The sequence below is a fragment of the Bacteroides sp. CAG:189 genome, assembly GCF_000432295.1.
GTDB classification, from domain to species: Bacteria; Bacteroidota; Bacteroidia; order Bacteroidales; family Bacteroidaceae; genus Bacteroides; species Bacteroides salyersiae.
In genome coordinates, this window is record NZ_HF991118.1 from 3,455 (window position 1) to 61,125 (window position 57,671).

The following is a 57,671-nucleotide window of genomic DNA, read 5'->3' on the forward strand; positions in this document are numbered from 1 at the left end:
TCGAGAAGTTTGTGGATACGTGGTTTGATCGAACTCATGTTTTTTCAATTTGAATGCAAAAATAAGAATAAACTCAGGATGAAAAAGAATAAAACGGAGAGTCATTACAGAGAATTTGTGTGTTTCCCATTTAACATTGTTAATTCCCGTTTTCTATTATTCTATTCTTTGTGGCAAGAATTATATTTTAAGGAGTTAAAAGATGCATTTCTTGAAGACAAAACATTAATTTTAACGTACAGTTAAAGTTAATGTTTTGTATGTAGGGTATAGATCCTATGAAATGGTTGATTTATAGTATTATATGACTTAAATCATATATCATGTATATTCTTTCTACCGTTTTTTCTCGTTGATTGAATATAGAGTTAGTTGATATTTTATCAATTATCGAAACCTGATACTAATGCGATCTTGTTCTTATTTTATTCATTTGTTTGAAGAATATTCTTTTTATAATTATTGCAGAATATACACTAATATGATGTGTTTGAGCACACTTTTTGACTGTTTAAGTCTATTTTACTTTTATCGTGTTTTGTTATGTTTTATTTTTATTATACTTTTACAACGTTTTAATACTTGTGTCTGATTTTCGAATGGTAATAAATTAATTGTTCTTGTCTCTAAAATCGCCAAATTGAAGAGTACTGCACATGGACAATTTTTAGGCAGCATGAATTTTCATCTGCATGAATAATGAAAGATAATTTTCATGCTGCTTTTTTATTTTTTTAGATATAATGAGAATTTTGTTTGTATAATTCTTTTTTTTATCTAATTTTGCGAACATAGACAAGTTCGAAGGAATTTGTTTGAAGTAAAAATATTAGTTAACGAACGTAAGCTAATTCTTGTCTCTAAAATCGCCAAATTTAATGAGACTGCACAAGAAATAAGTCAACGGTTGTTTAGCTCGTATTATTATAACTTGTATCTATTCTTACCTTTTATTTTCTGAGAATGAGAGGTAACTATGACTCTTCTTATAATATAACGAAGCGTAGACAAAATTGTTCATTTGTGCAGTGGGTGTTTGGCGATACCTGGAGGCGGATGACAATTGGGTCTGCGCTTTTTTGTGTTTTGATTGGATCAGTAAAGTCGGATTCAAAATGATGACAAGTGTTTTGTTATTGACTTTTTTAAGAATTTATTGAACACTTCAACGAAGAATAGATGACAATAATATGGGTGTCCAAGATGTATACCACGAGACAGAAAAATCGTTTGCCAATGGGACAAACGACCGCGAAGCGCACCCAAAACGTTGGATTGCTGTTCTTGTTCAGATGAATTGTGAGAAGAAAACAGCTACTCAATTGGGCAAGGCTGGTTATGAAACGTATATCCCTACACAACAAGAAATACATCAATGGAGCGATCGAAAGAAAAAAGTCAATCGTCTTATTATGCCAATGGTCGTGTTTGTTCGTGCAACTGTAAACGAAGAAGAATGGTTACGCAATCAATCGTATATCTTCAGACTCTTAGCTTTACCTGGCAGTGATGAAGACAAACGAAAATTTGCTACTTCTATCCCAGACTATCAAATAGACAGATTAAAATTTATGCTTGAAAATGCAGAAACAGAAGTCACAATTATCAGTGACTTGCATGCTGGCGATAAAGTTTATGTAGCATCTGGTTCTTTGAAAGGTCTTGAAGGAGTGGTAAGTGAGGCAGACGACAAACATTCTATCGTTGGAGTTTTAATTGATGGATTAGGATATGCTTGTGTGAAAATTGCTAAGCACTGTTTAACTGCTAAATAAAGAATATTTGAAATGATTTTATATAAATCATACAAAGACATGACTGACAAGGAAATTGTTGACCTCATTATTGCAGGAAACGAAGAAGCTATGCTCTATCTGCTATACGACAGATACGAGAGTGACTTGAAGTTTTATGCGTGGAGATATTACGATTCGTTGGCATATCTTGAAGATTTGATTAATTGTCTATACATACAATTCAAAGGCAAAAGAGGTGACTGGCAACCATTGAAATCCTTCCAGTGGAAATGCAAGTTCAGAACTTGGTTCTGCTCTGTTGCATCGCATTTATTCCTGGAAAAGAAAGATGAATTGATAGGTTTAGGGGGAAAAGATGGCTCTATTGTGGTAAATGGCGGAGATAAACCGTTGCCAGAACCTGAACCGGAAGCTGGTAATCAGAAATTGGTAATGCTCATGGAGGCCATCAACCGATTAGAGAATGATGACTATCGCTTCATACTTATCAAAGAACTTGAAGGATATAATCACAAAGAGATTGCTGAAATGATGGTTGCAAAAAGAAAGAAAGAGAATAAAGTAACCTTCTATGACGGCAAGATAGTCGTTCCTGATGCTCACTATGTAGATATGAATAAGGCAAGGGCACTCAAGGAAGTCAAAGCTATTGTAGAACAGATTAAAAAAGACTGGTATGAAAATAAGTGATGAACTGATTGCCTGTTATGTAGAAGGAACTGTAACCGCTGAAGAGCGTAATTTCGTTCGAAGATATTTGTGCGAACACCCGGAAACGTATGAGCATATTCTATGCTTGATGGACAATGACACAGTTGATTATTTAGGTGAACAATTAGAAATTTCAGATAATTGCATTCCGATGAATGAATCATCATTCTCAGAAATTGCGTATTCAGCAGCGGCATTTGCCCCTGAGCAAAACAAATTATTCATACCTAAAAATAAGTCACAGAAAGCCAAGGCAAGCGAATTATATGATAGGTTAAGTAGAATGAGTACTGAATTAGATGATTTATTGTAAGATATGCCCTTAACCGAAGGATATACAAAGTTAAAGAGTAAGGCCGAACAGATTGTAGAATCTGTGAAATCCTCAAAATTTCTTTCACAAAAGAAAGAAATGTCTCTTCCATATGCATATCCCTGCGATAATTATATGGATGCAATCCTTTCAAATGGATTGGTTCGTAAAACACTTCAATTATTTGCCGATAAATACTGTAAAGAGCAAATTAAAAAAATAAAATCAACAGGGCAATTAGTCAGCAGAAGTAATTATCCACACTTATATGATGTCCTTCAAAGTTGCTATAAATCTTTGAATGTTGAGGACATTCCGGAAGTATATATTACTAATCAGCTCAAGGGCATAAATGCATTGAGCGTAGGAACCGACAATGCTCCAATCATTCTTATAAGTCGTAAAGCAGTGATTAGTTTGCCTGATGGGGAACTGAAATTTATGATAGGTCACGAACTGGGGCACATTCTTCAGAAGAACCTAATGTGTCATACTATTAAAGGATTATTAGATAATCTAAATAACAAATCTGAGATTTTGGGGCCTATCGTATCTGATTTGATAGATGTTCCACTTAATCAATGGTATAGATGTGCAGAATATACTGCGGACAGAGCTGGGTTGATATGTGTAAAAAGTATATTGCACATTAAATCTTTATTCACAAGGTTATGTAACACAAATATTAAAGAGACAGATCAAATCGCAAGATATTTTGAGTTGAGCAATATACACCCAATGTATAATAATAGACTTAACCAATTAGAACAATTTATTTCACTTCAACAATAATAGTATGATAAAGAATAAAAAAATACTAAAGGGCTTGGATCATTCACAATATGAACATCCATTTGACCAAAAAGCATTGAGAGCTTTGGAAAATACACCTGGTCTAAGTATTGTTGGTAATTTCATCACGAAGCATACTATTGAGAAAATATACACAGTGCAATACACTGGTAGTAATCTTAAGGTCACTAAGGAAAACTACCCTAAGATATATGAATATCTTCAGTATGCTTGTCAAATATTGGATTTGCCAAAAGTGCCGGATTTATACATCCAATGGGGATACGGCATCAATGCGTTTACAGTAGGGGCTGAAAATCCGATAGTCGTATTGAATTCTGGATTGATAGACCTTTGTGATGATGATGAAATAATGTTCATTATAGGTCATGAATGTGGACATATCAAGAGCAATCACATGCTCTACCATATGATGGCGCAAGTCGTTAATATGGCAATTGATTCCATCCCATTTGGTAATATTGCTGCCGCACCATTGCAATATGCACTTTATTACTGGGATAGAATGTCTGAGTTTACAGCAGACAGAGCTGGTTTACTTTGTTGCCAAAATAAAGATGCCGCTATTCGTGCATTCATGAAGATGGCAGGATTGCCAATTAAGGAGTTTAATAATATGAATTACCAAACATTCATCCAACAAGCAACAGAATTTAAACAACTTGATTATGACGCAATGAGTAAGGTCATTAAATTCATATCTATTATTGATGCATCGCATCCATGGACAGTAATGAGAGCTGCAGAGTTACTTAACTGGATAAATAGTGATGAATTCTATAAATTTAACATAGGAGAATCCCAAAAACGGCTAACAGAAGATACTCTAAATGTTATAACATATCGAGAAGATAAAGAAAATCGCAAAAATAAATATTTAAACCAATAACTTCTAATTAAATTATGGCAAGATTACAATGGGGCCAGAAAACTCCTGGTCATTTGGTCTTTCTTATTGACCAATCAACTTCAATGAATGTGAAAGATGCTAATGGTAAGACACGAGCAGAAAAAGTAGTTGAGGCAGTTCAGTCTGCTGTTATTGACTGCGTTAATGGATGCATCTCAGGTACAAATGTTAAAAACAGATTCTTCCTTACCATTATCGGATATGGTGGAGAACCTTCACCTACAGTTACTACAATTAAAGAAGATTGGGCGAAGAATTTAATTCCTGAGCTACAAACAATTAAATCTAGTGGTGGAACCTTCATACCTGCAGAAGCTTGTGGTTGGACACCAATGGCAGAGGCTTTTGACTTAGCAAAAGAGTGCCTTGAAGGATGGTTGGAGGCATGCCAGGAGAAAGTTGATGATGGTTCTTATTTAGGAATCCCTGCTCCTGTAATTATAAACATTACTGACGGAGAGCCATATGATGGTTCTACAACAGCAAAAGATCGCGCAGTTACTTCTGCTAAGGAACTTTTATCTTTGTCTGGTTCTGATGGTAATGTTACATTATTTAATCTTCATATTTCTGATGAAGGTGTTGAGATTGTTTTCCCTGGCGACAAGAATGTATTGAGTGGTTGCCCTGAAGGTGAATTACTTTATGACCTTTCATCTGACATGTCGGATGAAATGGCAGACGCTGCAAAAGTAAGAGGTATCGAAGGAGTTTGTGCTGGCTCTAAATGTATGGCAGTAAATGCTAAGGGTGCCACTATAACAACTCTAATAAGTTTTGGTTCTGGTTCTGGTATGACTAATCATTAAAATATAATACTATGTCTTATTCAATACAATGGGGACAGAAGAGTCCTGGACATATAATCTTCCTCATAGACCAATCCGGATCTATGTGTGGTTCCAACGAAGTAAAGGCCGCAGAAGCTGTTCACCAAGCGATAGAGGAAATCATTAACAATTGTATCAACGGAACTAAAGTCAAGAATCGTGTATATATTACTATTATTGGCTATGGTAATGAACATGATGTTTGCATTCTCAAAGAAGGTTGGGCAACTGACTATGTTGCAGATCTACAACAGTGCAAGGTATCCGGTTCTCTAATTATTGAACCTGACTCATATGGTGGTACACCTATGGCTGAAGGTTTTGATAAGGCAAAAGATTGCCTTGAAAAATGGCTAAATGATAGAAGTGCTGCAGGAACTGATATCCCAGCTCCAATAGTCATTAACATTACTGATGGAATGCCAAACGATGAAGATGATGCTACTGCATCTGCACATGAAATTATGAATATGACAACTCCAGATGGCAATGTTATATTATTTAATATTCATATGGACGAAGATGGACGCGAAATAAGATTCCCAAGATCAATATCTCAGACTGGTGGAAGCGATGAAGCGGCCTTCTTGTTCAATATTTCTAGCGAGATGAATGACCAATTCATTCGTGTTGCACATTCAAAGGGTTTTGAAGGTGTTTCACGAGGAGCAAAAGGCTTTATTGCAAATGCAAACGGTGATACTCTTGTAAGATTTATCGAATTTGGTTCTAGTGTTTCTTCTATGGCGATGACGCCAAGATAATAAATAGTTGTGGAGTGTCATACTTGCTGACGCTCCACATATCAAACTTAAGATGATGGCATATTCAATACAACATTTCAGCCCAGACCCAATTCAGTCTGACCCATTACAAGTTAGATGCCGTACGCAAATTGTAAATAATGAGAGTCTCCTATTTGTAACAGGGGTTCAAAACACGTACACGCCCAATGTCTGGGCCACATTATTATGTGATGAATTTAAAAAGAACCCTACTAACTTCATTAGAAAATCTTGGTTGGATTTGTCTTTTCTTGATGTCGCCTGCTCTAGATTTAATAGTGAACTCTCAAAATTTAAGGGTACGCTTTCGTCTGAAAAACTTTTTATTTTAGACAACCAATATGAAAAGAATCATAAATCAGGTTCTTCGTTTATTTCCATCAAAATTGAGAAAAATAAAATAAAGTATAATATGCTTGGTGATAGTTTCTTGTTTATATATAATAAACAAAACAAGCAACTACATGCGTATTGCTCTATGATTGACCATAATGGCAAGTTAGATTTATCCCAACTTTGTCATTGTTTGTATAATGATTTAACATTTATTGGCAGTCCAGTCACTGGTGAAAAATCATTAAAAGATTGTATCTGTTTTATAATGGGCAGAGATTTAGCTAATTGGCTTATAAATAATTACAGATCAGATCAGTCCCAAGTGATAAACTTGTTGCTGTCATTAAAAGACAACGAAGAATACAATAAATTGCTAAGAAAAATTCAGTCTCAGCAATCATATAATAAAGTTTCATTTAATAGAGGCACTGCAGATTTAGTTATAATTCAGCAAAATGCAGAAAAATATAACATATTGTCATCACTAGATTCCACAAAATTGCTTTATGAGATTAAGCGAAATAAGAAAGCAATATTTATATGTATGACTATTATATTTTTGCTAATCTGTTTAATATGGATTATACGTGGTTGCGTTTCAGAAAAGCGAATAGGTAATGATAATGTTAATCCTCAGACATCTTTAACTGAGACAACTGATCGAGATACTTTAGTCGCTGATGTACCACTGCAAGACAACTTTGAAATATATCATAATAATTTAAACAAAAGTACATTGTCTTTTGATGAAGTTCGTAAGATGATGGAGAAAGCTAAAGCGGATAATTTAATAGAACTTAACAAGCAATTGTATGACACCTTAAATGTCTATTCAGAATTTGTTAGGCTTTATAAAGAAGAGGACCAATGCTACTTAAAAAAAGCTATATTAATGATGTTCCAAAGTTCTACTAAAGGACAGTACCGAATATTAAATAGTTCAGGTGAGGAAATTATATTAACAAATTTAACAAACGGAAATATAACTTACCTCAGAGAGGCTCATCAAAGAATGCTTATTGAGTTATTTATTGGTAAATGTAGCAATGATGGAACTGTAATCCCGTATGACATTGAAACCAAGAAAAAGAATTATAAAAACGCTATAAATTCGCGCTTAAATTGGAAATCGTTTAGTGATATGAAATAATAATTAAAATCAAAATATTATGCCATTACCAACAATCGAGTCAATAAAGACTAGTATAGAGAAATATTATGCAACCAATATACATGATTCTAAATTAAATGGTTATGAACCTATTCCTGGACTTTTGGGTCCCATGTTTTACCCAGGTGGATTTGGCGTCGTTTTCCCATTGGAAAATTCCAATGGACATAAATATGCTTTTAGAGTATGGCACAAAGAGATTCCAGGCATTAGAGATCGTACAAATAAAATAGCGACATATCTGAAATCTCTGAATTTACCTTACTTCGTAGAATTTGACTATGTGCAAGGGGGATTGACTGTTGAAGAAGAAGATGGTGTACAAACAGTTGATACAGTACGAATGGATTGGGTAGAGGGTGATAATCTGCATGATTTTATTACTAACACCAAAGAGAACGATTCAACTCTAGAATTTAAAAGGAAAATGCGAGAACTTGCAATGAACTTCAAAACGATGTTTAAAGACTTACACCAAGCAGGTATATCGCATGGGGATTTGCAGCATGGAAATGTTGTTATTAAAGATGATTTATCAATTAAACTAGTCGATTATGACTCTGTGTTCGTTCCAACAATTAGCGGAGAGACACAAATTACAAGCGGATTAACTGGTTACCAACACCCTAGCCGTAAGGGATCATGTACAGAAGCAAGTGCATGCGATGACTATTTTTCAGAATTAATTATCTATTCAGGACTTTTAGCACTGTCATTAAAACCAGAATTATGGCCTGATGATGAGGAAGAGATTGATAATTTCAGTTTCTTATTTACAGAAAAGGATTTTGAATGTATCGTAAACGATACAAAGGGGCTAGGTAAATGTTTAGAAAATGATTTGGGTTCTGTAACTTGTCCTTTATTTCAGCAGCTAGTTTGTGTTACATCATCAGACCCCGAAGAACTGAAGATTATATCGGAACTGAAAACCTTGCTGATTATACTTGTGGATTATCTTAATACAACTAACTTGTCTTTATTAAGACCAATCCCTGGTACTGCTAAATCAAAAAAGAAATCAATTTATGGAGAACAAGATACTACTCCAACTACTATTGATGGAGATTCTTTGAAAGATTTACTCAAAGAGTTGGGAGTAAACGCTAAGTCAAGATACAGTGGAACAACTGGACCTCGTCCTATTGTTAATGTCAATAAGACAGATGCTGATAGCAGGAAGGATAAATATCGCAATCAATGATGTTGCCATCAATAGAAGAGATAAAAAATACAATATCTGACCCAAGAAACATCTTGGTGAGTCGGCTTAATGGATATAGTCCAATCCCAGGTCTTTTGGGACCTGAACAATATCCTGGAGGTTTTAGTATTGTTTTTCCGTTTACAAATGGTAGGGATAAGAAGGCATTAAGAATATGGCATAAGGAGATTCCAGAAATAAAGAAGCGAACATCTCAGATATCAAGTTATTTATCTCAAAACACTCAGCTTGATTACTTTATTGATTATGAATATATTAACAATGCAATAAGGTTTGATACAGGGATTAAGTTAGATGCAGTCCTGATGGATTGGGGGGATGGTCATACCTTAAAGGATTATATTGACAATCTAGTTCATTCTAATGTCGATAGCCAAACAAAGACTAGTGAGATAATAGAATTAGCAAAATCATTCCTTGCGCTTTTCTCTGATTTACATAAAGTTCATATTTCACATGGAGATTTGCAACATGGTAATATATTAGTTATGGATTCAAAAAGGATTAAACTGATTGATTATGATTCTCTTTTTGTTCCAACAATGGGTGATAAAATCACTCAAGTAACTTCAGGACTTTCTGGATACCAGCATCCTTCTCGCTCTTCATCTGCCTATGCAACAGAAAAAAACGATTATTTTTCCGAATTGATAATCATCACATCGCTGATATATATTAGCGAGGACATTAATGTATGGGATGACCTATCTTTAATGAACGATGATTATTCTCTATTATTCAATGCAAAGGATTATCGCGATTTTAAAAACTCTATGGTATTTAAAAGAGGAATTAGCAAAAGTAGAATATTAAAACTATTGCTTAAAGAAATCCTAATTGCATTAGATTGTGCAGATATTGAATCTTTAAGTCCAATAGAAGAAATTATAGAAAGAGTTGGGCTTAATTGGAATATCTATAGCGTTGGTGGGTACTGCATTAATTGCGGCTCGCTTTTTACTATAGGTGATAATTATTGTACTAATTGTGGAACAAAACGCATATAATTATGAAAATAAAATTCACATCTCATATTAAACAGCATGCAGGTGATATTCTTTTAGAATGTCAAGATAGCTTTAATTACAATTTAGAAAATCTGAGCTTTGCTGTATCAGATGGTGTTAGTCAAGCTTACAGACCTGAATTGTGGTCACGCATATTAACAGAAGCTTATATAAACAATCCTGATGTGTTTTTTGTCAAAGATTCAGAAAGCAACTTAACTATCAATCCTTTATTAGGATTGAGCTCAAAGTGGGCTGAGGCAGAAAATCTTGCTTACAAAAATGCGACTCCACAAGAACAATTTGTTCTTGACATGAAGAAAAATGCGATAAATATTGGTGCCGCTACATTTATTGGAGTCAAACTAGTCAAAGAAGGAATTAGTTTTCAAACAATAGGCGATAGTGTACTTTTCTTCTTTGATTACGGAACAAAAGAATTAAAGGCGTATTCCTCAATGATGCCAGAAAGCGGTGATATGGTTTTCAATAATAATCCAGAGTATATTGATTCTAACGAATGTAATCATGGGAAGGTTATGTCTAGTATACTACCTTATCGAAATGGTATATTGTTTATGGCAACAGATGCTTTGTCAGATTGGATTGTAGAACGCCGCGATTCATCGGATAATATTGAGAAAATTTTGAAAGAATTGATGGCAATATCAACGCATGATGCATTTGATATATGGGTTGATAATGCTCGCAACGATGCGAATCCAACAAAACTCAAAGACGATGATACAACATTTATAGCTGTTGAATTTATCGATATCACTGGCAATAATTTAGAGGTACAACATAATTTTACGGTTAAGTTTGATTCTCTTATGAAGGATAGTTTGATATCTGAATTTAATAGTCAGAGAAATGAACTTGAAGAAATTAGAAGTGCTAAGTCAAAATCGGAACTAGCTCTTCGTGGTAAAGAAAAGCAAATAACCGGATTGACTTCAGATTTAGCATCATGTAGAACGGAAATCGCAGAAAAAAGTGCAGAAATTACGAGATTGAACTCAGAGATTCAATCTCTAAAGAATTTAACAAATAAACTAAGAACTGATTTAAGTAATTCAGAGTCAGAGTGTAGTAGATTACGCTCATCAAATTTAACATTAGGAACAGAAAAGAGGAAGCTAGATAATGAGCTCCAAGCATCAAGGCAGGAAGTTTTAAGGCTCAAGAATGAAAACAAAAGACTTGAGAGTATCATAAAAGCACATAAATCTACACCTTCCCTTTCTACTAAAAAAGATGAAGAAATTGCAAGGCTGAATAGTGATTTAAATCAAGCAACTGCACAGATGCAAATTCTACAATCAGAATTGGATTCACTCCGAGATTTAGTTAAGAAAGCTAGGACTTCATATGACATCAATGGTGAATTGACAATTTTAGACATGGATCACTTATTCTCTCAAATATTAGGTGAACCATTGGCCTCTCAAGAAGTGCATATACAACAAACCATAGTGGTTGGTAAGCCAACTGGCGATGGAGGATTCCAAATGTAAAATGATGCGCACAACTCCTGACTATATAACATCACTAAGACAAGAAGAAATATTTGTCTTTGGAAGTAATCTGCAAGGCAAACATTGCAGTGGTGCGGCTAAGATTGCATTAGAAAAGTTTGGAGCTAAAATTGGTGTTGGCTTTGGGAAACAAGGACAATCTTACGCCATTCCCACTATGCAAGGAAGTTTGAAGTCTATAGAAGTATTTGTTCATGCATTCCTACTATTTGTTAAGAACAATCAAAATAAACGTTTTTTTGTAACACCTATTGGTTGCGGAATTGCAGGTTACACAGCAAAAGAAATAGCACCGTTCTTTATAGATGCTACAGAATTTGCAAATGTTTTCTTACCTCAATCATTCTGGGAAGTAATAGAAAAGCAAAATAGACTGAACAAATACAGGGACAATGTTCCACAACAAATAAAGACATTATCGACAAATATTCAAACTTCAGTTGTAAAAACCTCAAATTACTCCAGCCTTTCAATAGACATAAGGATACATGAAGGACTTCTAATTGTCACCTCAGGGTTTGCGAATGCACATACATCTTTGTGTATAATATTTAAAAATGCGAGTGGGGATATAATTGACCAGAAATATATCAATGGTGAATGTCAATATATAATTCCTATGCCATGTATGTCCAAGAATCACTATACATACATCGATCTATATTTCCAAAAAGAAACTCTTAGTGGTTATTATCGGCAGTTGTCCTTACCAATAGATTATACACAAAACACATTTATAATACGTAATGCAGATTTCTATAATCATAACATAACATTTTATAATTCAATTCCTGTAGATTCTACATTTTTGAAGAAACAAACGATGTTGACGGCAGTCGTTCCTGGCGCTCTAATAGAATTTAGAGATCTAGCTAATAGTATTACAAGGTATGATAACTCCGAGTACAATAAAATACTATCTGTTCACGATTGGATTGCTAAAAACATCTTCTATGATTATGACTCATTAAATGATGGTAGTTATAAAAATACCCCTTTAGAAAAAACAGCTATTACAGCATTACGAAACAGAAGATGCGTATGCCAAGGATATACTGATTTATCTGTTGCATTATTACGTTCTATTGGCATTCCTGCAATGGGAATATGTTGTTGGGCTGTTGGAGAATGTAATGATGACGAGGCATTAAATCAGAATCGTAGTAATCATATCTTTACGGCTGCATTTTGTGGCGGCAATTGGATGTTATGTGACATAACATGGGATTCAATGAATCGTTATGAAAATGATTCATATGATGAGGATAAGAAATTATCCCATACATATTTCGATGCAACAGTTCAATTTTTGTCATATACCCACAGATTTGTTGGGTATTGAAAATTATTTGTATGGTGATGAAGTGCATACAAATAGAATCATTAAATGCGAGTATGGCCGTATCGAAAAAAGTAGATGGATACTTTATTTGTCATAAGGGTTCAGAAGTAACATATATAGATTTAAAAGGTAATATATTAAAATAAAATGAATATACAATGTCCTAATTCAAGGTGCCGTGCTGAGAATCCTGCTAATGCTAAGTTCTGTAGAAAATGTGGAACTGCATTTACACCTGCAAATAGATATAAGCAAATGATAAATTCTGCTATCAGTAGAGTATTTAAAGTATTTACAAAATCTACTGATACAAGTACTGAAGCGTTTACTCTTGACACTTTTAGGGATATATCATTTCAGCCTGTTTCGGTTGTAAAGATTCGTTTTGTGAACAGATTTGTTTTATTTCTTTGCCTGTCGTTTGTGGCATTGTGGTTTGCTACAGTAACGGGACTGACAGGGACAATCTTATATGAGATAGACCACTGGTTTTACGAAGAAGTCTTTATATACTATCAATATATCGTTGAGTTAGGATGCTTAGCAATAGTAGGTTTATGTGCACTCTTTATTGTAAAGTGGTGGATAAAGAAGTTCCGATATAAACTTAATGCAGACTATATTGAGGATGGATTTATCAATGATGAGATAGTAAGAATTGCTTGCAAATCTCGGATGGGTTTGTTTGACCGGAATAAGAAAAAGGTACTTTTGTCTTCTACTTATTCAAACATTGAGAAATTTGATAATCAGTATTTATTGATAAGTAAAGGCAGCAAGAAAGGATTATATAGTCTTACTTATCGTAGAGTAATTATTCCGGTGTCGTATGATTCTATTTCTCAGTTTGCGAACTCAGTAACATCGGCAACTACACAAGGAACGGAGCATCACTATGATGTAAAAGGAAATAAATTGCGATGAAGAAACTTTTTAAGAAAGATTTTGGAGAAGAGCATAACTTTTGGATGAGTTATACAGACCTAATGTCTGGTTTCCTTGTTGTATTCATTATATTGAGTGCTATTCTTTACAATCATTATAACGACAAGGTTGCTGAGGCAGAAAAAGCACAACAGGAAGCTGTTGTAAAACAAGATTTGTACGAAGAAGCTTTGGCTTCGCTCGAACGTGCAAGTTTAGATTTGGAACAACAGGCGGATATTATAGATTCCCTGAAACAAAACAACTTGAAGAATCTAATCCGACGATACCACGATGTATTTGTATATGATGAGTATGTCAAAGTCACTTTTGATACAATTAGGGGTAGTATCATATTGACCAATAGGGATATCAGAAAAGATTTGTTCGTTCAAAGAAACGAACCAATAATGCAAAAAGAATTGAAGAATTATCTGCGACATATTGGTTCATCTTTAATTTCCAGGACAATGACAATATGGAAAGAACAGAACAGGAAAAACATAGAGCTACGCATTGAGGGACATACTGACCCCTTATGGGATGGAGAGAGAGGAACGGATTACGGATACATACGAAACCTCGAATTATCATCGGGACGTGCAAACCTTGTATATAGTTATATATTTAATAACTGCAACTTAAGCTCCGAACAAAAAGAGTTTGTCCAGAAGCAAGTGATTAGTGTTGGTTACTCATTCTCAGATCGAGTACAGAAGAATAATATATATGATGTCTCTTTAGACCCAATGTCACGAAGAATTGAATTTAGAATAATCTCAAAGTAATGACCTATGGATGAAACTATTAACATACAAGAAGTGTCAAACTCAGTAACAGAAAACATCTCTACCATCAATGATGAGTTGAATCTTATAGTTACATTAACAGGACTATCAATCACAGCAGTTTTCTTTGCATTGTATTTTACAAAGTTAAGGTCAAAACAACTGCTTAACTATGTGCCTAACGTGTGGACATCGTTGGGTATATTAGGAACCTTTATTGCGATTGTGGTCAGCTTGGATAGCAGCGGCACAAGCTCACTGAGTGATGTCGATACTTTAGTGAAAAATATAATACCAGCATTTACCACATCTATAATAGGTATTATTGGTGCGGTAGTTTGTTCTGTCGCTATAAAGATTATCTACGCATATGAGGAAAAGGAAGAGGATGAGTTTTATCGAAGAACAGTAGGCAATGAGAAATCTCCCGAACTGGTTTTGAACGATATAAAAGTATCATTGTTACAGTTGATAAAGGTTTCCCAAAATCAAGAAGCGAATATAAAATCGTTTTTGAACAACTATATACACCAATTAGACGCATTTTATAGTAGGATATATGAATCAAACAAAGAGCAGGTAAAAATATTATCCGATGAGTATGTACATAATGTCACACAGGTGTTAGCAGAAACGAACGAGGAGATAAACAGACGTATAAATACGTTATTGCTCTCTCACTCTGAATCAGTGCAAGCATATTTAAAAACAGAGAAAGAGAAACTTGATGAAGTTGCTAATGATATAAAATCATTTCTGAATAACGTTCCAGAGAGCGTAGATGAGATGAAAATTGAAATGATAGAAGTATTACGGAAAGCAATTATTGAGAAGTATAACCAATTACTGGAGGGTAATGATGCATTTACTAACCAACTTCTTGAAAGAGTTTGTACTTTTGAAAGTAGGTTGGCTGCTGCTACAAGCCAGAATTGCTCAGACACTCTTAATACGACACAATCTGAAATACAAAGAATTATTACTTTACTTGAAAGCAGCCTTAAGTCACAATCCAATTCAATGGAAAGGGTATCAGCAACGTTGAGTGCTGATATAAATAACCTTGTATCGGCAGTCAATAAGTCTATCGGTGACTATGAAGCAATGGTTGAGCAGTTGAATAAGCTTATCCCTGTTTTGCAGGAGCACATTAAACATTCTGAAGACAGTGTGTCTGCTTCAGAACAGAATAGTGAAAAATTGACCGAGGTACTTAAAACATTGGATGAGATTGTTAAAAAGAATCAGCAGCTCCGTTATGAGTTAACTCAATGGAGGCGAGTTCATAAAAAGGTCAAGATTAACGATAAGAATGGCACTAAAGAATGCCCTAATTGCAGTGCGGAAAATCCAATAGATGCCAATTTCTGCCGTAAGTGTAATTATGGCTTCTGGGATTGTGAAACTATTGCATCAAGTTTAAAGTAACATGACATCAAAGGAATGTCCTTCATGTAAAACGTCCAATCCAGAATCTGCAAGTTATTGCAGAAAATGTGGTACACGGTTTCCCGAGCATACCAAGCCCGGGAAAAGTCATATGTGTCATATTGAAAACTTTGCTATAAAGAAACAATCTAATGGAAAGTTCCTTGTTGAATGGAATGCAATAAACGCGGATAAGGTAACTATTAATGGGCGAGATGTAACAGGACAAAATAGGTTTATCGCGACTGTAAAAGATAGCCAAATGATATTATTGCGTGTAGATAATACTACATCATTCGATGTTAAAGAAGTCAATGTTGTATATGATTCTCAAACCATCTACAAGGATAAGGTCGTAGAAAGAACGGTAACATCAGCAACAAATGTAGTTACTATTATTCTCCTTATAGTATTCATAATAATTTCAGCCTTTTCTCTCCATTATGCATATCGATTGGAGGACCGCAACTATAGTGGAGAAAGATTCTTGTCTAATATCTTCGGGTATAAGTCATATCTATTGATAAATGGTTCCAACGAGGGACGAACAGTTAATATTCCAACTCATGGAGCCTCTCTTATGTATGATGTCAAGACAAATGCATCAGAATATGAAGTCTTGGATTTGCCTAAATGGTGCACATTAGAAAAGAATGACTCGTATTTTATAATTAAGGCAACTAAAAATAGACAGAGCAATAGAACTGCAAACATTCGTATCAAAACCAGGAATGACGAGGTGACAATGTGCTTGGATCAAGCAGTATATAAACCTCAACGATTATTGGTTAATGATAAGAAAGTTGTTGATAGCAACCTCAGTGCTTCATCAGGACAAATCACTTATCAAGTAAATACAGATGCGGATAGTTACGAAATTAACTCTTTGTCATCTTGGTTCAGGGTTATTACTCAAGGCACGGAGTCATTTACTATTTCATATGAAGAGAACCCTAAACGAACAGAGCGTACAGATTGGTTTAAGGTCAAATCTGAAGGAATGGAAGTCAAAATCAATCTTATTCAGGTTGCTCAAAAAATCACAGGCCAAATTAAGGATGTAACAGTTGAGCATAATGTATTTAAAAATGGTGTGAAGGGAATGAAAATTCTTGTAGACTTCTCGGTGCAAAACATGAAGGGTATAGATGGTTCTTGTGCCGTATATTTCTACTATGAGAATGGCAATAGGGTCAAAGATACTAATGGAAGTTATGCTACATCAGATAATCAAGCGGCAACTCACAAAACAATAAAACCTAACTATGATAGCAGTTCGTATACAGATGTCGAAATATTCATGCCATATAATGAGTTGGAAGTTGGGACTGGTAAGCACAATTTGAAATTCTATTGTAAAATATGGGAATATTCTACATCATCGGCAATTTCTGTCGCAGAATCTCAATATTATTCCTTTACTCTAACCAATAACTAAAGGCATTATGAGCGAAATGAAAAAATGTCCCGAATGTAATGCCGAAAATCCGATAGCTGCAAACTTTTGTCGCAAATGTCGATACGAGTTTTCAGAGGCGACTAAGAATGGTTTATCTCTTAAGCCTGAGATCAAATATTTTCGGATTAAGGAACTACAATATGTTATAGGTAGTAAAATCTACATTGAGTGGGATGCCGAAAATTATACCAAGATTGAACTGGCTGGCAAAGATGTAACATTGTATAAAGATGTAGAGCTGGTTGTTGAGAAGGCATTAGAACTTTACCTAATTGTATATAACGATTATGATTTGGTAAAACAATCAGTGAAGGTTGTACCATACTCATCTCCAAGCATCCGTCGTTTTTCTTCTTCTCACTCTAATATAAAGGCGGGCAAAACGACAAGACTATCTTGGAGTGTGGATTATGCTAAAAAGATTTTGCTTAAGTCTGATGTCGATGAGATAGATGTATCAATATTTACCGAATTAGAAGTAACTCCTACAAAAGATACAACATATACTCTTATTGTATTTGCAGTTGATGAACAAATATCAATTTCTAAGGAGATAACAATTAGAGTATTAAGAGAGGTTGCTATCAATGATTTCTCGTCAGATATGCCACACACCTTAGAGTCCCAACCCGTGGAGTTAAGATGGAACGTTGCAAATGCAGATAATATAATGCTCTATCCTAATGATATTGATGTTACCCAACAAACTTCCATCAAAGTATTCCCCAATAGGGCCATAACATATCGTTTGGTAGCAAGCAATGCGATATCAATTAAGGAGCAAATGTTAAGCGTTGGAGTACGCTCACTTCCGAAACTTGATGTCAAAGTATCAGACAGTTTATCAAGATTGCAAATTCCAAACTGCGAAATAGATTTAACCCCACTCATAACATCTATTAAAGAGACTGATTTGGATAGATGGATGCTCTCCCCAACGGAACAGGGTATTACAAAAAAGATGTTTGAAAAGGGACTTTGGAATAGATTGAAGAATATTTTATCCCTAAAGATAAAACTATAATGAATAGTGCTGATAAGTATATTACGAATGAGTACAAAGCCTTGTTGCACAATGCAACGGTGATTTTGAGCATCGTTTTATTTGCTATCATAGGTATAAATGCCATTCTTGCGATAATAGCACCTAGTTGGACAATAAGATTATTTGTTTCGATTGGTTTGATAATGAGCGTAGGATCTGTATGGCTGCTTTATACGTCAATTAAACATTTTATTGATTATAGAGACCATCTTGTAATCATAAAATGGATTGGAGCATTTCTATGTCTTTTAATTGGGCTATTGCCTGCAATGCTATATATCTATCTAAATTTAGATTGGACACTCTTATCCAACTACGGTAAGAAAGCAATTGACATTTATTGGTCAATTGAAAATATGATTTTGCCTTTGGCTTTTGGCATATTGGTAAGTCTGATATATTGGACATTAACGATACAATTATATAAGAAAAGTTATACTACATACTTGTGTATAAATAAAAAGGAAGAGATATATGGGAAATAAATTTCAAAGATTTCTGTGGACTGTTGCCGGAGCAGAATTGGATATTCTTGAAAAATGCAGAACAGACCATAAAAAGTTTTCTGCCATTGGTGCGACAATTCTGATGACTGCGTTTATTGCTTTTTGTGCGGGAACATCTGCAGCGTGGTATTTTACACAGAGCGGCGACGAATCTTCCGGAAGTTTAGGCTGGGCAATGCTGTTTGGTTTAATATGGTCTTTGTTGATTTTCTGTATCGACCGGAGTCTTGTCATTACATTAAAGAAAGATCCATCAGCCAAGAAACAGAAGTTCTGGGTACCCCTGCTCTCTCGTTCTGCATTGGCATGCATCATTGCTTTTATGGTATCGATTCCATTAGAGTTGGTTATTTTCGAGGATTTCATCGCAGAACAAAAATTCTTTTTTGATGAAAGTTCGGCTAAGGAACTATCAGAAAGTACACGTGCTCATAGAGAAGAAGGAGTTTTGAGTGGCGAGATTGATTTGTCTACTTCGACGATGAGCAGACTGGATAGCCTAAATATAGGTTTAAGGGGCAATGTCAGTTCATTGAATGCACAGATTCAGGCAGAGCGAAACAAATTGAATAAACCAACAACAAATACGTTTACAACTGCCCAGAACCAGTACAACAATTATAATAATCAGATCAATGCCACACAAAGGAATCTGGCGAATGCAAAGAACGCTATAGACTCTGCTATATATACTAGTGAAATAACTCGTCTAAAAGATTTAAGACGCCCACATTGGCGCACAATGGAAAATGAGAAGAAAGCATGGAATGATAAAATCAATAAAAGGATTAAAGAACTTGAAGGGGAACGCTCTATTGCAGAGGGACAGATTGCTCAAAATACCACGGACTATGTAAGGGAATCTGAACGTTTGGCTCATAATCGGGATACACGTGATTCTTTGGCTACTGAGAGAGGAAAGATTATTCAGGATTTTCGGCAGACATCAAATAAAGGAAATCACTTCATACAGAACTATCGTATTCTCGAATATGCAGTTTGGAAAAGAGATGCGAATGGAAATTTGCCTACTGAGTTATTCTTCTTGTGGATGATTCGCCTGCTGTTTTTTATTATTGAAATTCTTCCTACCGTAGTAAAGATTGTTACACCTGTCGGCTCTTATGATAGAATGATTCAAGCAGAAGAAAAACAGGTGATGGCATACCTTGAATCTGATGAGTATATGGAACGCATTCGTAACATGCATGATATTGAGTTGAAAACACGTGAAGAACAACTTCAAAAACAGCATCAGATAGAACTCGAATTGAAGAGTGATATTCTTGAAAAAGTTAAGAACGCTCAAATTGAGGTTGCTGATGCTACCATTGCCAAATGGAAAGATAGTGAGATGTCAAAGGTGAAACCGATTACACCTGAAACTGAAGAAGTATGAACAAAATAAAAATACCAAGAGCCTCATTCTCGTGGAAACGAGCATTGGGGATAACCAAACTTAAACAGAAAATTAGCCGTCAAACAAGCGTACCTATAACCAAGAATGGTATGGAACGCAAAATTGGCAGAACAATACTATATATGATATTCAAAAAATAAATAGATAATATGCCACACAAATGTAAAAAGTGTTTGCGGGAACTTCGTCCTTGGTCAAAGTTCAAGGATTTGAAATCAAAAGAGGGACTTGGTCTTGCTATTTGCGGTTCGATTATAAATGGTGTTGACCATTTTTGGTCTGGTGAATCGCGCTCTAATAAACAAAAAGCAGATTTTAGGACATTAGATTTGCACTATTGTGAGCATTGTAAGTCTTACTACATTGTGTGTCCGGAATGTGGTACCCTCAATCCTCTTTCAGAAATGCCCAATGAAACACGCACTTTAATCAGTTGTTCACGATGTCGTAAGCGTATATTGTATGCTGAAGGAGACTATTCTATGGGTGGAGGTTGATAATCATAGAAGCACCAGGATATGAAACTTAGAACTACAATAAAAGGATTAGATATTTCGGCCATTCTACATCCTAAGGACAAATCAACATTGGATAAATTGAGAAAAATTCCAGGATTTAAATCAATAGTTGATAAGACGGTCGGTAGCATAATGGAAAAGTATGCTGCAATTGAATATTCTGCGGAAGGTATAAATGTAACAGATAAAAGTTTACCGAATATACATAGACATGTTGTGGAGGCTTGTCGGTTACTTGAGATAAAAAATGTACCGGCCTGTTCAACTGACTGGGATTATGATATTTGCTCATTTTCCGTAGGAGAGCAAAAGCCGAGAATAATATTACAATCAGGAACTGTGGATTTGCTTTCTCCTGAAGAACTGTATTTTATGATTGGACACGAACTCGGACATATAAAATGCGGTCATAAATCATACCATATGTTTACAGAAGCAATGTATATGCCTATAGCGAACTCTGATCTGAATATATGGATGAGTTTAGTAAAAATGCCATTATTAAATTGGTATCGTATCTCTGATTTTTCGGCGGATCGTATAGGTCTATTATGTTGCCAAGACATAAATGTAGCTCTTACCACAATGATAAAAATGGCAGGTCTGCCGAAGAAATGCTATGGCCGGATTCATATAAAGTCTTTTATTCAGCAGGCAATGGATTTCAACAACAATCATTCGGGAATGATGGATAGTATAATTAAATATCTATCCATTAATGCGGCAGCTATGCCGTGGTTAGTTGTCCGAGCAGGAGAATTATGGAATTGGTATAGTTCAGGAGAATATGATAGAATCATCAAACGAGTATAACCACTAAATATTAAGTTATGTACACACAAGTAAATAATCAAGTAAGTTATGGTGGCATTCTTCCTATTCTTAATAATAATGTAATAAAGGAGGATAAGAAGAAAGCAGCTATCCAGGCTATGGGCATGGCTGCCTGTCAGGCAAAGTGTTTAAGATGCGGACATTGCTCGGCAAATAAATGTGGAAGAAGGAGTTAAGATTAATTCATATGCATATTCAGACCATTCGAGGAAACATCTATTCCTATTTGCGTAGAACGAATGAAATAGTAGGAGGAGTTGCGGATGAAAGTGATTATACCTGGCGTTTCAATCCTCTGAATCAGTTCAATACTATGTCTGAAATAGAAATGTTTATTATCGGTATAACAGAACAATGTAATCTCAGATGTACATATTGTTGCTATTCCGGAGACTATGTAAACAATCGTATTCACGGTAGTCATACATTAACAGGTAGAGACATTGATGTTATATATGATTTTATCCAACAGATAGCTGGGAATAGACGTTTACGCATTGCGTTTTATGGAGGTGAGCCGCTGTTGCAATACCAACTTATTCAATATGCAATAATAAGAGGGCGCGAGCGTTGGGGAAACAATGTGGATTTTTCTATCTCAACAAATGGTGTGTTGCTAAATAATGAAAAAATTGAATGGCTTTCAATAAATAGTGTAGAGTTGGCAATCTCAATCGATGGGACTAAAGTTTTTCATAATAAACATCGCGTTGACATCATGGGGAATGGATCATATGAAAGAGTTTATAGTGCATTGAGCCATATAAAAGAGACTTATCCTGAATATATTCCATGTGTGTTATTGCAAATGACATTGGTGGCATTTAGTGACATTATCCAAATTGCACGAGAATGGAATAGCGATGGATTGCTGAAAAGTTTCGTTCTTTCAAATATTCATGGATTATCCCCTAATTTTATCAATGGGGTAAAAACTGTTGACTACGAAGAGACAAAACAACTTTATCTACATATATTAGACGCATATGAGAAACATCAAGATTGGGTTGTTCTTAAAATCTTTTTGGATGAATGCCTCGCTTATTGGAAAGATCGTCCAATTATAGACGCAGGACAATCAGTACCAATGGCAACTTGTATGCCCATCAATTCAAAGATATATATTGACTCTCAAATGCAGATTGGGATATGTGAAAAAGTAGCCGATAAATATCGAATTGGGAATGTCAAGAATGGTATAGATTGGAAACGTGCAAATGAGATTGTAGAGGAATATTATCATAAGCGTGTTGAACGTTGTAAATATTGTCCAGCCATTCGAATGTGCGACATGTGTTTGACAGCAGTTGAATATTCGGATGAACAATGGGATATCTTGTGTCATAATGAACGGGTATATGCACAGATTTTCATGTTTTTATATTGCGAGATGGCAGAAAGAGGCCTGATAAAATGAATGCATATCCTAAAATACAAACGCATAGATGCGTATTGAGTTGTATCAATAATACTGACATTCCAATATTGCGGCAGATATTTGATGACGATGCGACCAAACGTTATCTCAGAGAATTGAATGATCTTGTTTCTTCAGAAGATGGCATAAAACAGTTCTTATATTCTTTTAGTTGTTATGTGACTCGTAATGAAGGCTTTCTTTGGGGGATTTATTTAAATGCTAAACTTGTGGGGTTTATAGCCATAATGGATATACTTGACAAACCGACGTTATTTTATGCTATGCATCCGGCTTACCGTTCACAAGGCATAATGAAAGAGTGCATCTTAGAAACAGTAAGCTTTATTTTGAAAAATTTGAGTTGTGATTTTATACAGAGTGAAGTCTACAAAGACAACGTTATATCTATTAAGCTTTTGCAATCAGCGAATTTTGAAATTATCGGTTCAGATAAAAATAAAGTATTCTTAAAAAGAATGATACAATCCGGCCAATGATAGATTTCACTCCTTTACATCATCAATAGAAAAAAAACGAAGTATGGGACTTTTTAGATCGACAAAGTTATTCTGTGATGTAGCACCTTATTCGGATACGGTTGCAAATAGTTTAATGTCTTCTTTGCGTTATGATGGATATGAAGTTGATGGGATTAAATTACCTTCAGGAGATTGGGATATTTCAATTAAGAAAGGAAATCTGTTTAAGGCGGTTTTAGGCTTGCAGACGGCTTTGAAAATCAGAATATCACCAGCTGTCCCACATGTATATGTGAAAGCGAGTGTCGGTATATTTGGTCAGCAAGCTATCCCTACGGCATTGACAGTATGTGTATGGTGGCCTTTTGCGATACCACAGCTTTGGGGAATGATACAACAAAACAAATTGGATAAACTGGTTATGGATAAGATTCAAAATGAATTTAATAGATTGGCCAGGTATCCGGTTGTTTCAAGAAATATAGATTAAATGAATTGTTATTACCATCCAACACGACCCGCTGTAGCCCAATGTGTAGATTGTCATAATTTGCACCGATGACATTCGTATGGTTTACATTTGAAGCCATATTTGGGCATTTCTTGATTAAACTTGCAATATCAATATTTTTAGGGTTCTTCATAACCCCGGTATATTTGATGTACTGCCTATATAAGATTGTTAGATTAACAATAAAAAGATAAAATGATATGAGTTGGAATATTTTGACAGATAGACAAAAGTCATTAGACCGTGCTATTGAGCAGTGTGGAGTTAAGTTGGATAACTCTGACGCCTGCTTTCGCAGAGTGATGAATGCTATCGGGGCAAGTGCATCAGAGTCATCGTTTGTGAGGCAGCGTATAGAACTTCGTCTGCGTACTGCTGCTTTACTCAATCAAACAGATGATTTTATCTCCAATACAGAGAAAATGCTTGATCAGTTTGAAAAGGATGATGAGGAGTGGCGCAGAAAAGGTCGTAAACTTGGATTTGATTTCTGAAGATAGAAATCCGAGTGTTCTTTTATCTATATAGTAAACTGAAATTTAAACATTGAATATATGGATATATTAAGCAACGTCTTTGGAAGTCCAGAACAACTCTGGCAATATATTAAACAATACGCTGTCAAGGCTGGAAGAGAGACCACGCGTACTGTTTTGGAATTATATTATGTGGTTAAAGCTCCCACGACACCGGTTGTAGACAAAGTAATTATCATTGGGGCGTTGGCATATCAGCTTTTGCCAAAGGATTTGTTGAGCCGAAACAAGTTCGGAATATTAGGTTTGGCAGATAATGTTGCGACTTTAGCAATTGCCTACAACCGCGTTAAGCATCGTGTGACACCTGAAATTAGAACACAAGTGGAAGATATATTGAATCAATGGTTTACACTTATTCCATAAATCGTAAGATTTATTTTCTTACAGAGATATATTTCGCTCGGATTACTACTCTATAAAAGAAAAGGGTTAGTAATTCGAGCGAAAAGTTTCTGTATAGTAACAATAAATAATATCCATATGAAGAAGGTAAAAGAAGTACGTGGACTGAAATGTCCCAACCACGATTACGTGAGAGACAACCACCATTTTATGTATGAGGAAACTTACCCTGGGGCAAGACCTCTGTCCGGCACAAAATGTATCAGATGTGGCTACACAATGTCGTTGCATAAACCACAGAAATAGTATGTGTAAACTTGTCTTCTATACCGGAGCCGGTATGAGCCGCGAGAGTGGATTACCCACTTTTCGTGGCAAAGGCGGTTTGTGGGATACGCTCAACATCGAGGCTGTAGCCGCACGCAGTTCGTGGTATTGTGGAAGACGAAGTGGCTGCAACGAACGGAGGCAGCGGATGCTCGATTTTTTCAATCTCATTCGCAGCTTGATTATGAAGAAAGGGCCTAACGAAGGACATTACATTATTGCAGAGTTGGAAGACGAGTACGAGGTGACAGTGATTACCCAGAATGGCGATGACTTTCACGAACGGGCAGGCTCAACGAATGTAATTCACCTCCACGGTGAAGCGTTGAAGAATGCTTCTACATTACATCCATATGAATCGTATGAGATTGACCATAACAATCCTGATATTCATATTGGTGATAAGGCACCCGATGGTTCACAGTTGCGACCTTATGTAATATTCTTCAACGAAGATATCGAACTACGGCTGTGGAAAGCGTCTGTAGAGGCAACAAAGCAAGCAAATGTTTTTATTGTAGTAGGCTCTACGATGTTGGTCTATCCAGCTGCAGAACTTTTGAAGATGATACCGCCAAAATGTGAATTATACATTATTGACCCTTCTGAGGTCGCATTGCCTGAGGGGTGCAACCGAGAATGTATCCATATCCAAAGCGGAGCAAGCCTCGGATTACAACAATTGAAAGCAACATTAAAACTTAAATAATATGAAAGCTGTAAGACCTATAAAGAGATTTCAGACTTCATTGAGAAGGAGTTTAAGATTCGACCCAAGTTCGCTACTGTTGATGAAAAAAGTTGCGAGGTGAGTTATAAACTCGGAGTCTTTATGTTCTATTATTTAAATAGGAACTTCAAAGAATACATCAAAGACAGCCATACAAGCTTTTAATTGGCTGAGGAAGATGGGGATCGAAATAGCATCTGTATACCTTGCGGGAGAAAACGATGAAAGCAATCAAGAAATATTTGAATTAGCAGTGAGCATGACTCGCTAATAGAAAAATAAATTATGAGTCAGCGATAATGTTGTTGAAAGATTTAAGAGCATAAGTGCTCTATTGTAAAGAACTTAAAATATTATATTGTGGGAGAGTATATTGAGTCGATTGAATGGTAAAATATATCTTATGCTGGGCAATCATATGTACAAACCGCATACTTATTTTGAATCATAGCCACGCATGAGGAAACCATTGAGCGGTTGCAATGTAAAATCCAAACCATGCAGAACGACCATCAGCGTGAACGGATGGAACTGGAAGCCAAGCACCTGTCGGAACTCAACCGCCGGGAGGCTGCGCATACGGAGGAAATCACGAGGCTCAAAAATCGGATTTCGTGGCAAAACCACATTATCGGCTGTCTCAGTTTCCTGCTGCTCAAAACAAGCGACATCTTCCGCAAGGCAGTACACGGCATTATCCGTCTGGCAAGGGATTATTACAAACCACGCTTTGATGCAGAACAGGTGTCGGACATCAAGAGTGCCCTTAACCTGTTCGGTGACGACAAACAGCCGCACCGTGCAGCCGGAGATTTCTTGTATATCACTGCCAAGCAAAAAGGAAATTTGGATAACCGGGAGCAAATCAAAGCCAGACGAGAAGTCGATAACGTGATGGAAGGGCAGTATGACCGACAACAGAAGAGAGGCTTTTCGATGAGAAGATAAAAGATAGCTTCACGAAGAAATACACTCAAAATACGGAGAGCTTATTGGTGTATAGTCAAATGAAAAGAGTAACTTTGTAAAAAATATATGTAGAATATGGCTAAAAATACAGACAGGCAAGATATTGAAAACTTTACGGATAGTTTTCGTGGTTATGTGCGGCATTGCTCCGCAAAATCAAGCAAAGGGTATTGGTTGCACAGCAAAGGGCAATCTATGCCGCCAATGAAGAGATGTTGCGGATGTATTGGGACATCGGCGAAATGTTACAACAAAGCCAAGACGCCGACGGTTGGGGCAAAAAGACCTTGCAACGGCTGGCTGTGGACTTGAGGAACGATTATACCGAGATAAAAGGTTGCTCCGTGCGCAATGTGCAGTGCATGATACAGTTTTTCAATGAATATAATCAGGAGCTTACGATAGTGAAAGAGACGGATGCTCCAATTACGCAATCAGTGATTGCGCAATTGGAAAAGTATAATTTTACTCTTCCCATCAAACATTTGGGCTGGACCCATAACCTGATACTCTTGCAGCAGGTCAAGGATGTTCGTGTCCGGTATTGGTACATGGTGCAGTGTATCACATCACATTGGAATACACGCTATTTACAAGAAGCCATCAGGCTTGATGATTATGGCAAACATGGGGCTTTGGTAAACAACTTCACGGAGACTTTGCCAATCCCGGAAGCAAACGATGTGAAATCCATGCTCAAAGACCCGTATATATTCGACATGTTGACTTTCACCGACCAATATAACGAGCGTGACGTGGAAATCGGTCTGGTAAAGCATGTGGAAAAATTCCTTGTAGAAATGGGTGCAGGTTTTGCCTTTATGGGACGACAATATCACATCAATGTGTCAGGCGATGATTACTATATTGACATATTGATGTACAATGCTTTCCTGCACAGGTATTTGGTGATTGAACTGAAAGACACGGAGTTCATGCCGGAGTATATCGGCAAGTTGAATTTCTACTGTTCTGCCGTGGATGACATTCTTTGCCGTGAAGGAGACAACCGTACTATCGGGCTATTGCTTTGCAAGAGCAAAGACCGCATTAAGGCTGAATATGCTTTGCGTGATATTCAGAAGCCTATTGGAATCTCCGACTATGAATTAGGACAAGCCTTACCAAGTGATTTCTGTGGTAGTCTGCCGTCCATTGAAGAAATTGAAAAAGAATTAGAGTCTGACAGCAATTTGTCAGTATAATGTCAGACAACTGTCAGTCAGTTTACAGCCCCGTTTCGGGAATTTTTGAGTAGTTTTACAGCCCAAATAAAACGATAAAAATCATGAGAAGAGTAAATGTCATTTTTCTGATGCTATGTTGTTTTTTATGTTCTGTGCCAGCATGGAGCCAGCATATTGTTAAAGGAATTGTCAAGGATGCGAAAGCACAACCTATCATCGGCGCAAATGTTATAGTGCGTTCTGTGCAGGATACTCTGAATTACAAAGGAGGTATTACCAATGAAAACGGACAATTCATAATCAAGGAAATAGAGGAAGGGAAATACAATATTGACATATTATTTATCGGTTATGCGGACTACCGACAGGAACTGACATTGAATCAATCCATTGATCTTGGAGAAATAATTTTGGCAGAAGATGCCATGCAATTGGATGAAGTCGTAATCACCACAAGCATGGTCAAAAGGTTTGCTGATAAAAAAGAATATAAACTTACCAACATAGAAAAAGAACAATACAGCAGCGCATTGGCGGCATTGGAACACTTGCCCAAAATACAGGTTATCGACCAGAATGTAAATTCGGTGGACGGAAAAGCTGTCAAGATTCTGATAAACGGCATACCGTCAACACCGACAGACCTTTCCGTTATCTCTCCGGAAAACATCTCTAAAATAGATTATTATACACAACCTCCCATACAATACTCTAACATGGGATTGGGTGCAGTCATCAATGTGGTGACCAAAGAAAGGCACAATGGAGGTGCGGTAGGTATCAACACCCAAAATGCCGTAACCACTGGTTTTGGCAACAATGTTGTCAACTTCAAATATAATTGGGGAAATTCGCAGATTGGTGTAACTTACAATATCAATTACAGGAACTACGACAAACGAGTATTGGATGAAGAAATGGCGTATTCGGTTGGAGGAGCTAATTATGAAAAGACAAAAAACGGACGTAACAGTCCGTATGCATACGAACAGCAGATGGCTGAAATCAGTTTCAACAATTCAAAAATTGACAACTATTTGTTTAGCGCAAAACTATCTTTCAATTCATTAAATCGCAGACGCTCCTCGATACAGGACATCATGTCAAGAATCAATGGCGTGGAAACTATTAAAACTGGCGAAAGTTCAGACAAAGACAAATACATCAATCCGGTTATGGATATGTATTTCAGCAAGTCATTCGGCTCCAAACATGAGCTTATAATGAATCTTGTCGGTACATACTACAAATCCGACTATGACTATGAATACAGAGAATTGCTGGAGGAGAAAACGGATTTTGAAACAGTAACGATAATAAATACAGACAAGTATTCGGTTATCGGAGAAGCACTGTATAACTATAAAATGAAGAAAGCAAACTTGTATGCAGGAACCAGATATATGTACAACAACAGCATTCAAAACAATTTGCCTTCAAACAACCGGATAACTACTAATGAAATCTACTCCTATTTGGGAATAACTGGAATGATGGGTGAAAAATTCAATTACAGTATAAGTGCAGGTGTAAACAACAACATTTTTACAACCATTGAAAATAAGACCTATAACTTCACCTATTTCCGCCCTCAGGTGAAATTAGGATATTTCATAAACGAAAGTTCAGACCTGATGTTCAATTATGAGGTAAATACAGAAAACCCGTCAGTGTCTTCATTGACTTACAATCCTTACTTCAAAGACCCCAATTATATATTCGCAGGAAATCCCAATTTGACACCGAGCAACAATCACGATTTCTCGCTGTCCTATTTCAAAGGCTTCAAGAAATTTGTAATCAATGCGGAAGTGAGATACTCATATACCAAAGATGCTATCGCTCCGATTTTCCAATCTGATGACACGAGTATCATCGAGACATTCGGCAATCTGGATAATGCACAGAGTATGAAAGCCAGCCTGTTTCTGCAATGGTATCCGTTTTCAAACAATATTCTACGGTTAAGACTGTACTCTGAGGTGTTCCACCAAACAAATAAATTGGGCGATTCAGAGTGGAATCATACGGGCTATTCGATAATACCCTCAGTGTATTTTGCATATAATAAATGGGGATTACAGTTGTTCTATCAGACTCAAAAGAAATCACTTGTCGGACAGACTATGGAAAATATTCCAAGCATGGCATCGGTAGAATTGTCTTATAAACCGATAAAGAATCTGACCATTACTGGAGGTATAAGATACCCGTTCTATGATTCATGGAAACAGGTTACATTCGTATCGGGAACGCCACTTCTACACCGGACAGAAACCGAAAGAATCACTAATAATGCCAATATGGTCTATATCAACCTCGTGTACAACTTTGCATTCGGAAAAAACAAATCCAATGTAAAATTGAAAATGCAAAATAAAGACAGGGATTCAGGGATATTGAACAGATATTGAATATATAGCCACTATTTCCGATGTCGAATATCAAAGTAACCAGTTGTTCTGCTAAATGAATAAAGGTCAAGTGTGGTAAACTGTGTTTGGGGCTGTTTCTTCATCCTCTGGAGAGTAAACAGCCCCAAACTTTTCTCCATTTCTTGGTTTGATATGACCATTCGGCAACGGAGACAAACGACCTACGAAATAGTTAGGTAAAAAGAAAGAATCAACAATGAAGATAATAGTTCTTAATTCGAGAACAGATTATGCACGTACTCCCATTTCTGAGGACTGTTATTTTAACAAAGGCAAGCTCGTAAGCGGCAGACTGCATTCTCTCCAAAATAATAGATTGGGGCTGCACTTCCTCTCGCTTTAATATATTGAGAAATCGGTAATACAATCGAAGATAAGGAATATCGAATAGATTAAACAAAATATAGTACCTTTACAGCGACTTAAACGATAAGCCAAAATTGAAGTGGAATATCAGAAGTAAATTGCATGGGAAAGAGAAGAAACCGCCAATACGAATGCTCTAAATGAGTTAATAATCAATAAAAGTGTTAAACCTTCACCCTTTAGAATGCGCAATTAAAGATTACGACCATATTTCAGATTTATTACTTACAAATTATTGAGTAACAACTGGTTGTAAATACATAGTGTCTAAACTACGTTCTGCCGTATTTCCAAAATCTTTAGAGAAGATAGGCTGCGAGGCTTTCTACCATAATGAATCCATGCGTAGAATAGAGTTTAATTCTATGGTAAGTATTGATGAAGCCGCTTTTGCTGGCCATCCGATTTTCCAAAGTGTAAAGAAACCGAAGGAGTTGGTTATTTCGGAAAATGTATTTGAGCAAAATACATCTTTGGATAAATTCGGTTTTTGGGATTAAATTGACTATAGGAGATAGGTATCCATATAGATAAGACTCTATATAAGAAACTAAAGCAAGAAAGAATATGTTGACGATTATTTGTATTACGATTTTGGCCTATTGGATTATGGGCAAAGAGATTGACTCACTGTTGAAGAAAGTGAAGAACTATGATTGGCGCGGTAAAATTAATGAATTGTATATCAAGATCCGGCCATATGCGCTGAAAGCCGGACGAACAGCAACCCGGCCGCTGTTACAGTTCTATTATGTGATGGTTGATGAAAAAACGACCACATTAGACAGGGTATTGATTTATGCTGCAATCATCTACACCGTATCTCCGGTAAGTTTGATACCAAGTGCCGTATATCGACTATTGGGTGTATTGGATGAAGGTGTCGCCGTTCTCTATGTGTATAAGAAGATAAAGGATAAGATTACACCTGAAATCAATGCCCAGGTTGAAGATACATTAAACGAATGGTTCGGAGTTGAGTATGAATTAATAGAAGGATGACTTATGACGAAAGCTATTATACCTTGGGATGAACTCAGTAGAATCGAGATGATGATAAAGCATATATTTGACTACTCGGAAACAATGCGTAATAGTCAAGCAAAGGATTTATGAGGACCGGAAGCATCAGGATATTATGAACACATCCATTTTCCTCTTACTGCACCTTGGAAAGAGGTCGTAGAAGTTATAGAAAGCAGCCATTATTCTCATACAGCATATGTCCGGTTAACGGATAAAGATTTCAAAATCCCTAACCCGGATGATTTGAGAAAAGAAAGTGAGAGCAAAAGGAACCTCCCTCTTTGGTATAGCTTTAGATTTGATAATGAATATTGTGCTTTCTTGGTATGGTGTGAGAAAATGTTGAGCAATTCCAGACCTAAACAACTAGATTTGGAACTATATGATGAAAAGACTCTTGTTTGTAGGATTTGTGTGGAAGAAGGTGACCGAGGTGGTAATAGATATTGAAATTAAAAGCATAGCTACAATGGAAAATAAAGTAATGAATGATATATGCAAAGATGATTATCTTATCGATGATCGTGGTAAAAATGGAGTACGGGAATTTAAAGGTGAATGGATTCGATTTGGTAACGGTAATTACACGGAAGTTTTGGTACAAATAGCTTAAAGTATAAACAGTATGAAGATTTTATATATACATGGACTTTCCTCATCCGGTAATTCTGGAACGGCAGAGCATTTGCGCCGCCTATTGCCAAATGACACCATCTTTTCTCCAGACCTTCCTATTGAGCCAATGGTGGCATTGGAGATGTTGAAAAGACTTGTAAAAGAAGAGAAGATAAATCTCGTAATCGGTACCTCCATGGGAGGAATGTTTGCCCAAAAACTTCAAGGTACATATAAGATTTTGGTAAATCCATCTCTTCATGTGTCACGATCAATGCGGTGTAAATTAGGCATCAACAGATTCTTCAGTGAAAGGCAGGATGGTATTTCTGAATATGAAATTACACCGGAGTTATGTGACCGTTACGAAGAACTTGAGCAAACACAATGTATGGCTTATTCAGGTGAGGAGAGAGATAATACGATTGCACTATTTGGTATAGGTGATGATACGGTAAATTGCCGTGAAGAGTATTGTGAGCATTATATTAAATATTTTTCATTTCCCGGGGGGCATCGATTAACGGAGGATGTCATTCGAAAGTATGTGTTGCCGATTATCGAACAGCAACGTATTATCTTGAATGAAGTAGCTGCTATCCAATCACGAATTGCTACCAGTCCGCTTTCCTGCGAAATTATTTCAGATAAAGATGTGATTGAGCGGATATACTATTCCAAATTTCGGGATTTAGAAAAAATGGTCTGCAGCGATCCTTTAAAACTTTGTTATTTACGGATGTTATGTAATAATTATACCGCGATTTATGCACGTGTAGAAGATGGCAATCATGAAACATTGTTGCATAAATTAGAAACAGAATTGATAAAGAACAGTGATAGGTGTAGATACTTGTTGGTTTCCACACAACATGCAACCAATTTCGAACAGATTGGATATGAGAAATTTTTACAAACATATTCCAACTTCCTTTTCGGTATAGTTGGTTGCAGTAATACCGAGAAAATAGAACATATAATTTCATATGATAACGCCTTTCCTGAAAATACAATTGAGACTTTCATTATTATAGGTATAGGCAAGCATCAAAGTTAGAAAAAGAAAATAAAAATGGAGGCGACAGAAGATAGATAAATTAAGAAAATGTACTCTATAAGTAAAAAATAAACAGTAATAATTATGAGTGTATTATAATCTAAGGATATATGAAGAAAAAAATGGAGAACTTTAAATCTCATTTCAAGATAACAGATAACAAAGATGTCATAGCCTGTGGTATCCCGGCTTTGGATGGTGATAATCACGGCCGGGACTTAGGTAACGATATCGCCGCTTTCTGGGGAAAAGGCAAAACTTTCATACTTGTTAATATGCGGACCGGCAAACTACGTGAATTCGTAAATGCGGACGGGCAGCTCTTGGTTGAAGATAAAGACATCGATTATGATAGTATCCATCGACATCACAATCACTATCATTGTTGTGTTGACTGTAAACGTGTAGAATTCGGATTCAATCGTTACAATGATTTTAAAAACGGACTTTGTGCTCTTGTTTGGACAACCTATCCCGATGGTCGTTACTTTGCGAATGAGGATGGATTCGGTATGGAAGACAATGACGAGGAGAAAGTTTATTGTATCATCAATACAAACCTTGAAATTATCGTTCCGTTTCAACCGATGGATGATGTGAAAAGTGTGTTGCGAAGCGTAAATTCTTTTTTTAAACGATAAAATTTGATTGAAACGGGTTACCTCTTGTATTCTTTTATCATAAAACATTGAAATTAATTTTAGATAGCAAAGTATACTTTTAGATAACACGAATTGAAATGATATCGGCATTGTTAATAGAGAGGGACGCATGATACGGTTGCCATCGCTGCTTTGCTTAGTGATACACTCACTTCTGTGAGAATAGAATAATTTTAAAAATAAGTGATTATGGAAAAGTTTGACTACAAAGGAAAAATTCAGGTTTATGGCGCGATGTTTGACGGTGTAAACGACATCATTCTGCATGCATTGAAGGGTATTTCAAAAGATGGTGTGTATGTGGGAGAAGAATCTCAACGTTATCCGTGTTTCGATAGTGAGGACTATGCATCTGAAAGTCGTTATTATTGGAATTTTGTTTTTGCCAAGAGTAAAACCGAGTTAAAGGATAGAATGCAAAAGCTTAAGGCAATGCCGGTAATTGGTAGTAACTTTAAGAAACTTAATAACGAATTGCATCCGATGGGGTATTGGGGAGGTGACACTAACTATCCTGTAGAAATGACAACGGAAGAAACCAAAACGTTTGAAAAAGTCACTTTTAAGGAGATAGGTAAACTTGATATGGTTATTGCTTTCGATACGACCGGTTCGATGGCGGCTTATATTGAAGCAGTACGTAGCGAAGTGGCGGATCTCGTACCCCGTCTCTTTAAGGAAAATGACGATTTACGGCTTGGTATCGTCGCTTTTGGGGATTATTGCGACATGAAGAGTGCCCACGAATTTGGCGATGCTTATCAGTGTATGACGTTAACCAATAATGAGAATGATCTTATCAAATTTATTCGTGAGACTAAAAATACGAGCGGGGGTGATGGTGATGAATTTTATGAATTGGTTATCAAGAAAATCGTTGAAGAGACTCCCTGGCGTGAGAATTCCACACGAGCGATATTGCTTATCTCGGATGCGGATCCCCATCCTTTGGGTTATACCTATGAGAATTATGTGGTGGGTAACCAGATAGATTGGCGGAAAGAAGCAGAGAAAGCAGCTCGAAAAAAGATAAAGATTGATACGGTAACCATCACTAATGCCGCATGGTACAAAGAGTTGTCTGCAATGACCAACGGTATCAGCGTCCCGTTTGAAACCGGTAATAAGACGGCACGGTTGGTTGAAGCTGCTACAATGGCTCGTGGGTCTGTGATGTCTCGTGCGAAATTCGATGAACTTGCAGATAACTGTGAGGACGAAGAAATGCGACAGGTATTCTGCTCTTACTCAAAAGAACGGAATGACATTTGAATGGTAATGCGATTGAGAAGTAAAAGCTCTACATATTGGCAATTTTAATACTCTTTTTGTCTGTGCTTGCAACAGTACAGACAAAAAGAGTACTAATCATTGGTTTGGGTACACAAGAAGATGCGAGTTAAGGAAAATAAATGGTGATAAGAACGTACTGTTGCTAAAAAATATATTGATAGAAGCCGGATATAATAGCATATCTACACTTGTGAATGAGCAAATGACAAAATCCAGGATAACAGTATCTTTCAGTCAATTTAATTCTGAAAGATTGGAATAATAAGAAATTTCAATACAAACAGAAAATCATATAGGCAGGAAAATATACCACTCCTTCTTTTACGATCAGATTCTTGGGATGAATCACATAACTTTCTCCTATACGCACTTTCGCTGAATCAGGTGAGCGAACGAATAGTGTATTTGTTGTTAGATTTAATATTTTCTGCAATACGCAAATTTATAGTACTATAAATACCCTGTAATACGCACTTTTGAAAATTGAATTTTTACCTGCAATGCGCACTTTTATCTATATATTTTGCACCAGGAAAAATAATTCCGAAAGATTACAGCAACAAGAAATAGCCCGAAAGGATTTTTTAATAAAAACCGATAAACTCTGATAGATTAAGGTTACTTTTTATACTCTATAATCATAAAGATATATAATCAATAACATTTTAAAGAATATACAATTATGGAAGAGGTAAAAACAGAAAACAAAGTAGTAAAGACACAGGTATATAATATGGTTATAATTTAAAAATATAGAGTACGATGAAAAAGATTATGAAAGTATTGGGAAAGGTTTTGGGAGCGATTGCCGTTTTATGTCTTTGCATAATAACCGTTCTTGTGGTTAAGGTGTATAATAAGGAAAGTCGCGTTCGCGAATACGAGGGTGAATTGTATAGTAGTGAGTGCCGTTCAATTTCTTATAGTGACGGCACATATGGCATTAAAAATCTTCGAACCGGTGAAATAACACTAAAAGGGATAACTTGGATGTTTGCATCGGAGGCTTATACGGATTCGCTGGTCATTTATTCGAAAAATTATAGAAGAGGGTATTTTAACCGTTTTACAGGAGAAGCGGTTATTCCGGAACAATATACTCATGCCTGGATATTTTCGGAAGGATTGGCCGCGGTGGTCAAAGAGGATAAAGTAGGATTTATCGATCGTCGGGGGGAGGTTGTTATTGATTTTCAATATCCGTATCTGAAAGATAATGACCGGCGTGTGGACTTTGTATTTCATGAGGGATATTGCAGCATGTACGACGAGGAGGGTAAATGCGGTATTATAAATAATAAAGGTGAATGGGTCGTAAAGCCGCAATATGACTATGTCCAGAATCCATTGTACGGGAAGAGGGTTTTTATACAAGATGGTAAGTATGGACTAATGGATGATTCGCTTCACATCGTAATACCTGCTGAATATAGGTATATTACGCAGACTTCGGATTATGCAATCGTCTCCAGGTGGGATGAATCGCGAATGCAGATGTCATATAAGGGAGAGATTCTCAATCCGATGTTGTATGATATGATTGATCGGTTGGATTATTCTACGGGCAAATACTTTGACGATGGTACCGAAATAATGGCATCGACCGGGTTGTATTGTTATACGGTCGGTAATTGTCGTGGCTTGATGGACGAAAAGGGGAAACTTGTTACTCCGCCTGATTATAGTGGCATTTATGCAGTGAATAAACATTTATTTAGAGCCACATTGTTTGACAGACAGTCGGATGTACTTTTGAATGAAAAGGGAGAAGTGGTAAAATCTTGAGCTTACAGTTTGATACAATACGAATAGTGTATTGCTTGAATTGGAAAATGGAGTATGAACAAATTGGAACCAACAAGATAAAACAATGAAAGAGCAGCGTAAAGAAGATGTATTCATTATGGAATACTTAACTAATATAGCGAAAGACCAGGATAATATATTCCTGTCTTCTACAATGACCGGAAATATACAATTATTGCGTTTGGAACATATCGGCTATTTTCGTTATAACTCCGTGAACAGGTTGTGGGAAGCTGCCTTATGTAATCATCGTTCTTTGGCATTGAAAAGAACGACAAATGCAGAAAAAATATTGAGCTACCATCCTCATTTGATCCAAATCAGCCAGTCAATGATTATAAATGTGAGTTATCTGGTTTTGATAAAGGGAAATAATTGTATGATGCTTCCACCATTCGATAAAGCGGAGGATTTACAAATTAGTAAATCATTTATGAAGAAACTGATGGAAAAATATCCGAATATCTGATGAACAGGAGAAAAAATGACTTTAATTATTCCCGTCTTTGTGAAATCGTATCCCGATTGAACACTAGACTTCTGGAGATTGTGAAACGGGATAGGAAAGGGCTTATTTCTGATAAGGAGATTGTGTTGGTGGAGAAGAATGAAGAGATGGAGGATTGTTATAACTCTCTTTCTTTTCAGTACATTAGAGAAGTTAAAAGAGGAGGATATTGCTTGGTTTGCATTAATATTGAATTTACCGGAGAGAGAAACTCATCTTCGAACTGTTTTGTGGGTACTCCTAACCAGATAAGAAGACAATTCTCTTTTAAGAAAGGAGAGCAGTTCGTACGGGATTTTGTTGACAGGATGATTTATGAATGTCTGCGAATAGAAAAATTGAATGAAGTTCATGAAACAGTTTAATCTGAGAAGCGTAAAAAAGTCAGTGAGAAAGCTATTTATATGAATCGTTATTCGGACAATGAACCATATATGGCATCCGATAGAGGATTTGTTGTATAGCAATTACCATCTCTCTTTTTGCCTATAGGGAAGAATAACAGTTTTATTTATATATTTGTATCCCGATTCCATTTGGTTTTTAACAGGAACTTTTTCGGAAGACCGACTGTTATACTTAATATCTGACAAACAGAAGAGAAAGGAACACTATGACAGTAAAAAACAGAGAAATAGAGATACGCACTGTAAATGTAACCAGATACATCATGCCTTTGCGTGAAGGAGGTTCGTTGCCTGCACTTGCCGAAGCGGACGACGGATTCAAATACGTTGTGAAGTTTCGGGGAGCCGGACATGGGACAAAAGCCCTTATAGCCGAGCTGATAGGCGGGGAGGTGGCGCGTGCCTTGAAACTGCGTTTACCGGAGATTGTCTTTTTAAATCTGGATGAAGCTTTCGGCCGTTCGGAAGGGGATGAGGAGATACAAGACCTCCTGCAGGGAAGCCGTGGATTGAACTTAGGATTGCATTTTCTTTCGGGAGCATTACCTTTCGATCCTGTAGTGACCAGAGTGGATGCTAAGTTGGCCTCACAGGTAGTATGGATGGATGCTTTGCTGACCAATGTAGATCGTACGGCAAAAAATACGAATATGTTGATGTGGCACAAAGAATTGTGGCTGATAGATCATGGAGCATCTTTGTTTTTCCATCATTCGTGGGTAAACTGGAGGAAGCATGCGCTCAGTCCTTTTACACAGATAAAGGAGCATGCCTTGCTGGCCGAAGCGAGTGAGTTGGAGGAAGCGGATAGAATATGCAAAGAGATATTGACTGATGAAAAGCTTCGTGAGATTGTGGAACTGATACCCGATGACTGGTTGCATTGGAGAGATAAGGAGGAAACTCCCCAAGATATACGAGATATTTATTTTCAATTTCTAACAGAAAGGATACATCATTCCGAAATATTTGTAAAAGAAGCAGAGGATGCCAGAAAAACACTTATATGAATATGCAGTAATCCGCATTGTACCGAAAGTGGAACGCGAAGAGTTTATCAATGTGGGGGTTATTCTGTTTTCCAAGCAGGCTAACTTTATAAAGATGCGCTATGCTATTAATGAAAACAGGTTGAGAGTCTTCTCTCCGGAGTTGGATATAGACGATTTTCGTGAACATATGGAGGCTTTCAGTAAGGTCTGTTCCGGTCATAAAACGGGAGGAACAATTGCTGCATTGGATATTCCGGAGCGATTTCGCTGGCTGACAGCTATGAGAAGTTCGTGTATCCAGACTTCCCGTCCGCATGTAGGTTTTTCTGTTGACTTGGAGGAAACACTGGACAAGCTATTTAATGAATTGGTACTTTAATTGATCATATATGAAAAAGAAAAACACTTTACTATTATTACTGTTCATTTTATTGGGAAATAGCCTGGCTGTGTACGGGCAAAATGTGTTTACAACTGTGGTTTCTCCGCTTAAAAACGAAAGATGGTGGGGAGGAGTGGTTGCTTTAGGACACCAGATGCCATTCGGACAGCAGCTGGCATTACAGGATTTAGCCCGTAACAATCGTAATAACCAGCTTGTCCCTTGCATGATTTCTTCTGCCGGACGATATATATGGGCGGAAAATCCTTTCCGTTTTGAAATGAAAAACGGAGATCTTATCGTTTATTCGGATAGTGAAAAACTGGAACCTGTATCTGCCGGAACGACTTTGAAAGAGGCTCAATTAGCTGTTGCCAAAAAGCACTTTCCCTCTTCAGGGCAAATACCGAAAGAGGAATTTTTCTCATTGCCACAATACAACACTTGGATAGAACTGATGTATGATCAGAATCAACGGGATATTATGCAATATGCCCATAAGGTAGTGGAGAATGGCTTTCCGCAAGGGGTATTTATGATTGATGATAACTGGCAGAGGTATTACGGTAATTTCGATTTTAAACCGGAGAAATTTCCGGATCCGAAAGGGATGACGGATGAGCTGCACCGGATGGGATTTAAAGTGATGTTATGGATAGCGCCTTATGTATCGGCAGATAGTCCGGAATTTCGGATATTGGAAAAGAAAGGGTATCTCTTGAAGAAGAAGGATACGGGGCAGCCTGCCATTATCCATTGGTGGAATGGCTTCAGTGCCTGCTATGACACTACTAATCCGGAAGCTATGGAGTATCTGAAACAGCAACTTCGTGCCAATCAGGAGAAATACGGAATAGACGGTTTTAAATTCGATGGTGCGGATATCAGTTATATGACGCCCGGAGAATATGATTTTTATGATAAGGATGCCACTCCTAATACCTTTATGGAAAAATGGGCAGCGTTAGGTTTGAGTTTTCCTTACAATGAATTGCGGGCATGCTGGAAGCTTGGAGGTCAGGCGTTGGTTCAGCGTTTGGGTGATAAGGATTACTCATGGAATGCTACACGAATGTTAATACCGGATATGTTGGCTGCCGGTTTGCTGGGGTATTATTATACATGTCCCGATATGATTGGGGGCGGGCAGTACAGTGCTTTCCTCAATGTAAAAGAGTTTGATGAAGAACTGATTGTACGTTCTTGCCAGGTACATGCGTTAATGCCTATGATGCAATTTTCTGTAGCTCCTTGGAGGATTTTAAGTAAAGGGAATGCTGATATTTGTGCACATTATGCCCATTTGCATCAGAAAATGAGCGGGTATATTCTGGAGTTGGCCAAACGCGCAGCGGAAACGGGTGAGCCGATTGTTCGCTCCATGGAGTATGAGTATCCCCATCAGGGCTTTACGGACTGTAAAGATCAATACATGTTGGGGGATAAGTATCTGGTAGCTCCTATGGTGACTCCCGGAGTAAAACGTACGGTGAAGCTGCCCAAAGGTAAATGGAAAGATGAGAGAGGGCAGATTTTTAAAGGTCCGAAAGTAATTGACACGGATGTTCCTCTGAACCGTTTACCTTATTATGAGAAGATAAAATAAAACTAAAAAAGAGACGAAAGGAAGAATTACCCTTTCGCCTCTTGATACATAAATCGCTTGATACTTTTCTTTGCTGTTTTTTCAAATTCCTCGAAGTGAATTTTGACTTTGGTTATCTGGCTGTACGATGGTAGCTGAAGATTTAACTCGATACGGTTGTTTTCCATCGCTTTTTCAATGTCCGGTTGTTGCAGGCCATTGGCAAAAGCTTCATCAAAGTCCGGATATATCAGTGCCACTAACTTATCGTTTTGTAACACGATCAATGATTCTGAGACATACAGCATGTTATTCAGCTTGCTCTCTATCTCTTCGGGATAGATATTGTGCCCACTGGAGTTTAGTAGCAGATTTTTGCTACGACCGCGTATCGTAACATAACCTTGATTGTCCATTGTACCCAGATCTCCGGTATGCAACCACCCGTCTTTATCTATGATTTGAGCGGTAGCTTCGGGATTTTTATAATAACCCAACATGAGATTGGTTCCCCTGCAAATAATCTCACCGGCATGCGTGTTTGGATCGGGAGAATCTATTTTTACTTCCATGCGGCTGGCTGCTTTTCCACAGGAGGCTTTCTTTAAATCTTGCCAGTGGCTTGAGCAAATGATAGGCCCGCATTCTGTCATTCCATAAGCGATGGTATAAGGAAATCCTATTTTTTTCAGGAAAGCTTCTATTTCTGCATTGAAGGGGGCACCTCCGATAATAATATCATTGAAATTACCACCGAATATCTCCATAGCTTCCTGCCGTGCCCTTGATTTTAGCTTGTCATTAAGAATGGGAACACGCAAAAGTAGCTTGCCGATTTTATTGTCAAGTTTGGGCAATACGTCTTTTTTAATGATCTTTTCTACAATTAACGGTACGCATGAAATCAATTTCGGCCTGATTTCGGCAAAAGATTGCGCTATGATTTTAGGGGAGGGCATCCGGGTGAGAAAATAGAGATGCGCTCCTGCTGAGAAACCATAAAGAAAGTCATACGTCATACCGAATACGTGTCCTAATGGGAGCATCGATACGACCGTATCTCCTGTTTTTAAAGGACGCATTTCATAACAGTAGGTGATATTGGACCACATACTGCGGGCGGGTAACATAACTCCTTTGGAATAACCGGTCGTACCGGAAGTATAATTGATGATTACCAATTCTTCCGGGGCGCTTTTACGATAGGAAATGTGCTCCGGACGGAAGTTTTTCGGATAACGGCGACCGTATATTTCGTTTCGGTGTTCGAATGCATAAGTCAACTTGTCGCAACGGGATACGAGTGCTGAAAAGTCTGTTAGAGAGGCAATGCCTTTTAATAACGGCATGGCATCTTCATTCAGATTCTCCCAAGCCTGATCACCGACAAAAAGCAATTTAGCTTCCGAGTGGTTGACAATATTATGTATATTATCGGCTTTGAATTCGTGAAGAATAGGGACGATTACTGCTCCATAAGTAACGGTAGCTAAAAAGGCAACGGCCCAATGTGCACTGTTACGTCCGCAGACGGCTATCTTATCGCCGGGTTGAATACCTGCACTTTCAAGTACTATGTGAAACTTTGCTATCTTACGGGCAACATCCTTGTATTGAAGGGTGATTCCTTTGTAATCCGTCAAGGCACTTAAGTCCCAGTTTTTTATAATACTCTGCTCAATAAAGTCTATGAACCCTTGTTGTTGTTCCATTACGTTTTTGCACATTTATTTTAAAACTGCGCAAAATTAATATATCATTAACATAAACTACATTCTCTCGAAAAGTTTTACGGTTAATTAACGAGAGAATAGAAATAGCGAAAAAAAGAACATTTGTACTTGATTTTAGACAAAAAAAGTGATTGGTTTAGTCGGGTTATGTACAAAAAATATATATTTGTATCCGAATATATTGTTAAACTCAAAACAAGAGTAATGTTGAATGCTATGAGAACATTTTTTGTATTTTTTTCTGTCGGTTTATTGGGATTTTTATTTTCTGTAGATATCTGTGCTGCCGATCGTGTATATAATGTTTCCGATTTTGGCTTGAAAGCCAATGTAAAAAAAGATGCTTCGCCCGTATTGCGGAAAGTATTGGACAGAATCAGAAAGGATTACCGGGAAGGCGATAAAATTGTACTTCAGTTTCCTGCGGGACAGTATCATTTTTATGAGAAAAATGCTACCATTCGTGAATATTACATTTCCAATCACGATCAAACTAACCCGAAGAAGGTAGGAATTGCTATTGAAGAAATGAGGGATTTCACTCTTGACGGACAAGGCTCTGAATTTATTTTTCATGGGCGGATGCTTCCGATTTCTCTTTTACGCTCGGAGAACTGTGTATTGAAAAACTTTAGTATCGATTTTGAAAATCCGCATATAACGCAGATACAGATTATAGATAATTCTCCGGAGAATGGAACAACGTATGAGGTAGCTCCATGGGTGGATTATCGGGTCAGTAAGGATTCTGTGTTTGAGACATTGGGAGACGGCTGGATGTTACGGCCTTCCAGTGGCATTGCTTTTGAAGCTAAAAGCCGCCATATCGTTTATAATACCAGTGATTTGCATTATCCCAATAAAGAGGTGGTTCAAGTGGCACCGCGTCGTTTAAATATAAAGAGCTGGAAAGACACTCGTCTCGTGCCCGGAACGGTTATTGCCTTGCGGACCTATTTCCGGCCTGCACCCGGAATATTTCTTTCTCATGATACAGATACCCGATTATTGAATGTGAAAGTGCATTATGCCGAAGGGATGGGATTATTGGCACAATTGTGTGAAAATATAACGTTGGATGGGTTTAGTGTTTGCCTGAAAGGGAATGACGATCCCCGTTATTTTACTACTCAAGCCGATGCTACTCACTTCTCGGGCTGTAAAGGAAAAATAATTTCAAGAAACGGATTGTATGAAGGGATGATGGATGATGCGATCAATGTACACGGCACTTATCTGAAAGTGGTAAAGCGGGTGGATGACCGTACTTTGATAGGACGCTATATGCACGACCAAGCTTGGGGATTCGAATGGGGAAGAACCGGAGATGAAGTGCAGTTTATCCGTTCATCGACAATGGAACTTATTGGTGAACAGAATAACATTACAGATATTCGTCCCTACGACAAAGAGGATATTCAAGGAGCACGTGAATTTAGTATAACGTTTCGTGACCCTGTCGATCCGGCTATTAATGAAGAAAGTGGCTTTGGTATAGAGAACCTGACTTGGACACCGGAAGTTGTGTTTGCTGATAATGTGGTTCGTAATAACCGTGCACGGGGTGCGTTGTTCAGTACTCCCAGGAAGACGGTTGCAGAAAATAATTTATTTGACCATACATCCGGAACGGCTATATTGCTGTGTGGAGATTGTAACGGTTGGTATGAGACGGGAGCTTGCCGGAATGTGATTATCCGTAAAAATCGTTTTGTCAATGCATTGACAAATATGTTCCAGTTTACCAATGCTGTAATTTCCATTTATCCGGAGATACCGGACTTGAAATCACAGCAAAAATATTTTCATGGTGGTACTGAGGGAGGCATTGTGATTGAAGAGAATGAATTCGATACATTTGATGCTCCTATTCTTTATGCGAAATCAGTGGACGGACTTATATTCCGTAATAACACGATCCGATTAAATACAGAGTATAAACCGTTTCATTGGAACAAAAGCCGTTTCCTTCTGGAACGGGTTACAAATGCACAGATAGAGTAAATAATGTGCCAATTGGTCAATGTGCCAATATGCCAATTGGAGAATGTATTAATCAAATAATGTATTAATTAAATAATATGCCAATAAATAATGTGCCAATTACTGTGCGGAATGATAGCGCAGCTAATTGGCACATTGGCATATTAGCACATTGTCACATTATTATTCTTTTTTTTCCGAGATAAGCAGCAACTTATCATTGACATGGAGTTTAAGACTTCCGTTAGGTATCAGGAACTCATCACCGCGTTTCACAATCATGACGAGGGTGCCTTTGGGAAGGTTCATCTCTTTCAGTGTATCGGCTTTTTCAATCATTTCTTGTGTTACTGTGATATCCCGGAGATCGGAATTAATTTCTTCGGGCAATTCTACGCCAAAATCATTTCCGGTTTTCTCAAGTGGAGTAGAGAGATTGAGTAAGCGGGCTACGTAAGAAACTGTGGTACCTTGTACGACCAATGAAACAATGGTGATAAAGAATACGATGTTGAATATGACGTTGGAACCTTCTACATTGGCTACTACCGGATAAGTGGCGAAGATGATGGGGACCGCTCCACGCAATCCGACCCACGAAACGAATAATCGTGATTTAAATGTTATTTTCCGGAAAGGAAGCAGACAGAGGAATACGCTGAGCGGACGACCGATAACAATCATGAATATACCGATAAGAAGCGCCACACAGGCAATCTCAAGCATTTCGTGGGGATTGACGAGCAGGCCGAGCATAAGGAACATGATAATTTGGAAAAGCCAGGTTAATCCGTCCATGAAAGTAGCAATCTCCTTGCGATACATGATTTTGTTGTTACCTACCATAATACCGGCAATGTATACGGCCAGATATCCGTTTCCGTGCAGACGGTCGGTGATGGCAAACGTGAAAAACACAAATGAGAGCAGTAGGATGGGATAGAGTGCCTGATTGTCGACGTTTATTTTATTCAGGATTAATATGGCCAGCTTGCCTAATCCGTATCCGGCCGCAGCACCTACCAGGAACTGTACGGCAAATGAACCGAGTATGGCACCTGCTCCCATGCCCGAAGACTGAAGAAATTGTATGAGAACGATAGTGAGCATGTATGCCATCGGGTCATTACTACCACTTTCCAGCTCAAGCATAGGACGAAGACTGTACTTCAAATTCATCTTTTGTGAACGGAGAATGGCAAAGACGGAAGCGGAATCTGTAGATGACATTGTAGAAGCCAATAGTAGCGAAGTGGTAAGTGGGAGATAGATATTACTCCAACTCATACCGGAAATCCACCATATAAACAGTCCTGTAAATAAGGCGGTTAACAGCACACCGACAGTGGATAATACAATACCGGGAGTAAGTATGGGACGTATTTCGGTAAATTTGGTATCCATACCTCCCGAGAAAAGGATAATACTTAATGCTACCATACCGATAAACTGTGCTGTTTGGGCGCTGTGAAACTGGAAACCAAGCCCATCACTTCCGAATGCCATACCGACAACGAGGAATAATAACAATGCGGGTACTCCGAAACGATATCCGGTTTTTCCAACAACAATACTAACGAAAAGTAAGATAGAACCTACAAGTAGGATATTTTCTGCAGTGAATAACATTGGCTATGTATTATAAAAGTTATAAATTAGTCTTTGGGGGTTCACTCTGCGAAGTTACACAATTTAGATAACAAATGAAAGTACGTTTTGGATGTATTTCATCTAAAAAAAGATTGCGCAGATGCTGTTTCCATTGGATACGGGAATAGCAATCTGCGCATATTTGTATAATCTGTATGGCTTTTTCTTACATGACCGGAATCAGCTCAGGAACTTCATAATATCTTCATCTGCAGTGCTGATTGTGGCAATTCCAAAATTTTCGACCAGTACTTTTCTAACATTTGGCGAAAGGAAAGCCGGTAAGGTAGGACCAAGGTGTATATTCTTTACGCCCAAAGACAATAAAGCAAGTAATACGATAACTGCTTTCTGTTCATACCAGGCAATATTGTATATGATGGGCAAGTCATTAATGTCTTTCAAGCCGAATACCTCTTTCAATTTCATTGCAATGACTGCCAGTGAATAACTGTCATTGCATTGTCCTGCATCCAATACACGGGGAATGCCGTTGATATCTCCTAAAGGCAGTTTGTTGTAGCGGTATTTGGCGCAGCCTGCCGTAAGAATAACCGTGTCTTTAGGTAATTTTTCTGCAAATTCCGTATAATATTCGCGGTTCTTCATGCGTCCGTCACATCCGGCCATGACGAAGAACTTCCGGATAGCTCCACTCTTAACGGCTTCTACCACTTGATCTGCCAGTGCAATGACTTGTGCATGAGCAAAACCACCTACAATTTTACCACTTTCTATTGCTACGGGCGGTTGACAACGTTTGGCATGTTCGATGATGGCAGAGAAATCTTTTTGACTCCCTTTTTCGGGTTCGGGAATGTAAGTAGCACCTTCCAGGCCACAAGCACCGGTGATGTAGATACGATCTTTGTAACTGGCGTCCGGACGGGGAGGAACAATACAATTACTGGTAAACAGTATAGGGCCGTTGAAACTTTCAAATTCTTCTTTTTGCTTCCACCAGGCGTTACCATAATTACCGATCAGATGTTTGTACTTTTTAAGTTGGGGATAGTAATGTGCCGGAAGCATTTCACTGTGAGTATAAATATCGATACCTTTACCTTCGCTTTGTTGCAGCAATTCTTCGAGATCTTTTAAATCGTGTCCACTGATAAGAATACCCGGATTTTCACCTACTCCGATATTTACTTCTGAAATCTCCGGATTGCCGTAAGTTTCTGTATTGGCTGCATCTAATTGTGCCATTGCAGAAACCCCGTATCGTCCGGTTTCAAGTACAAGACTGATTAGCTGATCGACCGTAATGTCATCGCGTGTCAGTTCAGCAAGTGCCTGTTGCATGAATGCGAATATCTCCGGTGATTCGTGTCCCAGATTATAAGCATGTTCTACGTATGCAGCCATCCCTTTTATACCATAATGTACTAATTCTTTTAGAGAACGAATATCTTCATCCGGTGTACGGAGTACTCCGACCGTTTTGGCTTTCTCCTCAAATTCTTCTTCACTGCCGTTCCAGGTACATTCATCGGGAGCATTCTCGATAGTAACTTCCTGCGAAAGCTTATGTTTCAGTGTTAAGCCTTCTTTAATTTTACGGATGATGGCAACTTTATCGAAATTAGCATTGGTAATGGTGATAAAGAGTGCGTCAAAAATAAAGCGGTCCGCTTCGTCGGAAGGGCGTTTCTCCCAACGTAATTTTTGATTGTATACGGCGATTCCCCGCACAACAAAGAGCAGAAGGTCTTGAAGATTAGCGACTTCGGACGTTTTTCCACAGACCCCTTTTAGCGTACAGCCGGTGCCTTTTGCCGTTTCTTGGCATTGATAACAGAACATACTCATAATTTTTACGTATTTATAGGTTATTAATTGAACGCAAAAGTAGAGGAATGGTTTGAGGCGGTTCTGTAACCAATGTTACAACTCGTGATTTTTTTATTTTATTTTGTTTAAGTTTCTATGTTTGTAAAGTGATTCAGCTTTATAAGAAAGCATAAGCTTGTTTAAATTTTGCTCGGCATTATTTTGAGAGTTCTTTTTGAGGATGTTTTTCTGCTTTTAAGAGGGGGGGGGTAGCGGGCTATCTGACGAGTGAAAAAATAGGGAAACAGACCGAAAATATACTCAAAATAAGCAGATAAAACCTTAAGGAGAAAATTAAACTGGCTCTAAATATGAAAGGAAATATTCTGGTTTTACAGTTTTAGATGAGAATATGTGTTGTTCAGGATATTCCTGTGCAAGAGGTGTCTATTGAATCAACCGGATTAGTTCCTGCTTACGGAGGATGGTTATCTGTTTGCGGTCAACCGTAATTAACCGGTCTTCTTGCATATGAGCCAGTTCTCGTGCCAGTGAAGGGCGTGATACTCCGAAATAATCGCTTAGCTGTTGTTGAGAACGATCGAGGGTAATTTGTTCGCTTTGTTGTTGTCCGGACAGACGAAGCAGATATGAAGCTAACTTTTGTCGGATCGTTTTAAAAGACATGAAGAAGAGTTTGTCTGAAAGAGTATGGGCATAGTTGGCAGATAGATTCATGTAGTTTTCCAGAAATCTCTCGTTTTTTCTGAACAACATTAATACACTCGTTTTGGGTATTTCGATTACTTCGGTTGCTTCGTTGGCCGTGACTTCGACCGGATAACGGTTTTCGTTTCCAAAAAGGAAAAGCGGAGCGATAGCTCTTGGGGCGGTAATGTCTTCAACTTTAATCAAACGTCCGGAATCGTCGATCATTTCTCCGCGTACACTTCCTTTAGTAAGGATGACAAGGCGGTTACAGATATCTCCTTGCCGGGCAAGAATGTCTCCTTTCCGGTAAACCTTAGTATGGTAATTAACATCCTTGAGATTATCGGAAAGTACTTCGGCAGAAATACCACTGAATAGCGGATTGTTGATAAGTGATGTCATGAGTTATATGATTTAATAATGTACAAATAGAACAGTTGGCAGATCTTTTTTGTTTGAATACCGTTTTGATTGAGTTCTATTTGAACTTCAATACGAATTTTGTCTCCTTCCCCGGGAATAGAGTGATGTTTCCTCCGGACAGACGCATGATTTGTCTTGATATGCTAAGACCGATTCCGCTTCCTCCTTCTTTGGTAGTGAAGAAAGGGATGAATATATGTTCGGCTACTTCCGGCGGAATGACAGGGCCATTATTTCTGATTTCTATCATAATCTCTTCCGATTCATTGCAGTAAGCGTGAATGGAGATGCATCCATCGGGCTGATTGCCTATTGCTTGTATTGCGTTTTTTAGCAAATTGATGACAACCTGAGAAATTAGATTTTCATCGGCATATAAGATCAGATCGGCCGGTGAAATATTTATTTGGAACGTTATGTTTCCATCCGGATTTTGATGTTTACCCAGTTCCACCATTCGTTCGATAAAGGCTTTGACATAAAATAAAGAAGGTTCCGGAGACGGGATACGGGTGAAACGACGGTAGGATTCTACAAAAGAGAGCAGTCCTTTTCCGGTGGCACTGATTGTTTGCAGCCCGTTGCGTATCTCTTCGTCTTTTGTATTGGAGAGGGAGAGTAGCGTATCACTGAGTGATGTGATCGGAGTAACGGAATTCATGATTTCATGAGTCAGTACGCGGGTCAGTCTGATCCAGGAGTCGATTTCCTTTTCATCCAATTCGGTATGTATATCGTTGAGAGCCAGAATACGAAGATGTTCTTTCCTTACTGTTATATCCGATACACGGATGGACAGGTTGATCGTTTCCCGTTCATTGGTGAAAGTAGTTTGAAGCTTATCTCCGGCCTGGCAAGAAGAGATAAGCTCCATAAGGCCGGTATCGATGCGGCTGAGTTGTCGTATATGTGTGAATATATTGAGTCCGAGTAAATGGAGAGCTTCATTGTTTTTTTGATAAACGGCACCACTGTCACTGAGAACCAGCAATCCGGTATTGACACAATTAAGTATAAGTTCGTAATATTTTTCTTGCTGGGCCGTTTCTGCTTTTACATTGTATAGCATATGACCTACCCGGTTGAGGGCATGATTTATTTGCCGGTTTTCTATTGTATCCTGGTCTTCGGGAAAGTGGAAAGCGTTGTCGTTGTTTTCGAGTGCGTTGATCATGAAGAGTACTTGGCGGGTATGATGTCGGTAGAGACGTAATTGCCACCAGATGCTGATGACCAATGCACCTATGCTCAGCCCCATCCAGAAAAAGTTTCCATTCACTCCGAATAAAGTTGCGGTTACACTCAGGCAGATACTCAGCAGGAGGCGAAACCAATATCGGTTTACTAATAATTTGGATATGGAGTTCATAGACCGAACTTTTTCATTTTGTTGTATAAGGTTTGCCGGGTGATACCTAACTGTGTGGCTACGGCAGAAAGATTTCCATTACATTTTTCAAGAGCTTTTTGAATCATTCTCATTTCCATTTCTTCAAGAGTCGATGCGGCGGTATCGGGCATTTCTGTACGGCGGGGAAGCTGGAATAACTCTGCGGGAATGAGGGTTCCGTCATTAATGATGACTGCTTTTTCAATGGCATGTTCCAATTCACGGATATTCCCGTACCAAGGATGGGCAATCAGCTTTTCTTTGGCTGACGGGCTAAGGTTGATCGGTGCTTTATCATACTGTTTGCAAAAACGGGTAATGAAACGTTCGGCCAGAGGTACGATATCTTCTTTCCGTTCGCGTAAAGGGGGAATCTCGACATGAATGGTATTGATACGGTAGAGTAGGTCTTCACGGAATTCGTTCCGGTCTACCATTTCCTGAAGGTTGCGGTTGGTAGCACAGATAAGGCGTATGTTTATCGGCAGTGGTTCATTGCTTCCTACACGAACGATACTTCGTCGTTGGATGGCGGTCAGTAGTTTGGCTTGCAGATGATAGGGGAGATTTCCTATCTCATCCAGAAAGAGGGTGCTGCGGTTGGCTGCTTCGAATTTTCCTATCCGGTCGGCATGGGCATCGGTGAAGGAGCCTTTCACATGGCCGAATAGCTCGCTTTCGAATAAAGATTCCGTGATGGCTCCCATATCGACTGCTACCATTTCTGCTTGTTTTCGGGAAGACAGAGCATGTATTTCTCTTGCCAGCATTTCTTTTCCTGTACCGTTTTCACCTGTAATGAGTATATTGGCATCGGTGATGGCTACTTTCTCGATAAGTTGGCGAAGTTGTTGCATGGCGTTACTTGCCCCCCAATACATGGAAGAACCGGATGTTTTTTCTTCATTTGTACTCTTCTTCTTTCTATTTTTGGTATGGGTAACGGCAGTCTGCAATGTTTCGACAAGTTTTTGGTTATCCCAGGGTTTTACGATAAAATCCGTAGCTCCCTCTTTGATGCCCCGTACGGCAAGATCGATATCGGCATATGCAGTGAAAAGTACGACAGGGAGAGCAGGGCGTAGTTTTTTAATTTCGTGCAACCAGAAAAGACCTTCATTGCCATTATTGATACCGGAAGTAAAATTCATATCGAGAAGAACCACTTCCGGTACTTCTTCGCGTAGCACTGCCGGCAGGGTAACGGGAGAAGCGAGTGTGATGACTTTTGTGAAATAGTTTTTGAGGAGTAGCTGGACAGCTGTCAGTACCCCTTTATTGTCATCGACAATAAGAATAGTTCCCTGTTTGTTCATAAGTTTGGAAGTTAATACGGGAACAAAGATAATAATAATTAGTGATAAGTGATTAGTGCCGGCCGCTAATCACCAATCACTACTCCTCGTCACTAAAAGAGTTGAAGTTTCAACCCGAAGGAAAGGCTTAGATAGTCTCTTGGTCGGAGGTAACGGTTGGTAACGGCGCTTATCAGGTATAAGTCGCAGGTACTTAGCTCGTAAAATACGGTGATTGCTTTTGCTGTATGTCGTTGTTTAGGGTCGATGTCATAAGTTAATCGTTGTCCTAAGAAAATATGCGAACGTATCTTACTGGAGAAATTATAATACCCTTTCGGATATCTGTCCGGTTCGCGAACCCAAAACTCATTGCCGAATACGGTATTGAAATAGAGACCGCAGGTTAGTGGTTCGGTGGAGAAACCTTTTCCTAAATGTAAACTCCATGGCAGGTAGTTTTGTTTTAATGTCATGGTAGCTTTGGCGCGTTTGGAGTCATATTTAGGAACGAAACCGAAGAAAATATCTGTTTCCCATTGGTTCTTTTTTCCGTAATCCCATCCGGTGCCGAAAGAAAGCAATCCCATATTTCCGGCAAACTGGATTTTGGTATGTGTCGGAATCAGTTTCTCCCAGTTTCTGCGATAACGGTGAACGCGTTTGTCATATTTGCTGTTTAGTTCGGCCGGTGCTTGTTGGGCGGAAACTTCAGGGCTGAACCATATAAGCATCAGTCCTGCACAGAGAGCATATTTAAAAATAGACCACTTCATAGGTATAGTTATCGGGGGTTATGGTAAATAGTAGGTAACTGCGGCGTTTCATGCAGTCGCTTCCGTAATAGATGATGCCGTCTTCAAAAAGATCGTCTGCAGTAGATCTATGGTCGTGCGCATTGATGCAGAATTGAAGTCCGGGATATTGGGTAATGTAGCGTTGGAATACTTTGGATACATTATTGTTGAATACATCCGATCCCGGACGGCCATGCATGGCTACAACTGTCTTCTCAAATTCATCCTGCCGCTCTGTCCATTGTTTCTCGATAAAGTTAAAATCCGGGATGGGTTCGGAATAGTCAAATTCCAGTGCATTGGTATTCAAACAGACGAATTTTACATTTCCTGCAATGAAAGCGAAATTGGTCGGTCCGAATACTTTCATGTAAGTGTCTTTACCGGTTCCCAAGCAATCGTGATTACCCAACAGAACGACATAGGGTACTTTCAGACCGTTCATAATGTCTCGTTGCCACAAGAACTCATCAGTAAGGCCGAAGTCACTTACATCTCCTCCGTGAAGTACAAAATCGATATCTCCCATTTCATTGATGGAGTTTATGCACTTTTCCGTTTCATCATACCAACGTTGCGAATCTCCCATAGCAACGAACCGGATGGTAGTTTTGCCTTTACAGTTGGCTTCTATTTTTTCAATGTTTTTGGCATTGATATCCGTTTCTCCTTTGATACGTACATCATAGGGATGGTAATCTATTATATCGCATCCGGAAAACAGGAACAGACAAGCCAGAAAGGCATTCATATTCTTTCTTTTCATAATCTACTTCGTTTATTTATTGAAAACTTTCGGCAAAGGTATAGTTTTCAAACGTATGGGCAATGTTCTTTTTTTCCGATTCAGAGTTATAGAACAATATTGCAGAAGTATTGTCTAATAATTAGACGGGTGTTGTCTAATTATTAGACACTCTGCTAAAGTCTACGATTTTATATCTTTTTGAAAATGAGAAAGTTCCTGTTTCTGGCATGTTTTCTGCTTTAAAGCAAGCAATGGAATATAAACAATTAATATGATTTCTTTAAGATTAACTGGCTTCATGTATAAGCCGGTGGAGGAGGGACGTTGTGAAACGTTTCTTCTCTATTTCTAAAAAAGAACAATTAACTTTGTAAGATATATGAGACAATTTTATTATGTGATTCAAACGTTGCTCTTTGATTATTCTGTCAAGTGTGGTTACCGAAGCATGGAATATTGCCAATCGAGCTCCTGTAAATAGTATAAAAAGTGAATAATAAAAACCTATAAATAAAAAAACAGTATGATACAAATTGAAAACATTAGTAAGGTGTTCCGTACTTCTGAAGTAGAAACGGTTGCATTGAATCATGTGAATCTGGATATAAAAGAGGGAGAGTTTGTTGCCATCATGGGGCCTTCGGGCTGTGGTAAGTCTACTTTATTAAATATTCTCGGATTGCTGGATAATCCCACCGAAGGTTCTTATAAACTGATGGGGGAAGAAGTGGCCGGATTAAAAGAAAAAGAGCGTACCCGTGTACGCAAGGGCAAATTGGGTTTTGTATTCCAGAGCTTCAATTTGATCGATGAACTTAACGTGTACGAAAATGTAGAGTTACCACTGACTTATTTAGGCATCAAGGCCACCGAACGCCGCCGTATGGTAGAGGATATGCTGAAACGCATGAACATCAGCCATCGTGCCAAACATTTTCCGCAGCAACTTTCCGGTGGACAGCAGCAACGTGTAGCTATTGCCCGTGCGGTGGTTACCAATCCCAAGCTGATTTTGGCCGATGAGCCTACAGGTAATCTTGACTCGAAAAATGGTGCCGAAGTAATGAATCTGCTGACGGAGCTCAACAAAGAAGGTACGACTATCATCATGGTGACACACTCCCAACATGATGCTTCGTTTGCCCATCGCACGGTTCATCTTTTTGATGGTAGTGTCGTGGCAAGTGTAACCATTTAAATTGTAAGATATTATGAGACAAATTTATTATAGTATACGGACATTACTGCGTGAGCGCGGTTCCAATCTTATAAGAGTGATCTCACTTTCGTTGGGGCTGACCATCGGTATTCTACTCTTTTCACAGATCGTTTTTGAACTGAGTTATGAGAATTGTTACCCGGAGGCAGAACGGTTGGCAATGGTACGTGCCCAGATAACCAATCTTAGCACAGGGGAGATAATGGGCGATGATGGTACCAACTATGACTATACGGTCTTTGCACCGACAGCTAACGCGGTAGCCGAAAGTATGCCTGAGGAGGTGGAGTATGCAAGTTGTGTTCTTCCGGAAAGAGAGTATAATATTTATTATGAAGAGAAGTTGCTGTCGGATGTGGATTATATCTATGTGGATAGTTGTTTTTTTCAAGTTTTCGGTATCCCCTTGCTGAAAGGGAATCTGAAGGATTTGATTATTCCCGGAAGTGTTTTTGTTTCTGAGCGTTTTGCCCGTGAAACTTTTGCAGATGAAGATCCTGTCGGTAAAATACTCTCTGCCGACAAACAGAATACTTTTACGATTCGCGGTGTATACAAAGATGTACCGGAAAATACGATGCTGACCCACGATTTCGTAGTATCTATCTATAATAATAAGGGAGGATATCAGGCAGGGAATGGTTGGAATGGAAATGATGTATTCTATACTTTTCTGCGTTTACGCCGTGATTCGGATATGGATAAAGTAAATGACAACATCCAGCGTGTGATAGAAAAATACACCGAGACTACCATTGACGACTGGAAAATGGATTACAGTATTATTCCGCTTGTGAAGCGTCATTTAGATTCCCCTGATGTGCAAAAGCGTTTGGTCATCTATGGCTTTTTGGGCTTTGCCATCTTCTTTGTTGCCATCATGAACTATATGCTTATTTCTATTGCCACCTTAAGCCGGCGTGCAAAGAGTGTGGGTGTACATAAATGTAGCGGTGCCAGTTCAACGAATATCTTCAGTATGTTTTTGGCCGAGACGGGAATTCTTGTAATACTTTCCGTGTTATTAAGTTTTCTTCTGATTTTTAATGCCCGGGAAATGATCGAAGATTTACTTTCCGTACGTCTTTCTTCCCTTTTCACTTGGGGAACGCTATGGGTACCCTTACTGACTATCCTTGTTCTTTTCGTACTGGCAGGCGGGATTCCGGGACGTTTGTTCTCACGTATTCCCGTTACACAAGTGTTTCGCCGTTATACCGACGGGAAGAAGGGATGGAAACGTTCGTTGCTATTCGTACAGTTCACCGGGGTGTCTTTTGTACTTGGCCTGTTGCTGGTTACACTATTGCAGTACGGGCATCTGATGAATCGCGATATGGGAATCGATGTAACCGGGTTGACCGAAGCGGAGAGCTGGCTTCCGAAAGAAAGAGTAGAGCATATAAAGGATGAGTTGAGACGACAGCCGATGGTGGAAGGAGTAACTGTGGCTACTCATAGTGTACTTGGGCAGTATTGGACACGAGGATTGATGAGTAATGACGGTAAACGTCTTGCCACGCTTAATTTTAATTACTGCCACTACAATTATCCCGAAGTAATGGGTATCAAGATTATAGAGGGGACTCCTATGAAGAAAGGGGGAGATTTGCTGGTCAATGAAGAACTTGTACGCCTGATGAGATGGACAGATGGCGCTGTGGGAAAAAGAGTAAACAATGTAGCGGGAACGGTAGTCGGTGTATTCCGTGATATCCGTAACGAGAGTTTTTATGCCGCTCAGTCACCCATTATCCTGATAGGTACTGAGGAACAGGCTAACCATACATTTGATGTCCGTTTGAAAGAACCGTTTGATGAGAATTTAAAACGCTTGAATGAGTATATGGAGAAAACTTTTCCCGATGTATCCTTGCATTTCATGTCGGTAGATCATATGGTAAAAGACCTATATAAAGATGTATACCGTTTCCGTAATTCTGTCTGGATAACTTCTTGTTTCATTCTGCTTATCGTGATTATGGGATTAATAGGTTATGTGAACGATGAGACTCAACGCAGAAGCAAGGAAATAGCCATTCGTAAAGTCAATGGGGCGGAAGCCTTCCATGTGTTGCGCTTGTTGACACGTGATATCTTATATGTTTCCGTTCTCTCCATTCTAATCGGTACGGCTGTTTCTTATTTTGCCGGACGAGCTTGGCTCGATCAGTTTGCTGAACAAATAGAATTGAATCCGTTACTTTTTATAGGTACAGCCTTGTTCATTCAATTATTGATTATCGTTTGTGTGGTGCTCAAAGCCTGGCATATTGCCAATGAGAATCCGGTGAACAGTATTAAAAATGAATAAGTGGTGATAAGTGATTAGTAGTGATAATTTTATGCGACACCTTTATTATACCATTCGGATTCTGTTGCGAGGACGCGGGAATAATATTATAAAATTGGTGTCCCTCACATTGGGATTGTTGATAGGGGTTCTGCTTTTTTCTCAGATTGCCTATGAGCTGAATTATGAGAATTTCTACAAGGAGCCGGACAACGTGGTGTTATTGCGTAACCGGTATATTAAAAACAATATACCCGATAATGGATATGACTATACTGTATTTTATCCTGCTGCTGCCGACCTTTGGGAAGCATTACCCGAACTTGTGGAAAGCGCAACTGCGGGCTTGAATTTCTTT

Annotated in this window: 52 protein-coding genes and 2 pseudogenes (1 of these 54 cut by a window edge); 46 read left to right on the top strand and 8 right to left on the bottom strand. The window is 38.1% G+C overall.

Translation table 11 applies throughout. From position 1 onward, the window contains the following. Nucleotides 1–1,190: 1,190 nt before the first annotated feature. From QVP90_RS16305 to QVP90_RS16515, 42 genes and pseudogenes are all read left to right on the top strand, one after another. Nucleotides 1,191–1,775, top strand: a complete 585-nt coding sequence (locus QVP90_RS16305; protein ID WP_005932524.1) for a UpxY family transcription antiterminator — start codon at nucleotides 1,191–1,193, stop codon at nucleotides 1,773–1,775. A 12-nt stretch (nucleotides 1,776–1,787) separates the two neighbouring features. Next, a complete protein-coding gene (locus QVP90_RS16310) occupies nucleotides 1,788–2,447 on the top strand; it encodes an RNA polymerase sigma factor (protein WP_021937022.1) in 660 nt (219 codons plus the stop codon). After that, entirely contained in the window at nucleotides 2,434–2,781 is a 348-nt protein-coding gene (locus QVP90_RS16315) for a hypothetical protein (protein WP_021937023.1), read from the top strand. Before QVP90_RS16310 ends, QVP90_RS16315 begins: the two co-directional genes overlap by 14 nt. Before the next feature lie 3 nt (nucleotides 2,782–2,784). After that, nucleotides 2,785–3,573: a M48 family metallopeptidase gene (locus tag QVP90_RS16320; RefSeq protein WP_021937024.1), complete on the top strand. Its 789-nt coding sequence runs from the start codon at nucleotides 2,785–2,787 to the stop codon at nucleotides 3,571–3,573. A 4-nt stretch (nucleotides 3,574–3,577) separates the two neighbouring features. After that, nucleotides 3,578–4,483, top strand: a complete 906-nt coding sequence (locus QVP90_RS16325; RefSeq protein WP_021937025.1) for a M48 family metallopeptidase — start codon at nucleotides 3,578–3,580, stop codon at nucleotides 4,481–4,483. A gap of 14 nt (nucleotides 4,484–4,497) precedes the next feature. Continuing rightward, nucleotides 4,498–5,313, top strand: coding sequence for a vWA domain-containing protein (locus QVP90_RS16330; protein ID WP_007480708.1), 816 nt, complete (start codon nucleotides 4,498–4,500; stop codon nucleotides 5,311–5,313). Between the two features lie 11 nt (nucleotides 5,314–5,324). Beyond that, nucleotides 5,325–6,098, top strand: coding sequence for a vWA domain-containing protein (locus QVP90_RS16335; RefSeq protein WP_007480710.1), 774 nt, complete (start codon nucleotides 5,325–5,327; stop codon nucleotides 6,096–6,098). A 52-nt stretch (nucleotides 6,099–6,150) separates the two neighbouring features. Then, nucleotides 6,151–7,605, top strand: coding sequence for a hypothetical protein (locus QVP90_RS16340; RefSeq protein WP_264380868.1), 1,455 nt, complete (start codon nucleotides 6,151–6,153; stop codon nucleotides 7,603–7,605). A 19-nt stretch (nucleotides 7,606–7,624) separates the two neighbouring features. Continuing rightward, the gene (locus tag QVP90_RS16345) at nucleotides 7,625–8,830 is read left to right on the top strand and encodes a protein kinase family protein (RefSeq protein WP_007480713.1); all 1,206 of its coding nucleotides are present in this window, start codon (nucleotides 7,625–7,627) and stop codon (nucleotides 8,828–8,830) included. After that, a complete protein-coding gene (locus QVP90_RS16350) occupies nucleotides 8,827–9,858 on the top strand; it encodes a protein kinase domain-containing protein (protein WP_007480715.1) in 1,032 nt (343 codons plus the stop codon). Before QVP90_RS16345 ends, QVP90_RS16350 begins: the two co-directional genes overlap by 4 nt. Nucleotides 9,859–9,860: 2 nt before the next feature. Continuing rightward, nucleotides 9,861–11,375 carry a hypothetical protein gene (locus QVP90_RS16355; protein ID WP_007480717.1) on the top strand — a complete coding sequence of 505 codons (1,515 nt, stop codon included), beginning with the start codon at nucleotides 9,861–9,863 and terminating at the stop codon, nucleotides 11,373–11,375. Next, nucleotides 11,356–12,738, top strand: a complete 1,383-nt coding sequence (locus QVP90_RS19925) for an A1S_2505 family phage non-structural protein (RefSeq protein WP_007480719.1) — start codon at nucleotides 11,356–11,358, stop codon at nucleotides 12,736–12,738. Before QVP90_RS16355 ends, QVP90_RS19925 begins: the two co-directional genes overlap by 20 nt. 147 nt (nucleotides 12,739–12,885) lie before the next feature. Beyond that, entirely contained in the window at nucleotides 12,886–13,662 is a 777-nt protein-coding gene (locus tag QVP90_RS16370) for a zinc ribbon domain-containing protein (RefSeq protein ID WP_021937027.1), read from the top strand. After that, nucleotides 13,659–14,450, top strand: coding sequence for an OmpA family protein (locus tag QVP90_RS16375; protein ID WP_021937028.1), 792 nt, complete (start codon nucleotides 13,659–13,661; stop codon nucleotides 14,448–14,450). The genes QVP90_RS16370 and QVP90_RS16375 overlap by 4 nt, the downstream gene beginning before the upstream one ends. A gap of 6 nt (nucleotides 14,451–14,456) precedes the next feature. After that, nucleotides 14,457–15,878, top strand: a complete 1,422-nt coding sequence (locus QVP90_RS16380) for a zinc ribbon domain-containing protein (protein WP_021937029.1) — start codon at nucleotides 14,457–14,459, stop codon at nucleotides 15,876–15,878. A 1-nt stretch (nucleotide 15,879) separates the two neighbouring features. After that, on the top strand, nucleotides 15,880–17,316 hold the full coding sequence (locus tag QVP90_RS16385; RefSeq protein ID WP_005932487.1) for a BACON domain-containing protein: 1,437 nt from the start codon (nucleotides 15,880–15,882) through the stop codon (nucleotides 17,314–17,316). Nucleotides 17,317–17,323: 7 nt separating this feature from the next. Further along, on the top strand, nucleotides 17,324–18,361 hold the full coding sequence (locus tag QVP90_RS16390) for a zinc ribbon domain-containing protein (protein ID WP_005932485.1): 1,038 nt from the start codon (nucleotides 17,324–17,326) through the stop codon (nucleotides 18,359–18,361). Beyond that, a complete protein-coding gene (locus QVP90_RS16395) occupies nucleotides 18,361–18,867 on the top strand; it encodes a hypothetical protein (protein WP_007480729.1) in 507 nt (168 codons plus the stop codon). Before QVP90_RS16390 ends, QVP90_RS16395 begins: the two co-directional genes overlap by 1 nt. Continuing rightward, nucleotides 18,857–20,287, top strand: a complete 1,431-nt coding sequence (locus QVP90_RS16400) for a DUF4407 domain-containing protein (protein WP_021937030.1) — start codon at nucleotides 18,857–18,859, stop codon at nucleotides 20,285–20,287. The genes QVP90_RS16395 and QVP90_RS16400 overlap by 11 nt, the downstream gene beginning before the upstream one ends. A 539-nt stretch (nucleotides 20,288–20,826) precedes the next feature. Beyond that, nucleotides 20,827–21,639 carry a M48 family metallopeptidase gene (locus QVP90_RS16405; RefSeq protein ID WP_005932475.1) on the top strand — a complete coding sequence of 271 codons (813 nt, stop codon included), beginning with the start codon at nucleotides 20,827–20,829 and terminating at the stop codon, nucleotides 21,637–21,639. Between the two features lie 17 nt (nucleotides 21,640–21,656). Then, nucleotides 21,657–21,836 (top strand): hypothetical protein, encoded by a 180-nt coding sequence (locus QVP90_RS16410; protein ID WP_005932473.1) that lies wholly within the window; start codon nucleotides 21,657–21,659, stop codon nucleotides 21,834–21,836. Between the two features lie 11 nt (nucleotides 21,837–21,847). Beyond that, on the top strand, nucleotides 21,848–23,077 hold the full coding sequence (locus QVP90_RS16415; protein ID WP_005932471.1) for a radical SAM protein: 1,230 nt from the start codon (nucleotides 21,848–21,850) through the stop codon (nucleotides 23,075–23,077). After that, entirely contained in the window at nucleotides 23,074–23,577 is a 504-nt protein-coding gene (locus QVP90_RS16420) for a GNAT family N-acetyltransferase (RefSeq protein WP_021937031.1), read from the top strand. Before QVP90_RS16415 ends, QVP90_RS16420 begins: the two co-directional genes overlap by 4 nt. A gap of 43 nt (nucleotides 23,578–23,620) precedes the next feature. Next, on the top strand, nucleotides 23,621–24,049 hold the full coding sequence (locus tag QVP90_RS16425; RefSeq protein WP_005932465.1) for a hypothetical protein: 429 nt from the start codon (nucleotides 23,621–23,623) through the stop codon (nucleotides 24,047–24,049). A gap of 221 nt (nucleotides 24,050–24,270) precedes the next feature. Next, nucleotides 24,271–24,564, top strand: coding sequence for a hypothetical protein (locus tag QVP90_RS16430; protein WP_005932463.1), 294 nt, complete (start codon nucleotides 24,271–24,273; stop codon nucleotides 24,562–24,564). Nucleotides 24,565–24,624: 60 nt separating this feature from the next. Beyond that, a complete protein-coding gene (locus QVP90_RS16435) occupies nucleotides 24,625–24,972 on the top strand; it encodes a YkvA family protein (protein ID WP_005932460.1) in 348 nt (115 codons plus the stop codon). A gap of 286 nt (nucleotides 24,973–25,258) precedes the next feature. Next, nucleotides 25,259–25,987: an SIR2 family NAD-dependent protein deacylase gene (locus tag QVP90_RS16440; RefSeq protein ID WP_007480735.1), complete on the top strand. Its 729-nt coding sequence runs from the start codon at nucleotides 25,259–25,261 to the stop codon at nucleotides 25,985–25,987. A gap of 468 nt (nucleotides 25,988–26,455) precedes the next feature. Next, nucleotides 26,456–26,956: pseudogene (locus QVP90_RS16445) on the top strand (mobilization protein); the annotation flags it as partial. Nucleotides 26,957–27,052: 96 nt separating this feature from the next. Then, a pseudogene (locus tag QVP90_RS16450) lies at nucleotides 27,053–28,182 on the top strand (PDDEXK nuclease domain-containing protein). 83 nt (nucleotides 28,183–28,265) lie between these two features. Beyond that, entirely contained in the window at nucleotides 28,266–30,578 is a 2,313-nt protein-coding gene (locus QVP90_RS16455; RefSeq protein WP_021937033.1) for a TonB-dependent receptor, read from the top strand. Between the two features lie 650 nt (nucleotides 30,579–31,228). Then, nucleotides 31,229–31,465, top strand: coding sequence for a leucine-rich repeat protein (locus QVP90_RS16460; protein WP_007480744.1), 237 nt, complete (start codon nucleotides 31,229–31,231; stop codon nucleotides 31,463–31,465). Nucleotides 31,466–31,532: 67 nt separating this feature from the next. Further along, nucleotides 31,533–31,967 (top strand): YkvA family protein, encoded by a 435-nt coding sequence (locus tag QVP90_RS16465; protein ID WP_005932439.1) that lies wholly within the window; start codon nucleotides 31,533–31,535, stop codon nucleotides 31,965–31,967. A gap of 406 nt (nucleotides 31,968–32,373) precedes the next feature. Further along, nucleotides 32,374–32,604 carry a hypothetical protein gene (locus QVP90_RS16470; protein ID WP_005932433.1) on the top strand — a complete coding sequence of 77 codons (231 nt, stop codon included), beginning with the start codon at nucleotides 32,374–32,376 and terminating at the stop codon, nucleotides 32,602–32,604. A 12-nt stretch (nucleotides 32,605–32,616) separates the two neighbouring features. Beyond that, nucleotides 32,617–33,663 (top strand): YqiA/YcfP family alpha/beta fold hydrolase, encoded by a 1,047-nt coding sequence (locus QVP90_RS16475; protein ID WP_005932431.1) that lies wholly within the window; start codon nucleotides 32,617–32,619, stop codon nucleotides 33,661–33,663. Nucleotides 33,664–33,773: 110 nt separating this feature from the next. Further along, nucleotides 33,774–34,304 (top strand): hypothetical protein, encoded by a 531-nt coding sequence (locus QVP90_RS16480; protein ID WP_005932429.1) that lies wholly within the window; start codon nucleotides 33,774–33,776, stop codon nucleotides 34,302–34,304. Between the two features lie 210 nt (nucleotides 34,305–34,514). Continuing rightward, complete coding sequence (locus tag QVP90_RS16485) at nucleotides 34,515–35,597, top strand: vWA domain-containing protein (RefSeq protein ID WP_005932427.1); 1,083 nt, start codon at nucleotides 34,515–34,517, stop codon at nucleotides 35,595–35,597. Between the two features lie 783 nt (nucleotides 35,598–36,380). Then, entirely contained in the window at nucleotides 36,381–37,403 is a 1,023-nt protein-coding gene (locus QVP90_RS16490; protein ID WP_005932425.1) for a WG repeat-containing protein, read from the top strand. A 118-nt stretch (nucleotides 37,404–37,521) separates the two neighbouring features. Beyond that, complete coding sequence (locus QVP90_RS16495) at nucleotides 37,522–37,893, top strand: transcriptional regulator (protein ID WP_044094032.1); 372 nt, start codon at nucleotides 37,522–37,524, stop codon at nucleotides 37,891–37,893. Beyond that, nucleotides 37,893–38,297 carry a hypothetical protein gene (locus QVP90_RS16500; RefSeq protein ID WP_005932369.1) on the top strand — a complete coding sequence of 135 codons (405 nt, stop codon included), beginning with the start codon at nucleotides 37,893–37,895 and terminating at the stop codon, nucleotides 38,295–38,297. The genes QVP90_RS16495 and QVP90_RS16500 overlap by 1 nt, the downstream gene beginning before the upstream one ends. 269 nt (nucleotides 38,298–38,566) lie before the next feature. Further along, nucleotides 38,567–39,349, top strand: coding sequence for a HipA family kinase (locus tag QVP90_RS16505; protein WP_044094033.1), 783 nt, complete (start codon nucleotides 38,567–38,569; stop codon nucleotides 39,347–39,349). Continuing rightward, nucleotides 39,327–39,710: a DUF3037 domain-containing protein gene (locus QVP90_RS16510; protein ID WP_021937034.1), complete on the top strand. Its 384-nt coding sequence runs from the start codon at nucleotides 39,327–39,329 to the stop codon at nucleotides 39,708–39,710. The genes QVP90_RS16505 and QVP90_RS16510 overlap by 23 nt, the downstream gene beginning before the upstream one ends. Before the next feature lie 10 nt (nucleotides 39,711–39,720). Continuing rightward, nucleotides 39,721–41,319, top strand: a complete 1,599-nt coding sequence (locus tag QVP90_RS16515; protein WP_007480760.1) for a glycoside hydrolase family 31 protein — start codon at nucleotides 39,721–39,723, stop codon at nucleotides 41,317–41,319. 26 nt (nucleotides 41,320–41,345) lie between these two features. Here the strand turns inward: QVP90_RS16515 and QVP90_RS16520 are convergent, their stop codons facing one another. Next, nucleotides 41,346–43,010 (bottom strand): long-chain fatty acid--CoA ligase, encoded by a 1,665-nt coding sequence (locus QVP90_RS16520; RefSeq protein ID WP_005932357.1) that lies wholly within the window; start codon nucleotides 43,008–43,010, stop codon nucleotides 41,346–41,348. A 237-nt stretch (nucleotides 43,011–43,247) separates the two neighbouring features. On the opposite strand from QVP90_RS16520, the gene QVP90_RS16525 reads away from it, so the two are divergent. Continuing rightward, entirely contained in the window at nucleotides 43,248–45,035 is a 1,788-nt protein-coding gene (locus QVP90_RS16525; protein ID WP_021937036.1) for an alpha-1,3-galactosidase-related protein, read from the top strand. A 162-nt stretch (nucleotides 45,036–45,197) separates the two neighbouring features. Here QVP90_RS16525 and QVP90_RS16530 read toward each other — a convergent pair whose 3' ends face one another. From QVP90_RS16530 to QVP90_RS16560, 7 genes are all read right to left on the bottom strand, one after another. Continuing rightward, entirely contained in the window at nucleotides 45,198–46,643 is a 1,446-nt protein-coding gene (locus tag QVP90_RS16530; RefSeq protein WP_005932350.1) for a potassium/proton antiporter, read from the bottom strand. A gap of 201 nt (nucleotides 46,644–46,844) precedes the next feature. Next, nucleotides 46,845–48,476 carry a hydroxylamine reductase gene (gene hcp, locus QVP90_RS16535; RefSeq protein ID WP_044094000.1) on the bottom strand — a complete coding sequence of 544 codons (1,632 nt, stop codon included), beginning with the start codon at nucleotides 48,474–48,476 and terminating at the stop codon, nucleotides 46,845–46,847. A 408-nt stretch (nucleotides 48,477–48,884) separates the two neighbouring features. Then, nucleotides 48,885–49,550: a Crp/Fnr family transcriptional regulator gene (locus QVP90_RS16540; protein ID WP_005932347.1), complete on the bottom strand. Its 666-nt coding sequence runs from the start codon at nucleotides 49,548–49,550 to the stop codon at nucleotides 48,885–48,887. 76 nt (nucleotides 49,551–49,626) lie between these two features. After that, nucleotides 49,627–50,940: a sensor histidine kinase gene (locus QVP90_RS16545; RefSeq protein WP_021937037.1), complete on the bottom strand. Its 1,314-nt coding sequence runs from the start codon at nucleotides 50,938–50,940 to the stop codon at nucleotides 49,627–49,629. Beyond that, complete coding sequence (locus tag QVP90_RS16550; RefSeq protein ID WP_005932341.1) at nucleotides 50,937–52,277, bottom strand: sigma-54-dependent transcriptional regulator; 1,341 nt, start codon at nucleotides 52,275–52,277, stop codon at nucleotides 50,937–50,939. The genes QVP90_RS16545 and QVP90_RS16550 overlap by 4 nt, the downstream gene beginning before the upstream one ends. 92 nt (nucleotides 52,278–52,369) lie before the next feature. Then, nucleotides 52,370–52,990 carry a hypothetical protein gene (locus tag QVP90_RS16555; protein ID WP_224204039.1) on the bottom strand — a complete coding sequence of 207 codons (621 nt, stop codon included), beginning with the start codon at nucleotides 52,988–52,990 and terminating at the stop codon, nucleotides 52,370–52,372. Nucleotides 52,991–53,012: 22 nt separating this feature from the next. Further along, nucleotides 53,013–53,819, bottom strand: coding sequence for a metallophosphoesterase family protein (locus tag QVP90_RS16560; protein ID WP_021937038.1), 807 nt, complete (start codon nucleotides 53,817–53,819; stop codon nucleotides 53,013–53,015). A 505-nt stretch (nucleotides 53,820–54,324) separates the two neighbouring features. Between QVP90_RS16560 and QVP90_RS16565 the strand changes: the two genes are divergently transcribed. The 3 genes in view from QVP90_RS16565 to QVP90_RS16575 are tightly spaced (at most 31 nt apart) and all read left to right on the top strand, a layout consistent with a single transcriptional unit that may run on beyond the window. Continuing rightward, nucleotides 54,325–54,999 (top strand): ABC transporter ATP-binding protein, encoded by a 675-nt coding sequence (locus tag QVP90_RS16565; protein ID WP_021937039.1) that lies wholly within the window; start codon nucleotides 54,325–54,327, stop codon nucleotides 54,997–54,999. Nucleotides 55,000–55,012: 13 nt separating this feature from the next. After that, the gene (locus QVP90_RS16570) at nucleotides 55,013–57,334 is read left to right on the top strand and encodes an ABC transporter permease (RefSeq protein WP_021937040.1); all 2,322 of its coding nucleotides are present in this window, start codon (nucleotides 55,013–55,015) and stop codon (nucleotides 57,332–57,334) included. Nucleotides 57,335–57,365: 31 nt separating this feature from the next. Next, a protein-coding gene (locus QVP90_RS16575; protein ID WP_021937041.1) for an ABC transporter permease crosses the window boundary here: on the top strand, nucleotides 57,366–57,671 show its start. 2,016 nt of this gene lie beyond the right edge of the window; the window shows 306 of its 2,322 coding nt (coding positions 1–306); it begins with the start codon at nucleotides 57,366–57,368; its stop codon lies off the right edge, out of view.

Bases quoted from the DNA above. Each gene is read 5' to 3' on its own strand.
- QVP90_RS16305 (WP_005932524.1), top strand. From the start codon at position 1,191: ATGGGTGTCCAAGATGTATACCACGAGACAGAAAAATCGTTTGCCAAT.
- QVP90_RS16310 (WP_021937022.1), top strand. From the start codon at position 1,788: ATGATTTTATATAAATCATACAAAGACATGACTGACAAGGAAATTGTT.
- QVP90_RS16315 (WP_021937023.1), top strand. From the start codon at position 2,434: ATGAAAATAAGTGATGAACTGATTGCCTGTTATGTAGAAGGAACTGTA.
- QVP90_RS16320 (WP_021937024.1), top strand. From the start codon at position 2,785: ATGCCCTTAACCGAAGGATATACAAAGTTAAAGAGTAAGGCCGAACAG.
- QVP90_RS16325 (WP_021937025.1), top strand. From the start codon at position 3,578: ATGATAAAGAATAAAAAAATACTAAAGGGCTTGGATCATTCACAATAT.
- QVP90_RS16330 (WP_007480708.1), top strand. From the start codon at position 4,498: ATGGCAAGATTACAATGGGGCCAGAAAACTCCTGGTCATTTGGTCTTT.
- QVP90_RS16335 (WP_007480710.1), top strand. From the start codon at position 5,325: ATGTCTTATTCAATACAATGGGGACAGAAGAGTCCTGGACATATAATC.
- QVP90_RS16340 (WP_264380868.1), top strand. From the start codon at position 6,151: ATGATGGCATATTCAATACAACATTTCAGCCCAGACCCAATTCAGTCT.
- QVP90_RS16345 (WP_007480713.1), top strand. From the start codon at position 7,625: ATGCCATTACCAACAATCGAGTCAATAAAGACTAGTATAGAGAAATAT.
- QVP90_RS16350 (WP_007480715.1), top strand. From the start codon at position 8,827: ATGATGTTGCCATCAATAGAAGAGATAAAAAATACAATATCTGACCCA.
- QVP90_RS16355 (WP_007480717.1), top strand. From the start codon at position 9,861: ATGAAAATAAAATTCACATCTCATATTAAACAGCATGCAGGTGATATT.
- QVP90_RS19925 (WP_007480719.1), top strand. From the start codon at position 11,356: ATGGAGGATTCCAAATGTAAAATGATGCGCACAACTCCTGACTATATA.
- QVP90_RS16370 (WP_021937027.1), top strand. From the start codon at position 12,886: ATGAATATACAATGTCCTAATTCAAGGTGCCGTGCTGAGAATCCTGCT.
- QVP90_RS16375 (WP_021937028.1), top strand. From the start codon at position 13,659: ATGAAGAAACTTTTTAAGAAAGATTTTGGAGAAGAGCATAACTTTTGG.
- QVP90_RS16380 (WP_021937029.1), top strand. From the start codon at position 14,457: ATGGATGAAACTATTAACATACAAGAAGTGTCAAACTCAGTAACAGAA.
- QVP90_RS16385 (WP_005932487.1), top strand. From the start codon at position 15,880: ATGACATCAAAGGAATGTCCTTCATGTAAAACGTCCAATCCAGAATCT.
- QVP90_RS16390 (WP_005932485.1), top strand. From the start codon at position 17,324: ATGAGCGAAATGAAAAAATGTCCCGAATGTAATGCCGAAAATCCGATA.
- QVP90_RS16395 (WP_007480729.1), top strand. From the start codon at position 18,361: ATGAATAGTGCTGATAAGTATATTACGAATGAGTACAAAGCCTTGTTG.
- QVP90_RS16400 (WP_021937030.1), top strand. From the start codon at position 18,857: ATGGGAAATAAATTTCAAAGATTTCTGTGGACTGTTGCCGGAGCAGAA.
- QVP90_RS16405 (WP_005932475.1), top strand. From the start codon at position 20,827: ATGAAACTTAGAACTACAATAAAAGGATTAGATATTTCGGCCATTCTA.
- QVP90_RS16410 (WP_005932473.1), top strand. From the start codon at position 21,657: ATGTACACACAAGTAAATAATCAAGTAAGTTATGGTGGCATTCTTCCT.
- QVP90_RS16415 (WP_005932471.1), top strand. From the start codon at position 21,848: ATGCATATTCAGACCATTCGAGGAAACATCTATTCCTATTTGCGTAGA.
- QVP90_RS16420 (WP_021937031.1), top strand. From the start codon at position 23,074: ATGAATGCATATCCTAAAATACAAACGCATAGATGCGTATTGAGTTGT.
- QVP90_RS16425 (WP_005932465.1), top strand. From the start codon at position 23,621: ATGGGACTTTTTAGATCGACAAAGTTATTCTGTGATGTAGCACCTTAT.
- QVP90_RS16430 (WP_005932463.1), top strand. From the start codon at position 24,271: ATGAGTTGGAATATTTTGACAGATAGACAAAAGTCATTAGACCGTGCT.
- QVP90_RS16435 (WP_005932460.1), top strand. From the start codon at position 24,625: ATGGATATATTAAGCAACGTCTTTGGAAGTCCAGAACAACTCTGGCAA.
- QVP90_RS16440 (WP_007480735.1), top strand. From the start codon at position 25,259: ATGTGTAAACTTGTCTTCTATACCGGAGCCGGTATGAGCCGCGAGAGT.
- QVP90_RS16455 (WP_021937033.1), top strand. From the start codon at position 28,266: ATGAGAAGAGTAAATGTCATTTTTCTGATGCTATGTTGTTTTTTATGT.
- QVP90_RS16465 (WP_005932439.1), top strand. From the start codon at position 31,533: ATGTTGACGATTATTTGTATTACGATTTTGGCCTATTGGATTATGGGC.
- QVP90_RS16470 (WP_005932433.1), top strand. From the start codon at position 32,374: ATGATGAAAAGACTCTTGTTTGTAGGATTTGTGTGGAAGAAGGTGACC.
- QVP90_RS16475 (WP_005932431.1), top strand. From the start codon at position 32,617: ATGAAGATTTTATATATACATGGACTTTCCTCATCCGGTAATTCTGGA.
- QVP90_RS16480 (WP_005932429.1), top strand. From the start codon at position 33,774: ATGAAGAAAAAAATGGAGAACTTTAAATCTCATTTCAAGATAACAGAT.
- QVP90_RS16485 (WP_005932427.1), top strand. From the start codon at position 34,515: ATGGAAAAGTTTGACTACAAAGGAAAAATTCAGGTTTATGGCGCGATG.
- QVP90_RS16490 (WP_005932425.1), top strand. From the start codon at position 36,381: ATGAAAAAGATTATGAAAGTATTGGGAAAGGTTTTGGGAGCGATTGCC.
- QVP90_RS16495 (WP_044094032.1), top strand. From the start codon at position 37,522: ATGGAATACTTAACTAATATAGCGAAAGACCAGGATAATATATTCCTG.
- QVP90_RS16500 (WP_005932369.1), top strand. From the start codon at position 37,893: ATGAACAGGAGAAAAAATGACTTTAATTATTCCCGTCTTTGTGAAATC.
- QVP90_RS16510 (WP_021937034.1), top strand. From the start codon at position 39,327: ATGCCAGAAAAACACTTATATGAATATGCAGTAATCCGCATTGTACCG.
- QVP90_RS16515 (WP_007480760.1), top strand. From the start codon at position 39,721: ATGAAAAAGAAAAACACTTTACTATTATTACTGTTCATTTTATTGGGA.
- QVP90_RS16520 (WP_005932357.1), bottom strand. From the start codon at position 43,010: ATGGAACAACAACAAGGGTTCATAGACTTTATTGAGCAGAGTATTATA.
- QVP90_RS16525 (WP_021937036.1), top strand. From the start codon at position 43,248: ATGAGAACATTTTTTGTATTTTTTTCTGTCGGTTTATTGGGATTTTTA.
- QVP90_RS16530 (WP_005932350.1), bottom strand. From the start codon at position 46,643: ATGTTATTCACTGCAGAAAATATCCTACTTGTAGGTTCTATCTTACTT.
- hcp (WP_044094000.1), bottom strand. From the start codon at position 48,476: ATGAGTATGTTCTGTTATCAATGCCAAGAAACGGCAAAAGGCACCGGC.
- QVP90_RS16540 (WP_005932347.1), bottom strand. From the start codon at position 49,550: ATGACATCACTTATCAACAATCCGCTATTCAGTGGTATTTCTGCCGAA.
- QVP90_RS16545 (WP_021937037.1), bottom strand. From the start codon at position 50,940: ATGAACTCCATATCCAAATTATTAGTAAACCGATATTGGTTTCGCCTC.
- QVP90_RS16550 (WP_005932341.1), bottom strand. From the start codon at position 52,277: ATGAACAAACAGGGAACTATTCTTATTGTCGATGACAATAAAGGGGTA.
- QVP90_RS16555 (WP_224204039.1), bottom strand. From the start codon at position 52,990: ATGCTTATATGGTTCAGCCCTGAAGTTTCCGCCCAACAAGCACCGGCC.
- QVP90_RS16560 (WP_021937038.1), bottom strand. From the start codon at position 53,819: ATGAAAAGAAAGAATATGAATGCCTTTCTGGCTTGTCTGTTCCTGTTT.
- QVP90_RS16565 (WP_021937039.1), top strand. From the start codon at position 54,325: ATGATACAAATTGAAAACATTAGTAAGGTGTTCCGTACTTCTGAAGTA.
- QVP90_RS16570 (WP_021937040.1), top strand. From the start codon at position 55,013: ATGAGACAAATTTATTATAGTATACGGACATTACTGCGTGAGCGCGGT.